This is a genomic window from Verruconatronum alginivorum, from assembly GCF_056590205.1.
Map to the genome: position 1 here is coordinate 2,422,069 of NZ_JBWPVQ010000001.1, position 57,671 is coordinate 2,479,739.

Sequence of the window (57,671 nt, forward strand, 5' to 3'; positions counted from 1 at the left end):
GGATGAAACGGGCGCCAGTTACGAGGGGATCGCCTATACCGCCTATGGTTTGCAGCACTCGCTGCCGTTCGCAGTGGCGCTGGAGCGAGCCGGCGGACCGAACCTGATCGATGAATTCCGCTCCATCGCGCTCGTGCCGGACTACGTGCTTTGGCAAGTGCGCCCCTGGGGGGGCGGTGTCATACCGCTCAACCAAAGCAGTGATTCGTTGATGCCGGGTGGGACTGTTTTCCACCTGATCCAGCGCTACCGTGACCGGGTGGGCCTTTGGGGGTGGAACCTTATGCTCGGCCAGGAGGGGGATGGCAGCTACGGCAGCGGCGGGCGCCACAGCGGGATCGCTGTTCCGTATGTCTACCTTTGGATGGACCCACAACTCGAGCCGCAGCATCCGGGCGAGGCAGGCCTTCCTTTGAGCCGACGTTTTGCGCGGGGCCAGGTCACGATTCGCGACGGATGGGACGCCCTTGATTCAATGGTGACTTTCACCTCGGGGGAGGGGATCACGGGCGTATGGAACCATGGGGATGAAAACACCTTCACCTTCTATGCGCGTGGCGAAAGGCTCGCCATCGACCCCGGGGCTCATCGAGGAAAGACCTCCGACCACAATGCGATTCTTATCAACGGAGTCGGACAGGACACTGATGGCGGTGCCGCGGCGGTGCAAGGGCGGCTTCTGGCATTCGAGGACCTGGGGGATTTCGTGCATGTGACCGGTGACGCGGCCCACGCCTATCGCCGACGGGTCGGGCTACGGCAGGCGATCCGGCACATGGTTTTTGCGCGGGCGCCCCACCCGTATCTGCTCGTGGTCGACGAGATGAAGAAGGACGATTCCCGGCATGATTTTACCTGGCTCCTGCAAACCGCTCCGGAAAACACCTTTGAGGTGGATCAGACCAACGGACGAGCGGTGGTCACCGGGAGCAGACGGGGTGCGCAACTGCACGTTCATTTTCTTCGGCATCGCGGGGACTCTCTCTCGCTGGAGGCCGGCATCGCCGGTGAGCGGACCCAGAATCCGGTTTTAAAGGCGACGACGAACGCGGTGAACCCCGGCTTCGTCACCCTCCTCCTGGCGGCGGATCCGGAAGAGGAATTGCCGGAGATCTCAACACGAGGCGAGGGCGAAAAGTTTATCGTGGAACTCCGGTTCCCCGGCGGCGCGGTCGACATTCTGAGGGTCACGCCGGAGGGGATCGATGCAACTCGGCAACAATGATTTCTCTTCTCACGGTTCCGGATCCAGTTCGCCGTCAACGGCGAAAAGGCCGGTTGGATTCCTATGGACCAAGCCTTTTGGAAAGAATGGAACGATCCCTCGGCCGATTTGCGGGGGAAACCGTTCTGGAGCTGGAACGGCAAACTCGAACCGGACGAATTGATCCGCCAGGCCCGCATCTTCAAGGAGATGGGAATGGGCGGCTATTTCATGCATTCGCGAACCGGTTTGAAAACCGAATACCTCGGCGAGGAATGGTTCCGCTGCATCATTGCCTGCGCCGACGAGTCCGAAAAGATCGGGATGGAGGCATGGCTCTACGACGAGGACCGGTGGCCCAGCGGATCGGCGGGGGGATTGGCAACCCGCGAGAGGCGTCACCGAATGAAATACCTCCGCCTGACGATGGCCGCTCCCGGCGAGAAACCGAGCTGGCCTGACGAAGAACATTTCGCGGGAGCCTTTTCCGCCGAAGTCGAGGGACTGGCACTCGGAGAATACGAATCGGTCGGGTATCGCGGCGAGGCGGCGCCGGGCCGGTCGCTCCTCCTTTTCGCCTGGGAGGAGATGGAGCCGCACTCCTTTTACAACGGCCAAGCCTACCTCGACACGATGTGCGCCGAGGCGACCGAACATTTTCTCCAGGTTACCCACGACACTTACAAGAAACATTGCGGCGATCGGCTGGGACGCAGCATCAAAGGAATCTTTACCGATGAGCCGCATCGCGGCTTCGTGTTCTGCGATACTCACGGGCAACCGGGAGTGCAGAATCCGGCCTGGGTGATTCCATGGACGCCAAAGCTCTGGGAAGAATTCCTCGAAACTTTTGGATACGATCTGCGTGAGCGCCTGCCGGAGTTGTTCCTTTGTCGACGAGGTTTCAAATTGTCTCCGGTAAAATGGGCCTACATGGAGCTCTGCCAGCGGCTCTTTCTGGAGAATTGGGCGCGCCCGATGCAGCGGCGCTGCCAGGACCTCGGGTTGGTTCTCACCGGGCACGTCCTCCATGAGGATTCGTTGACCGCCCAAGCGGTGCCATGCGGTTCGATGATGCGGTATTACGAATTTCTCGATTATCCGGGGGTCGATATTTTGAATCTGCGGAACGAAAGCTATTGGGTGGTCAAACAGCTGGCCTCGGTCGCCCGGCAGATGGGTCGACCGTGGTTATTGTCCGAACTCTACGGTTGCTCCGGATGGCAGACCGATTTCCTGGACCACAAACGGATCGGAGATTGGCAGGCCCTTTTCGGAATCAACCTCCGTTGTCACCATTTGAGCTGGTATTCGATGGCCGGTGAGGCGAAGCGCGATTATCCGGCCAGCATCTCGTTCCAATCCGTCTGGCATCCGGAATACGCGGTGGTGGAAACTTATTTCAGCCGGATGCATTTGCTTCTGCAGACGGGACGTCCGCTCTGCGATGTGCTGGTGATCAGCCCGGTGGAAAGCCTCTGGGGGCAAATCCGCCCAGGCTGGGCGACCTGGCTCGGAGCGGTCGATCCGCATGTGCTGGAGTTGGAAGAAGTGTATCGGAAAGTCTTTACCTGGCTCTGCGGTTCCCAGGTAGATTTCGATTACGGGGACGAAGCCCATCTGGCGGAGCGCGGGTCGGTCGATGAGGAGGCCGGTTATCTGGCCCTCGGCAAGATGCGCTACCGTGCGGTGGTGGTGGCGGGTATGGAAACCATGCGGCGAACTACCCTGGAATTGCTGGCCCGGTTGCGGGGAGCCGGGGGGACGGTGATTTTCGCCGGTCCGGCGCCGGACCATCTCGACTGCTCGCCGTCGAGCGAGGCAATCCGTTTGCGGGATAAATCCGACGTGGTGCCGCTGGAAGGGGAGGCGCTTGCCGGAGCCGTTCGGTCGGCGAGCGTGGTGGCCGATGAATTGAAATTGAACGCCTTTGGGGAAGGGCTGTTTTGTCAGGTGAGGGTCGCAGAGAATCGCCGGATTGTCGCGCTACTCAACCCTTCGGATACCGAATCCCGGACGGACGTGCGCATTCGGGCCGTTGGATCCGGACCAGTGACTGAGCTGAACTGCCTGACCGGTGAGGCAATCGCGGTGGAGGCCGAGGAGGGGAGCGGCGAGGTGTCATGGACGACTGATTTCCATCCCTTGCAAGAACGGTTTTTCCTCTGCGGCGCCGAAGTTCCTGAGGCGAAAAGCCCGGCGGTGTCGGTCGAAGGAGAGGAGCGATCGCTCGAAGGGCCTTTCGAATGCCGGTTGGACGAACCGAATATCGCGGTCTTGGATTTGGCCGAGTTTTCGGTGGGCGATGGACCGTGGGAGGCAAAGGAGGAAGTCCTGAGGGTGGAACAAAAACTGTCCGAGCGCCTCGGGACGTCGGTCCGCGGGGGGCAGATGGTGCAACCGTGGGCGAGGGGGAAGGAGAAGGCATCGGCGAAGGGAACGCCGGTCCGGCTCCGGTTCGGTTTCGAAGTCAGGAGGATTCCGAATACCCCGGTCCGTCTTCTGATCGAGGAACCGGAGGCTCAGCGGATCTTTTGTAACGGGGTCGCTTTGGAGGTGCCCGCGGAAACCGATTGGTTCATCGATCCCTGTTTCCGGATCGTTCCCATTCCCGAAGGCCTTCTCCGGGAGGGAGCGAACGAATTGGTATTGTCGCGGGAATTCCGGAAGGGGACCGACATCGAAGCGATCTACCTTTTGGGCGATTTCGGGGTGGATGCTTCGGATGGGAAAGTCGCCCTTACGGAGTTGCCTTCCTGTTTGTCGGTCGGTGATTGGACCCGCTACGGACTTCCCTTTTACACGGGACGGATTGCGTTGCGAGTCGAGGTCGGGAAGGCGCGAAGGATCGAACTCAACCCGATGGGAGCGGCGACGCTTGTGGTCCGGCATCCCAATGACGGCACCTCGCGGATTCTCCCGTGGCGGCCGTTCGCGTGCGATCTCGATGGACTGGTGAACGACGAAGGGCAGGTGGTAGTGGAGTGGGTGCTCACCCGTCGAAACACGTTCGGCCCCCTCCATCTTGTTCCGCTTGAACAACCGAGTATCGGTCCGGAGCAGTTCCGTTCTGAAGGCGCTAATTGGTCGGACGATTTCCAATTGGTGCCAACCGGTCTGGCCACCCAGCCGCTGGTCATGGCATGATAATCGAGCCATCCGGAAGTTTGAAATCACGTACGATACATACCGATACCACCAGTCGCAAGACGGCCATAGGATGAACCGATATCCCAACATTTTGATCATCAACGTCGATCAACAACGCTACGATTCGCTCGGGTTTACCGGCAATCCGATCGTTCAGACGCCCCATCTCGACCGGTTGGCGGCGCAGGGAATGCGATTCGATTCGGCTTACACCCCTTTGCCGGTCTGTTGTCCGGCCCGGCAGACGTTTTTGTCCGGCGTCATGCCCGAAGTGCATGAAGGATTGTGGAATTTCGGTCCCGGCGGTTCGCTTCCGGTCGGCGTCCTTTCACCCGAACATCCAATCTGGGTGCGGCAGTTGCGCGCCGCCGGCTATCGGACCGCCTACCTTGGGAAGTGGCATGTCCATCCAGAACTCGATCCGACCGCGTTCGGATTCGAAAGCTTCGAGGATCCTCCGAATGACAATTTTACAACTCCCCACAAGGAGACGAAGTATCCCGTTCCGACCCATCCTTGGCCCGAGTTCCCGGTCGGCGCCTACGAAACCTTGCCGGTGGACGAATGTCACACCCATGTGTTGGCCGCCCTTTGTAGGAAAAAAATAGATACCTTAAACGGCGGAGACGAACCGTGGCATATCCGGCTCGATTTCTCCGAGCCGCATTTACCTTGCGTTCCAGCGGAGCCGTTTGCCTCCATGTATCCACCGGAGTCTATTCCCCCATGGCCAAACTTCGAGGACGATCTTGAAGGCAAGCCGTTCATTCAACGGCAGCAACTGCGCAATTGGGGGATCGAGCATTGGACCTGGAGGGAATGGTCGATCTATCTGTCCGGTTATTACGGCATCATCACGCAAGTCGACGATGCGATCGGGAGAGTCATCCGGCATCTCGAGGAAAAGGGCCTGACCGAAGACACCCTCATCATTTATACCACCGATCATGGCGATGCCGCCGGGAGCCACCGGATGATGGACAAGCATTACGTGATGTATGAAGAAGAAGTCCGCGTGCCGATGGTGATCCGCTGGGACGGCATGATCCGGTCCGGGGCGGCCTGCCAGGATTTCGTCAGCCATTACCTGGATCTCCCGGTAACGATCCTCGATCTGGTCGGGCTTCCCGCGCCGGATTGTTATCAAGGCCGCAGTTTTCTTCCGCAGTTGCGGAGTCAGTCGGCTCGCGACCCTTGGCAATACGCCTTCAGTACTTACAACGGCCAACAGTTCGGACTTTATTGCCAGCGGATGATCCGGGACCGAAAGTACAAATACGTCTGGAACGCCACCGATATCGACGAATGCTACGACCTGGAAACCGACCCGTTTGAAATGAGAAACCTGGCCGCCAACCCGGCCAACGAAGCACTCTGTCGCCGTTATCGGCAAAAAGTTTGGGAGATCTTTTCCGAACTGAAGGACCCACTGGTTTGCGGCCCTTGGATAAGCCGTTGGCTCCGCGGGCCATGAAGAATCCTCCTTTGCGGCTTCTCAGGGAAAGATGAATGTTCCAAGCGACACCAACTCTTTCCGGGCGAAATCATAGTCCGACAAAGCTGGCGTTGTCGGTCGGTTTCGGGGAGGCCTATCTGGTTGACCGGCGAACGGTGAGATGGTGGATCTGAACCGATGGCCCCGAGCCCGGAAGAAATCCCCCGGGAAAATGTCACTCACGGTGACAACCGCGGGCGTCGTTTCCGCCCAAAGAAAAGGCGGGTCGCCTACCCCTAAACGACCCGCCAGCTGCTTTCTTAGTTACCCCAAAACCCCGCTATGCGGGGAAAAGTTGATTATGGGACTCATAGTAGGAGAGTCTTCCGGAACTTGCAAGGATTTTCGGTCGCCGGGGAGGCGGTCTTCCGTCCGGTTCCCTTACGTCGCTTCGGCGAGGTCGAGGACGGTGGCGATCACTTCTCGAGCGTCTCCGCTCTTGCAGAGGAAAGCGGATGCCCCAGCGAGGCGCATCGCGTCGACCAAGGCGGCGTCGTTGTGGAAGGAGAGGGCGATTACGGTGGTCTCCGGCCAGCGGCTCTTGATCTGCCGGGTGGCTTCGAGGCCGTTCATCCGGGGCATGTTGATATCCATTAGGACGATCCGGGGGCGGTATTTCTCCACCGCCTGCAGCGCCTCGAGTCCGTCGGAGGCCTCCCCCACGATGCGAATCCGTTCCTCTCCTTCAAGGATTGAGGCGATTCCCTGCCGGACCAGATGGTGGTCGTCCACCAGGAGGACCGGCACCGAAGGATGCGACGGCGGACTTCCTGAGGAAATGCCCGGTCCGTTCTCCCTGGGAAGCGGCGTTTTCCCCGGAGCGGCTTCCGCCGGGACTTCGAGGCGGACCCGGGTGCCACGGCCTTTGCCGGATTCCACGGTCATCGCTCCCCCCAGGGCTCCCAATCGTTCCCGGATGCTGAAGAGTCCGAACCCCCGGGCCGCTCCGCCGGAAATCTCCTCTGGATCGAATCCGCCGCCCCGGTCCTCCACCTCCACCGCCAACGTTCCGTCGGATTCGGAAACCGAGACCGCCGCCCGGCCGATCCCGGCGTATTTCACCACGTTCAAAAGGAGTTCGCGGACGCAGTCGAACAGGAGCGCCTTCGTTTCGTCCGTCGCTTCGGATAGCTCTTCCCCGCCTTCGACGGCCACTTCGAGTCCGTGGCGTTCGCGCACCCGGTCGGCCAGCCAGCGCAGGCCGGGGACCAAACCCCCTTCGAAGAGGGCGGGGGGCTTCAAATCCTGGGTCAGGTTCCGGGTGGAAGCGATGGCTTCGTCGATCCAGGAGGTTGCCAGCCGGACCGCTTCGGCCCGTTCCTCCTCCGGTTGTTTGCCTGCCCGTTCGAGCTGCATCCGGATCGCGATCAGCAGTTGCTGGAGGTCGTCGTGCAAGAGGGTGGCCAGGCGTCTGCGTTCCCGCTGTTCGGCCGAAATGAGTTCCGCGGCGAGACCGCGCAGCCGGACGGTGTTCTCTTCCAGGGCGGCGGTCCGTTCGGTTACCCGTTTTTCCAAAGAACCACTTAATTCCCGGAGCCGGCGTTCGCTTTCGCGCAAGCTCTCCTCCGCCCGCCTGGCCTCGGTGATGTCCCGGAAGGTCCAGACCCAGCCGTAATGGACCCCGCCCTTGCAGATCCGGGCTCCGTAGCGGTCGAACACCCGGCCGTCGGCCATCGCCAACTCCCCGCGGACCGGCGGGTGGAAGGAGTCGCCGTAGATCCGGCCGACGCCGGCCAAAAAACCGGTCGGGTCGGCCGTTTGCCCGGCGGCCCGTTCCAAGGCGGCTTCGTCCAACCCGGTCCGGAGGACCTCCGGTGGGAGGTTCCACATTTCGGCGAAGCGTTCGTTGAAAAACAGCATCCTTCCTTCGCGGGAAACGATCAGGACGCCGTCGGGCACGCTCTCCACCAGGGCCTCCAGCAAGGCGTTCTGTCTGCGCAGGGTGTCGGCGGCGGGTCCCGCGGCGGACGGGGCGTCGTTGGCGGCCGAGTTCGAGCCGCCCGCCTTCTGCATCTCCCCGGAGGAAATCGGGGGCAAGGGAATCGCCTGGATCAGGATTCCCGGGGTCTCGTCCGCCCCCTCGGCGGGCGGGATCGGCCAAAAGTTCCAGATCAGGCCTCCTGCGTTTCCGTCGGCGGGAATCACGCACCGCTGCGGTTCCCCGGTCTGCGCCGTGCGCTCCAGGGGAGATTGACATTCGTCGATCTCGGGAAAACTTCCCGCGAAGCGCCGCCCGATCAATTTGCTCCTGGCGGTTCCCATCTGGCGGCAGAAGGCGGCGTTTGCTCGGGTCAAAACGAACCTTCTTCCTTGGACCAATGCCAAAGGCATCGGGGCCGCCTCCAAAAGCGGTTCCCAATCCGGGGCGACGGGTGGTGAAAGGCCGGGGTCGCTTGGAGGTTCGGGTTTCACGGCGGGCGGGTTTGAAAAATTATCTGGTCCGATCCATCGCGGCGCGGGACACAATCGTGCATCTGGAAAAAGGTTAGTCGGATTTTAAGATAAAACGATGAAGCGGAGGACGCAATCACCAGGGAAGCTTGCGCGGGCGAATTTGCGCGGCTACGGCGGGCCGGCTTTTCCGACCGCTTCGCGGAGGGCGGCGGAGAGGGTGGGCGCGGTGAACGGTTTCGGCAGGAAGACCTCGCAATCGGCCAGATGGTCTTCGCCCGCGAGAGCGTCGCCGCGGTATCCGCTCATCAGGATCACGGCCAGGCGGGGATCGGCTTTCCTGGCGCGTCTGGCCAGTTCCCGTCCGGAGAGGGGGCCGGGCATGATCAGATCGGTGATCAGGACGTCGAAGCGGCGGTCGGATTCCTCCCATATCCTCCAGCCTTGGGCGGCATTGGCGGCCCGGATCACCTCGTAACCGAAACGGGCGAGCATCAACGACATCATCGTCGCCACCGCCTCGTCGTCTTCGACCAGCAATATCGTTTCGAGGTTTTCCACTGCGAAGTCCGGGTCCCCCGAACCGGGAGGACGGGCGGCGGGACGCTTTTTAAAAAAAATGTCAAAACGGAGAATAGCGGATCCGCTTTCCGTTAGGCAATAGGGACTTCCCCCCACCTGGCGAAACTCCGCTAGGCGGAACACGCGGAGTCCGGGGCGGGCCGCTTTCCATCCTTTGTCCCGGGGGGAGGGCTTTCGGCCATGGCCTGATCGAGCGGAAGGACCAGTTCGACGCGGGTTCCCCGTCCCCGCCGGGAATCGATCCGGACCTCTCCGCCCAGGGGCAGAAGTTGTTCGCGAATGTGGCGGATTCCGGAGCCGTCGCCGACGGAGCCGCCATCGGGATCCTCGATCCCTTTACCTTGGTCTTCGACCGTCACCCGCAGCCGTCCGCCATGGGCGTCCAGACCGGCGACTCGGGAGGCTGGGCGCTCCAACCGGGTGCTCCGGACCAAGCCCGGCCTTCGTTTGCCCGGCGCTTCCGAACCCGCGGCCAATAACGGGACCACCGTCCATGTCGTCGCCGATGGATCCCGGGGGACCGGATTCCGCCGGTGTTTGATTTGGAAGGTATCCACCGATAGGAGAACTTCCGTGGGTCCGTTCCAGTTCCAGCGTTTCCACCCCCGTCCGGGAGGGGCCGGAATCATGCTTTGCGGCTTGTCAGGGTTCGTTAGCTGGAACATAGACTAAATGTTTGAAACGAAAGCAACTCCTCCCCGGTGCCCCGGATACGCCGGCATCTCCCCCCAAAGGAAAAAGGGCCGGGTTGCGTCAAATGGAAGCGATTGCGGAACTTTCCCGCCCGGTCTGTCGGATAGTGGGGTAACCGACGTTCATCCGAAGGCCATATGTTGCTATAACATGAAAACGGCGTTGTTGCCAGTTTCGATTACATTCTATGGTTTTGCTTATGGAGAATTTCAGTCGCCGGCAATTTGTTAAGAGAGGGATGGCCGCTGCTGCCGGATTGGCAGTCAGCATGGCAGGGGGCGGGGCCTCAGTTTTACGATCCCCTCGTGTCACCGTAGAAGGTGGTGTTCGCGGGCCGCGGGTTCAAGCCGGCGAAACACTACCGAACGGGATCCGTATTCCGGAGAGTTGGCCGCCGGTTGACATCGATCCCCGGTCCCGGGATCCGATGCCCGTTCCGTATCTGGGAAATCGACCCGAGGTGGTTCCTATCGATGTTGGCCGCCAACTGTTTGTTGACGATTTTCTCGTGGAGGAGACCAGCTTGCGGCGTGAATATCACCAGGCTCGTAAATTCGAAGGAAATCCGGTCTTGCATCCGGAGACCGACTTGGAAAAGCAGCGCGGGCTGGCGGTCGCTGCTCCCAAAGGAGGAGGCGTTTGGTGGGATCCTAAGGACCGTATCTTCAAAATGTGGTATGAAGCTGGATGGCTCGGCACCATGGCATATGCTACCAGTGGGGACGGGATTCACTGGGAGCGCCCTTCAATGCCGGTCCATCCTGAAACCAACGGCCTCTTGTTCAGTCTTCGACCTGATTCGACCACCGTTTTTCTCGATCACGACACGGATAATCCTGCGGAGCGGTTCAAAATGTTTCTGCGTGGTCCCGGGGGAGCGGTTTCTCCTGGATTTAGCATGGTTTCTCCCGACGGTATCGAGTGGAGCGCTCCAGTGGCAACGGGGGAATTAGGGGATCGCAGTACCATGTTTTATAATCCTTTCCGCCGAAAATGGGTTTATAGCGTCCGATCCAGCGGACGCTTGGGGGTCCCGGGGGGGCGGGCCCGTTTTTACCGCGAACATGATGACTTCCTGAAGGGAGCGAAGTGGACCGACGAGGATTTAGTATTTTGGACGAAGGCCGACCGGCTCGATCCCGTTGATCCGGAAATTGGAGATGGGGCGCAACTGTATAACCTGGACGCTGTGGCTTATGAGAGCTTGATGCTTGGCTTTTACCAGATTCATCGGGGGCCTCACAATCGAGTTTGCATGGCGGAGGGGGCTCCGAAGATCACTGAATTGAATCTCGCTTATAGCCGGGATGGATTTCATTGGGATCGTCCCGACCGAACCACCTTTATCGAAGCCACTCGTAAACCGGGCGACTGGGACCGTGGCTATGTGCAGTCCGTTGGTGGGGTCTGTCTTGTGATGGGGGATGAACTCTGGTTTTATTATTCGGGATTCAGTGGCGACTCTTCGAATACTCATCCCGATTGGATGCTAAACGGGATGTATTCCAACGGCGGCACTGGAATCGCCAAACTGCGTCGGGATGGATTCGCATCCATGAACGCCGGGCATGGAGGCGGAGTCCTGACAACCAGGCCGGTGGTGTTCGACGGAAGTCGTTTGTTTGTCAACGTCGCATGTTCCGACGGGAAACTCCAAGTCGAAGTCTTGGACGTTGAAGGAAATGTAATTTCTCCGTTTTACTTGGAGAATAGTGAACGGATTTCCGTCGATTCCACTCGGGTAATGGCAGGATGGCGCGGAGTCGCTGACTTGGCGGAGCTGCGGGGGCGTCCCGTCCGGTTCCGTTTTTCTCTGGAGAATGGGCGGCTTTATTCCTTTTGGGTTGCTCCTGATTCCGCCGGGGCAAGTCGTGGATACGTCGCGGCTGGAGGGCCGGGTTTCAATGGATCCCGCGATATGGAAGGAAGTCGAGCGGGTTAGGTGGAAAAAGAGGTGTCGAAACCTCCGGGGTTATATCTTGCGTTTTGAGTAGGGCTTTGGTGAAGTCGGTCCGGCATTAAGAAGGCCTCAAGGACCAACCTGACTCATTCCCCGTAAATGAAGCCTCAATTACCAGAGCGGTTAGCGAGAGCCTTGCTTGCTGAGATGGCGAGTGGGAATTACTTGCCAAGCGAGAAATTCATCTCGCATCGGGAGATTATGCGCAAATGGCAGGTTTCGACGCCGACGGCGGCGAAGGCGCTTCGGGCGCTCGTCCAGCGCCAAGTCGTTGAGGTGCGTGATCGGAGCGGGCATTATCTGACGGCCGATTTTCGAGAGCGCGCCCTCGTAAGTTTGAATCGATCGGGTAGGGAAGCATCCGGTTTTCTTCCCTCGCGGGCGGGCTGGCAGGCAAAGGTTTCGACTTCGATTCGGAATACTTCGGATATTCGTCGTATTGCGGTTGTTGTGGTCCTGTCCGAAGAGGAGCGTTCCGGGAAAGCCGAGGATCGGGTTGCCGGCGTCTCGGATTTTGCCACCTGCCATACGGCTCGGGGTATTTTTAATGCCGCGAAAAGGTTGGGAGTGGCCGTCGATTACTTCGTCGATCACGGCTCGGGCGAGGAGGAAGTTGAAGAGTCGATCGTTAAACAAATAATCCACTCCAACGCTCAAGGTGCGATCATCATTCGGCGAATCTTTTCGGCGAAAGTCGGCGACCTGGCCACGAGGTTGCTTTCAAAATGGATGCCGGTGGTCGCGGTGTATGATGATTGCGAATTCACCCGGATGGTCTCTGTCAACTTCAACAATGTTGGCATCGGACACACGGCCGCATCCGAGTTTATCGGCAAGGGGCATCGGCGGATCGGGGTGCTCCTTCGTCCCAGCCATCACGGATCCTATTTCTGGGACCGTCTACGGGGATGCGAGTTGGCCGCTGCAGAACACGGCGGTTGCGCAGTTGTCCCGGTTTATGTGGATGAAACCGCCGAGGCGTTGGAAAGAGGGCGTGAGGCGATTCGAGAGAGCGGCGTAACGGCCATGCTGGTGGTTGGCGAAGAGTTGCTCGCGGCGATCAAACCCTTCTTTGACCGAGCCGGGGTTTTGATTCCCCAGGATTTGTCGGTGATGATCTGTTCATCCACGCCGGTAGTCAGTGGATATTCGCAGCCGTTCGACTTGTTTCGGTTGGACTTCGAGGAAATGGGTGGTCGTTCGTTTGAAGCGTTGCTTGATTTCTATCGGGGCGAAACCCCGTTCAAAGCCATTCTGGTGGATCCCGCGGTGGAGGTCCATGGAAGTGTGATTCAAGCGAAGGGAAGTTCGGTGGTCGGAAAAGGAAAACGGCGGATTTCCTCCGCAAGGCAGTAAGCGACATGCCATCCTGGTTCTGCCGCTTGCGACGAAGCAACTGTGCGGCGGCTCCAGGCAAAAGCGTTACAGTTTTGTCCCGGTTGGCGGGTGGCGTCCTTGACTCGGGATGCCGGTTCAGGTCCGATTAGAGGCAAGCCGGAGCCAAAAGGGCGCGGCCTTTTTAGCGCCATTTATTTCCGGAAATGAAGTTTTCAGTCGTCATATTTGTTGTATTGGCCGCGGTGATATCCTGCCGGGGAAATTCTTTCAGGCAGCCGGAATTAGTCGCGTATTTCCCGTTCGCGGAAGGAGAGGGATTTCTAATGGACCGATCGGGACAAGGATTTGACCTTGAGGTTGCGTCGGGAGATTCGCCACCTCTCAGCGTTTTGGGCGGAGTTTCGGAGGGGGCGATTTATTTCGACGGAAATCAGGGAGTGGTCGGAGGAGAGGTCCTTTTCCCCGAAGGTTCGTTCACCGTTTCGATCTGGCTGAAGCCGGACGCACCCGTCGGAAGACAGAGCCTGATCCGGTCACAAAGCGGGCGGGGCTACAGCATGGAAATCGACGCCGACGGGGAATGCAGTTTTTACATCATGCACGAAGGCGGGCATCGCCGGATCCGGCCCTTTGCGAAACTTCCGGGCGATGAATGGACCCACCTGGCATTGACGTTCGAGGCCGTCGGCCTGCCGGATGAGATTGGGAATGTGAAGGGCACCGCCACCTTATTCACGAATGGGTGCCTTCCGAGGATCGTTGAAAACGTGAATTACAATCCCGTCGGAGCGGGCCAGTTGCATCTCGGAAACCGCGGGAGCGGAACCTATCGGGGGAAGGTCGCGGAGTTGGCGGTTTTCAGCGGGGCACTCAATCAATATGAGATCGGGGCATTGGTTACGGGGATGCGAACGCCGTTGAACGTTTCCGGATATGTTCCCGAGGTGATCCGGACCCCGCCGGACCCTTGCCAATTGGAACGCCCTCGGATCATCACGGTGCCCGGGGCCGCGTATGCCGCGGATACTCGGATGTTCCAAGGCGCTCCGAGCATCGAGGTGGCTCCGAATGGTCGGCTTTGGGCGGCGTGGTATGGAGGTGGTTTCGGAGAAGGAGAGGAAAACTATGTCCTCTTGAAGACTTCTTCCGATGGAGGAGGGATCTGGTCGGAATTGAAGGTCGTCGTCGATCCACCCCACCGGGCCTCCGACCCCGGGCTTTGGCATGACCCCGATGGTGTTCTGTGGTTCTTCTGGAATGAGTATCCGAATGGGCTGCGGGGAACTGACAGCCGGATGTGGGCCATCACCACCGATGAATCGCACCGGGAAGACCCGGCTTGGAGTGAACCCCGCCTGGTCTGGCGGGAACTGAATAATTTCAACAAGCCGACTGTCCTGTCGAATGGCGCGTGGCTTTGGCCGACGGGATCCTGGAACTCGGCTTTCCCTTCCCGGCCCCTTTTGTCATTCGATGATGGTGACACGTTTCATCACGGTGGATCGATTGAAGTTCCGGGCCGTGACGTCAACGAATATAACGTCGTCGAACTTCGGGATGGGAGACTGTGGCTGTTGCATCGGACCCGGGACGGAATGGTCGAGGCGTTTTCCAGCGACGGCGGCATGAGCTGGAGCGAGTTCCGCGAATCTGCCATCCAGCATACCCGCTCCCGTCATTTTCTTTCGCGGTTGAGCTCCGGGAATCTATTGCTGGTCAAGCATGGGGCGCTCGGGGGGGATGCCGGAAGGTCCCGGTTGATGGCCTTCGTTTCAACCGACGATGGCGGCAGTTGGTCGGAGGGGCTGATTTTGGATGAGCGTGATGGAGTTTCGTATCCGGACGCGGTGGAAGCCGTCGACGGCACCATCCTCATCATTTACGATCGGGGTCGGCAAAAAGAGAAGGAAATCTTGCTGAGTCGTATCAACGAGGCGGATCTGTTGGCGGGCGAACTGGTTTCGAGCGGTTCGGAGTTAAGAATCCTCGTCGATAAAGCGACCGGCGTGAATACGGCGATCTTCGAAGAATTGTATAATGGAATTGTTCTGGAGCGGAACCCCCGAAGTCGAACGAACATGATGGCCTATGGTTTTGATCCGCTGCCGGTGCCGTATTTGGAGGAGAAACCGCCGGTCATTCCGATCGACATCGGCCGGCAATTGTTTGTGGACGACTTTTTGATCGAAGAGACGAATCTGGTCCGGACCTTTCACAAACCCGAAAAATATGTCGGCAATCCGGTGCTTTATCCGGAAACGGAACTCGAGCGGACCAACTTCGATTCAGAAGATATTCCGGGAGCGGCGCCCAAAAGTGGCGGGGTTTGGTGGGATCCCCAGGACGGACTCTTCAAGATGTGGTATGAGGCCGGTTGGCTGGGGAATTTGGCGTATGCGACCAGCCTGGACGGCATTCAATGGGAGCGGCCCGTCCTGGATATTGTTCCGGGGACGAACGCGCTTTTGCCGGAGATCCGGCCCGATTCAAGTATTGTTTGGCTCGACCATGACGCCGCGAATCCCGACGAACGTTTCAAGTTATTCGTCCGGCCCTACAGCAGGGAAAAGAACGCATTCATTTCGACCTCCTCCGACGGAATCTATTGGAAGGAGCCGGTGAAGACCGGGGGGATGGGAGACCGGTCGACCATCTTTTTCAATCCCTTCCGGCAAAAATGGGTTTACAGCTTGCGGGCCGGCCGCGGGGAGATGGGGCGGGCGCGGAATTACAGCGAGCATTCGGACTTGTTCGAAGGAGCCTCGCTTCCCGAGCAAGTGCGTTGGCTTCGGGCGGATCGGCTCGATCTTCCCGATCCGGAAATTGGGGACACCCCTCAATTGTATAACTTCGACGCTGTGGCCTACGAAAGTTTGATGATCGGGTTTCACCAGATCCATCTCGGACCCCACAACCGCGAGGCGGAGAAAACCGGCGTGCCGAAGATCACGGAGTTGATGCTCTCCTTTAGCCGCGATGGATTTCATTGGGACCGTCCGAACCGCGAGGCGTTTATCCCGGCCTCCCGGAGGCCGGGGGATTGGGAGCGGGCTTATATTCAATCGGTCGGCGGGATTTGCACAGTCGTCGGCGACGAACTCTGGTTTTACTATATTGGATACAGTGGAAACCAGGACCCCGATTTGAGGAGCCGGAACCGGTTTTATTACAATGGGGCCACTGGAGTCGCGAAGTTGCGGCGCGACGGTTTTGCGTCCATGGGTGCGGGTGGGGAGGTTGGAGAACTGACGACCCGATTGGTTAGATTTTCGGAGGGCCGGCATTTGTTTGTGAATGCCAAGATTCCGCAGGGGGCGCTAACCGTAGAAGTCCTCGACGAGCACGGCCGTCCGATCGAAGGGTTCACCCTGGAGGAGGCCGTGCCTGTGACCGGCGACGGAACGAAGATGAAGGTCGAGTGGAGGAGTGGCGAAGATTTGTCGGAGTTCCAAGGAAGGCCGGTGCGCTTCCGGTTTCGTTTGAATGATGGCGGATTTTACGCTTTTTGGGTTAGCCCCGATTCATCCGGGGCGAGTCATGGATACGTCGGTGCCGGTGGGCCCGGCTTCAAGTCCAACATCGATACCACCGGGGGAAGTTTTTGACCGCCATGGATGAGCCGAACAGGATAGTGGAAGCGGTGGTCATTGGAGTGTATCTCGTTTTTCTCCTCGGGATCGGCCTCGCATTCCGGCGTTTCAATTCCAACATCAGCGATTTCTTCCGGAACGGATGCCGGGGAACCTGGTGGCTCGTCGGATCAAGCGCTTTTATGGCCGGGATCAGCGCCTATACGTTTACCGGTGCCTCGGGTGTTGCCTACAATGCGGGCTGGAGCGTGGCGGTGATCTACATTGGCAATGCCCTTGGTTTTTTGGCGGCTTTCTTCGTGTTCGCCCCGTGGTTCAGGCAGCTTCGTGCGATAACCGGACCGGAGGTGATCCGGATGCGTTACGGTGTCTTTACCCAGCAATTTTACGCCGGATTCGGGGTGTTGACCTCCCTTCTCGGTGGAGGGCTTCAGCTATGGGCGATGGCGATCTTCACCTCCGCGATCTTCGGTTTCGAGGTTTGGCATGTCATCGTGGTGGTGGGAGCGGTCGTTATCCTTTATTCCACGGTCGGCGGCAGTTGGGCGGTGATGGCGACGGATTTCGTGCAGAGTTTGATCATGATGCCGTTGACCGTATTGATCACCGTCCTTTGCCTGGTGAAAGTCGGCGGGATTTCGGGCTTTTTGGGGGCGATCGAGGGAGCCGGGTTGCAGTCGGAATTCAGCATGATCAATTCCGCGGGGGATTTTCCGTTGGCGCAATTCACCTTCGCCTGGGCGGCGGCGATGATCATCAGTCAGGCCGGTTTGAGTAACACCATCGTTTCCGCGCAACGGTATTTTTCGGTCAAAGACGGGAAGGAAGCCCGAAAGGCAGCCTTCCTAGCTTTTGCTATGATGAGCATCGGGTCGATTTTTTGGTTTATCCCGCCGATGGTTTCGAGACTGATGTTTGAAGCCGAAGTGATGACGATGGGGGCGCAACTGAACGATCCGTCGGAAGCGGCCTTTGCCGTGGCGAGTCTCATGGTTTTGCCGGTGGGCCTTACGGGCCTGATCGTGGTGGCGATGTTTTCGGCGACAATGAGTTCGATCGACAGCGGGGTGAATCGAAACGCTGCTATCTTTGTGCGGGATGTCTATCCGGCGCTGTGCAGGGCTTTGGGAAGAACCCCGCGTGATGAGCGGGGGCAGCTCGTGCTCGGGCGCGTCTTCTCCCTGATCTTCGGATTTATCATCATACTCACCGCGGTTTATTTTTCGGCAATTGGAGGTCGGGGAATGTTTGAAGTGATGTTGAACGTCGTGGCGATGCTCGGCGTCCCTCTGGCGGTCCCGATGCTGGCGGGACTCTTTGTGAGGAGAGTGCCGGGTTGGGCGGCGATCTTCTCGGCGGTGTGCGGATTGTTGCCGTCGGTCCTCGCAGCGATCTTCGATCTCTCGTGGAACTTCCAGACGAAAGTTTTTGTCAACATCGGGGTCGGGGGCGCGGCGTTTCTCCTGTCGGGGTTGTTCTGGGCGGGCACCTCCGAGCGGTATCGGAGCCAAGTTGCAGGATTCTTCGAGAAAATGTATCACCCGGTAAATTTCGAAGAGGAAATCGGAGGAGCGAATGATCTGCGCCAGCTTCGGTTGATCGGGGCGTTCACATCGGCGATCGGCGGGTTTATATTCCTATTGTTGATTCTGCCAAACGGTTGGCAAGGGCGGTTTAGCATCATCTGCCTGGCCGGCATTCTTCTTCTAATCGGTGGGATCATGTGTTCCTTGGGCAGACACGCCTCAGGAGAAGACCGGGACAATAAGGTAGAAGAGGAATTGCTCCGGGCTAGCCCGGAGACTGGTCTCAAAAGAACGAATATACGGATCAGGACAAAGCAGGATAATTTATGAGCAGTTCATCTAACCAACCGCAGATCGATTTTCTTCAGGGCCGTCCGGGGAACGACGCTCCGACCGGTGAGGAGAGGCCCCGTCAGCGCACCGTGGCCTGGTGTCTTACGAAGAAAGAATATACGTTATTCTTTGGGCATATCGGCGGTCCGATTTCCCTGGGACACGATGAGGTGTCTTGGTTTATTCCTCCGGAATTGCCTTTCGATGAATGGAGGTCCCGGCTGATGGACTGCCAGCCGGAGGTTATTGTCGGGGCGTGGGGGATGCCCCAGATTAGCGATGAGATCGTGGCCGACTGTCCATCTCTGAAATATTTTTGCTATGTTTGTGGATCGGTGCGCAACAAGATTGGGCGCGGCTTTATCGAAGACGGAGGCCGGGTGACGAACTGGGGGGAGGTGGCCGCCGTCTCGGTGGCCGAATGTGCATTGATGCTTGTTTTGTCCTCGTTGCGCGGAATGACCCGCCACACATTGGAGATGCATGTAGAGAGAAAGTGGGAGGGTGCCCAGAAATGGTCGAGCAAGAGTTTGTCGGGGCGTTCGGTCGGTATCCATGGATTCGGGGCGGTGGCACGTCAGCTGCAGCGCATTCTCGCTCCCTTCGATTGCAAGTTGGAGTTTTATTCGACCGGTGTGCCGAAGGCGGTTTTCGAGGAACGGAACGCCGTTCGGGCCGACGATTTGGAATCGCTCTTTGCCCGCAACGACGTTGTGATCGAAGCCGAAGCATGGACGCCGGTGACCGAGCATTCTGTCACCCGGGGAATCCTCCTCGGTTTGCAGCCGGGCGCAACCTTCATCAACGTCGGAAGGGGGGCGGTCGTCGCTCCCGGAGCGATTGAGGAACTCGCCTGCCGCGGGGACGTCGCGATCGGCTTGGATGTGTTTGAGCCGGAGCCATTATGCTCGAACAGCATCCTTCGGGGGCTCCGTCACGTCACCCTCCTTCCGCATACCGCCGGGCCCACCACCGATAGGTATCCGAATTGTGGGGATTTCGCTTTGGCGAATTTGGATAATTATTTCCAGGGCCGAAGACTGGAAGCCGGAATCACGCCGGAAATCTATGACCGGATCTCATGAACGGCGAAGGTATGAAAGGAATTGGGATCGGCGGGATTCTGTTACTGATGACGATGAACTGCGGATCCGGTTTCGGTGCGACGGCCTCCCGCGATGTCGTGCCGGTTCGTAATCTGTTATACACGCCGGAAGAGATCGTTCAAGTTCGGGAAACGGCGAGGACAGATCCGGCGGCTGGAGAGTTGGCCGGCCAGTTCATCCGGGAAGCGGATAAATGGGTCGGGCGGAGTTGGGATGAAGTGGTCGCTCTCTTTCCGGCTCCGGATGCGGTCTTTGCGTATGGATTCGCTGGGGATCCCAAGGTCGACAAGCCGTGGTCTTGGTGGGGGCGGGATGGGGAGACGTCGATCGATCGCCCGTTTGTGGTCGAGTCGCCCCATACCGGAGACATCTACGGCGACCAGGGGCCGGGGGAGAGATATTACGACGATGGCCGCGGATGGATTCGGCCCGAGGATGGCAAAGTTTTCTACTTCAAGGGCGTCTGGAACGCTCATGTCATCCGGGTGCTGCACGAGGCGGTCGATAATCTGGCGATCGCCTACATGTTGACGGGCCGGGACGCCTACGCGGAGCGGGCATTGCTGATTCTCGATCGAATGGCGACGATGCGATCGGTGCGGCCGGAGCAGGACGGGCCGATCGATTGGCCGCATCCGGTGCCTCCCGGATATGGGTTCTTTTTATACGCCGGGAATGTGGCGAACAGCCGGATGATGGCGTCCGCGATGGCGTTTGATTTGGTAGGCAGGCACGAGACCGCGGCGGGTCGATCGGCTGGAAACCGGGAATTGACGGTCTTTGAGAATATCGAACAACACTATTTTTCCGTATTTGAAAAATGGTATGTCGATCGCCGGAACAGCTTCCAGAATCATGCTATTTCGGCGTTTGCCAGTCTGTTGACGCAAGCCGTTCTTTTCGGATACCCCGAGGAGATCGAGTGCGGCATCGAAGCTGCGTTCGGCCTCATCGACAACACGATCGACCGCGATGGCGAGTATTACGAGCTGAGCTCCACCTACGCGTATTTGGGCCGGATTTACGGGAGCCGTCTCCTGACCCCGCTCAAGAACTATCGTCCGGAGAATTATGGGGCTCCGGAGAAGTTTCCCGATCCTGAGAAGTATTCCAATCGATTGAAGTTCGGGGATGACCGGGCCTGGTTCAATACGGTGGTCGCCTCCCTTTACCGGCTAACAACACTCTACCGACAATCTCAGTATGGGGACGCGCCCGCCGACCGGTTTACGCCGGAAGTGACGGAGACCACCCGGCCGGAGGATCCCACTCGGTCCTTGTTGTGGCGGCAGAGGGTGATCTATTTGAAAGAGTTTTACCATTCCACTGGGAATCCCGAGTGGCGAAGACTGTGTCGACGGCTTTATTGGGACATACCGGAATCTGTCCGGAACAGTCCCCGGTATCTGCGCGAGGGGATTCTCGAATTCGGTCCGAGCCAATGGGGGAGCCTTCCCGCGCCCGACATGAGTCGGGAGGAAATCCCGGCGGACCTTCGTGAGAATGAATCGATCGTGACGGGGCAGAAGCGTCTGGCTATTCTCCGGAGCGGAGACGGGTTGGACCAGAGGGCCCTCTTTATTCGTGGCGGGGCGGCGGCGTCGCACACCCACAACGATCAGATGGCGCTCTCCTTGTACTCCCACGGGATGTCGTTGACAGGTGAATACGGATATAAATTAGCCGGCACGCCGGATCATCGTGGCTGGGGTGTTCAGTCGGTGGCCCACAAGATGGTTGTGGTCGATGAAAACTTGCCGGAACCGATTCCCGGGAACGCGGTTCCGCCCGCCCAACATACGCCGCCGGCACGGATCGATGGGTATGTCCCGTATGGACCGGCCCAGTTGATCGAGATGGCGAATCCGGAGCAATGGCCGGACGTTAAACTCGAGGATTATCGACGTCAGACCTGGATTGTGGATCTCTTGGCGGGGCAGGGATATTTTGTCGATCTCTTCTGGGTCGATGGCGGTCGTAGGCACGATTACGTTTGGAACGTTCCCTTCGTCGATAATCCGGACGTCGAAGCGCTTCGATTGGAAAACGTTTCGCCGGACCGGATCGAAGGTGTATGGACGCTGGCAGCACTTGGGAATCCCGATCAGGTCGAGGCGAGTTTCAATCAGCCGGGCAAGAGTTGGGGGGAGCGGCTCGAAGTCGGATCCGGGACGATCCGCAACGTCGGGATTCCGGGGGAGGAATTGGCGTCCCATAATTGGAACCCGGACCCGGGAAACGGATACGGTTTTATTTGGGATGTCCGGGCCGCCCGCAGCGGATCGGATTGGCATGCCGAGTGGCTGCTGCACGACCAGAAGCACCGCAAGAAAGTGACGATGTTGAATCCGGACGGTCATACGGTTATAACGGGCAAGACGCCGACCCAGACCGCCGGACGCTCCCAGGATGTGGTGATTGCCCGTCGGCAGGAGGCCGATCAAGCGGAAGATGAGCTTCTTCGGAGCCGCTTTGTCACGGTCAGTCAAGTCTCCACGGAAGATGTCTGGCCGATTTCGCAGGTCCGTTTGATGGATGGGCTGGATTCCGGTGACGTGGGTCTGGTGATCCGCCATGCGGGAGGCGGGCGGGATGCGATTTTCGCGGGACGATCGGAAGAATCCTCGCTGAGAACCCCGGAAGGCGAACTGCGCGGCAAGCGGGGTTTCATCCGATGGGATTCCGAGGGGACGGTAATCGGTTTGATGCTGAGCGAAGGAACCCGCCTGGAAACCGACGGGATCGTTTTGGAGTTATCCCGGCCGGCCTGGGAGGCGGAAGTGAAAGCCGTTTCTCCCCGGACTGTCCTGATCAACGCAGACCTGCCCCCGGCTGCGATGTTGCGCGGGCAAGGGGTGGTGTTCGAGTCGCCAGAAGACGCGGTGCTTCCATATTCCAGCAATGAATTTTTCACGATTGAGGCGACCGAGACGGTCGAGGGAGGAACCTTGTTGGAATTTGATCGGCAAACCGTATCCGCAGGGAGGTTACAAGTGGAAGAGGTGAGGCGGGGCAATACCTTGAAGGCCTTTTGGCCAAATGAAATTTCGGCGGTGCCGGCTCGGGCCGAAAACGGAAGTCGGGTGTTCGAAGGCCGATTGGTCATCGCTGAGGCGGATCAAACGCCGATTGGGTGGATCACGTCGTATGTGGCGAAGGACAGGTTGATTCTCGACCGGATCGAGGGAGTGAAGGCAAACGAGCACTACCTGATCCTGGCGACCCAACCGGGGGACCGGGCGCGGATTCCCGGATTGGGCCTCGTGCAGAAGGTCGGGGCAGGAGAATGGACGGTGCGGGCCAACGTGGACACGCGGGTTAAGATCGCCGCTGCGCCGCGGTTGGCAATAATCGGGGAGGATGGGAGCGAAGTCGAACTTCTAGTCGATCGCGAAGGGTTTGCGCGTCTGCCGATCGCGATGCTGTCCGGCGGTGAAGTTCGTCTGAGAAAACTGCCTTGAGGTTATTTTTTTTCAAACGTCTGCCGACTGGAGTCGGCCCCTCCAGTCGGCCGCGGTTCTTCCAGGCGTTGCCAGCAATACCATTGCATGCGCGGAAGGTGGAAACACCCTTTGAACATGGTGCCCTTCACGCGGGATGAGAGGCTCCCGTCGCGATGCAGATAGCCGAACCATTCTCCGTGGTCGGGGTCGGGAAAGTGGGCGTAACTCCAATCGTAAAGTTTGCTTAGCCAGTCGGCGAATCGCTCGCTTCCGGTCATCTTCCATGCGAGCAGGGCGGCGATAATCGCTTCCGTATGCGGCCACCAGAATTTCATGTCGTGCCAATACTCGGTGCAGGGGAGGCGACGGGCATCGCGGAAATAATAGATTCCTCCGTATTCGGAATCCCAACCCAATTGCAAGGACCAGTCAATGATACGGGTTCCGAGTGCCACCAGGTCGGGCGCACCGTCGCGGAGCCGTGCCTCTTCGAGGATGAACCAGCCCGCTTCCAGGGAGTGTCCCGGATTCACGCATCTTCCTTCGAGTGTGTCGTAGAATTCGCCCATTGGCCCGGTCGTCTCCAGCAGACATTCGAATTCCGGCTTGAGAAAATCCCTTTGGATTTCGCGGATGCAAGAATCAATCAATTCCTGGCAGAGCGGGTGGTTGCTGCATTTTCGAAGTTCCTGGGCGGTGACCAGCAGAATCATGGGAGTCGCGAGACCCTTCTGGGGGCGGGTTTCCGGGTTTACCTTGGGTTCGAGCACCCCTGGGGTGTCCTGGAATTTCAGGGTGTTCTCCAGCAGCGCTTCGGCCTGTCTGACATATCGTTCTTGCCCTGATGCCCTGCCGAATGAGGCAAAAGCGATTATCGCGAAGCATTCGGAGAAGACGTATCTGCGTTTCCTCAACGGTCGTCCGTCGCGGGTGACGGAAAAGAACATCCTGCCGTCGGTGTCAAAACAATACTGGTTAAGAAACTCGATGCCGGACCGGGCGGCTTCGAGCCATTCGGGTCGTCGTTCGACGGTTGAATACACGGTCGACAACATCCAGGCCATGCGTCCTTGGAACCAGACCGACTTGTCGTTTTGCAGGAGGGTTCCGTCCTGGTCGAAGCAGGTAAAATATCCACCGTGGTCCTTGTCGACCGAACGGGGAAACCAGAAGGGGAGCGTGTCGTGCAAGAGACCGTCGCGGAATCGGTCGCGGAGTTGACCACGGAAGGAAACAGGATCGGAGCCGCCGGACGTGGTTCCGGGTGAAAAACCGGCGTTGGGCATGGAGCTGTTATTGAAGGTGCGGATAATCGGCCGCGACTCCCGAAAGGATCCGGATCCGGTCGACCCAACTGGCCGCTTTGTTCATTTGTTCGAAGGTGTAGGTGCTCACGCTGCCGTTGAGATGGACGGCCGTGCACAATCGTCCGTTGAATCCGCTCCGGTCGACAAGGTTGGCGGTGGTCATGTCGGAGAAAATGACGGTCCCATGGTGGGCTTGGGCATTGTCGACGCGGTCGTTCCATAAACCGTTGCCCGCTCCGCCCCGTGGAGGATCGCCGCCATCCAGGGCGGGAAGGGAGTAGTAAATGTATCCCATGATCATGGTGTTGCTGTTGTGTCGTGCGAATTCGTTCGGGGCTCGCTCGTCGTCGAGGCGCGGAGTGAATGGGCCGTAAAAGGCATCGGGGCCGGGCAGATAGTCGGTATGACCCGTTCCCCCGTCCCATTGGGTGCTGATCAACCGACGGGGACCGGAATCGGCGTTCAACCACGGGCCGGTGGTGTGGAGGTCGCCACCCCCGGCATAAGTGGTCTCGGGAAGCTTCCCGCCGTTGTCGTTGGCATAGATCAAGCATGCCATTCCCAGTTCCCGGATGATCGCGATGTTCTGGGATTGGCGAGCGGATTGACGGACGGTGCCGACAACCGGAATCAGGATCGCGGCGAGAATACCGATGATTGCGATGACAGTTAGCAGTTCGATCAAGGTGAAGGCGGAGGTCCGGGAGAAGACCATCCGTCGCGGATGGCGAGGGTAAAGAAGGTCGTGGTTCATACGGAAAATTTGAACATCGGCAATCACGGCGTCAAGGCGCGTGACCGATCCTTAAACTCAAAACTGTAACGCTTTTGACCACAGGTCGGCAGGCGTGGGAGCCTTGGCGGTCACATTGGGGTCAGAATCGCTCCGGGAGGCGGGTTCACCGGACCGTCGAGAATCGGGTCTTCTGTTTCCTTCATCCAATTGGTCAGGGAATCCCTCAGCTCCCTGAGAATGTCACTGCATACGGGATCTTCGGCTCGGTTATTATTCTCAAAAGGATCGAAAAAAAGGTCGTAGAGTCCTTCCAGCGGAAGGTCTCGGTCGGCCAACCCGGAATCCAGGAAGAACTCCTTGCTGGGGCCGGCATCGATGTCGGACGGGACCGGCTTTTTTGACGCTTCAAAGCGGCGAACATATTTCCAGCGTTTCGTTCGAACGCAGCGCTGCGGATCGTAAAGAACGTGGAAATTGACCTCGGCGAAGATCCGGTCGCGGATTTCCCGAGCTTTTCCCTGGACGATTGGCGCGATGGATACGCCTTGGAGCCAATCCGGCCGATGAATGTCGGCGCATTCGCAAAGGGTCGGGAAAATGTCGATCTGCGATACCAGGGCATCGACGACTTTGCCCCCTCCGAAACCGTTGGGGCCACGGACGATTAAGGAGACGCCGAGGCCACCGTCGGTGACATTGCATTTCATCAGGGGGAACGCCATGCCATGATCGGTGGTGAAAATCACGATGGTTTCTCCGGCCAATCCGGTATTTTCGAGTGCGGCCAAAACGATTCCGATCGATCGATCGAGCAACTCGACGGATCCGTGAAAGTCCGCCATGTCCTGGCGAAGGGCCGGAGTGTCGGGATAACCCGGTAAAGGCTGGCAATAGCGCGGATCACATGAAGCGGGACGGAGGGGGAAGGGGCGATGGGTTTCAAAGAACCCCACGCTCAGAAAGAAAGGTTGATCGTGGGCCGGTCGTTGGAGGTAGCGGGCGGCGGCCTCCGCCACTCCTTCGGCCGGTCCGCGACGGCAGACGATTTCCTCGTAGCCGCCGGCCTCCATATCCGGCCGGGGGGCTTCGTGTTGCACGCCGGCCAGGGCGGTCCGGTAGCCATGGCGTCGAAGGTAGGGGGCCAGGTGTTGGTTGAGATCATTCAGTCGGAATCCGCGGTGGGTCAGGCCGATCAAACCATTGCAATGTGGATACATGCCGGTGAGCAACGCTCCGCGGCTCGGCGAGCAAGTTGGCGAGGCCGTGAAAGCCTGGCGGAAAAGCACGCCCTCTTCGGCCAGTTGCTGCAGACGTGGGGTCGCCACCGGAAAACCATACGGTTGGAGAAACCGGCCGGTGTCATGGGAATGAAGGTAGAGAATGTTTGGCTTTTCCATGTGTCCCATTCAATCGAGGCCGGGGGCGGAGTCACGCCATCCCCTCGAAAGCGTTACAGTTTTGGCGGTTGATCGTTGGCTTGGCGGTTGACCCGATTTCGGGGGACCGGATAAAAACAACGGATCATGACGCTTCTGAAGTCCCTTCTGTGTGCCACCCTATTTTCCGGAATTTCAACTTCCGGTCTTTTGGGAGACCGACTTATCGCGCATTATCCATTTGATTCGCCGGAGAATCTCGGCCGGGACATCTCGGGCAATGGATTGCACCTTCTTCCCTACGATATCGAACCGCAATTCGTCGCGGATGAAGCGGGCGGGGCTGCGAGTTTCGACGGTTCCACGCAAGGCTTTATCACTCCCCGCGGCTATTTCCCGGACGGATCCTTTACGATTGCGACTTGGATCAAGACCGAACGCCCTACGCCATCGATGATTTTCCGGCCGTTGCGTAATTCCAGCGGCTTCGGACTTTCGATGGCATGGGCGGCGCCGGAGTATTCGTTTGCCACATACAACCGGCGGTCCCAGAGCAATGCCCGCCCGAGGGCGAATGTCCGCGACGGGGAATGGCATCACCTGAGCGTGGTTTTTGAGAGCCGGGGGAGGGGCGAGGGAGACGGCGAGCACGTCGGGGACGTCCGATTTTACCTGAATGGAATTCTGATGGGAATCGAGAGCGGGGTTGTTTATCTCGCGGAACACGAAAACCAGCAGTGTATCGGGCGAAGGGCCAACGACGCCTTTCAAGGAAGGATTCGTGATTATCGATTGTATCGGGGAGTGATTGAAAAGATGGAAATAGAAAAACTAGCGGGTGTGGAAAGAACGTTGGGCGAAGAGGCGGAGAGAAATCCTCCCTTGGAATGGAAAACTGTCGACGGAGTCTCGATTCCGATTCCCCCGAAGGAGCGGCCGCGACTTTACCTGCGGAGTGCGCATATTGCGGATCTCGAGCGGCGTATGTCGGATCCGATTCTTAGCCAGGTTTGGCAGGAATTGATCCGTATGAGCGAGGACGTATTGCCGGAGGATGCGCCGCGTGATTGGCGGTATTATTTGGAACAGCGCGGAGATTCGGTTCAGGCGGAGATCGATGCCCTCCGTTATTTGATGAGCGGAGATCGGGAGGAGGGAAGGGCTGCGATCAAGACAGCGTTACAATTGATGCAAGACACGGTATATCCTCCCGAACTCGGCGATATCGCCCGCGCATCCGGACGTCTGATGGTGACCGGAGCGATAGTTTACGACTGGTGTTATGACTTGCTGACCGCCGGTGAAAAAGAGGCCTTCGTCGAGGAATTTGTTCGCTTGGCCAAGACATTGGAATGCGGGTATCCGCCGGTGAGGCAAAGCTCGGTGGTCGGTCACTCTTCGGAATGGATGATTCTGAGGGATCTGATCTCAGCGGCGATCGCGATTTACGACGAATTTCCCGAGATGTACGAACTGACCGCGGGCCGAATCTTCCGGGAACATGTGCCGGTGCGAAATTGGTTTTACCCCGGGCACACGTATCACCAGGGGCCGAATTACGATCGGGTTCGCATGGCGCCCGATCTTTATGCGACCTGGATCTTCGATCGGATGGGAGCCGGCAACATCTTCCATCCCGACCAGCGACACTTGGTTCATTCCTTTTTCTATCGACGTCGTCCTGATGGACAATTCCTGGCCAGTGGCGACCATAACCCCACCAGCGGCGCGCCCCAGGTCGTCGGCGCGGCGGCGATGTTGTCCGCAGGATATTATCAGGATGAATACAGTAATTATGAGTTCGTGAAACGTCCGAGGCTCGCCAGCCATGAACGGATCTTTGAGTTCCTTTGGCGGGACACGCTGCTGGATGCTCGCAATTACCGGGAACTTCCTTTGACTCGTTATTTCGGTTTTCCGTTTGGGTGGATGATCGCTCGAACCGATTGGGGGGACAGTGGTGTCATCGCAGAATTCAAGGTCAATGTTTACAACTTCCTCAATCATCAGCATCAGGATGCGGGAGCGTTCCAGATCTATCACAAGGGGCCGTTGGCGATTGACTCGGGCATCTACACCGGGACTTCCGGCAACGGCATGCAATACAACAGCCCGCATAACAAGAACTACTTTAAACGGACGATCGCCCATAACAGCCTTTTGATCTTCGATCCCGACGAAGTCTTCGAGTCGCACAACTACGGCGGGGCGCATCGCACGCCGTTTGCCGACAACGACGGAGGCCAGCGTTTGCCGGGCGATGGATGGAGGGGACCCCGGACGCTGGAGGAAATGCTGAACAAGGACTACAAGACCGGCGAGGTTCTCGGGCATGGGTTTGGTCCCGATGGGATGGCTCCGGATTACTCCTATTTGAAAGGCGATATCACCGAAGCCTACAGTGACAAAGTGGAGAAGGTCGTCCGCTCCTTTGTGTTCCTGAATTTGAAAAACGATGAAGTTCCGGCGGCCTTCGTTGTATTTGACCGGGTCGTTTCAAGGAATCCGGAGTTTCAGAAATATTGGCTCTTGCACAGCATCGAGGAGCCGGAAATCGAAGGACGGGTGACGACGATTACGCGGACCAAAAACGACGACCGGGGGAAATTAGTGAACCATACTCTTTTGCCGGAAGTCGAGAATGCCGTGCTGACTCCGATCGGGGGCCCGGGCAAGGAGTTTTGGGTTTTCGGGACCAACTACGAGAACGAGCCGACCCGGAGTCCCGATGTCGCGAACGAGCGGGGGGCGTGGCGGGTTGAACTAACTCCCCGGCATCCTGCCAAGGAAGATTATTTCCTGAACGTCATGCAAGTGATGGACCGGGATCAGACAGAACTCCTGGAAGTGGAGAAATTGACTGGAACCGGTGTCACGGCGGTCCGGGTTGCGGATCGAGTGGTGGTATTCGGGGCGACGGCGGAAGTGATCGACGAAAAGGCCGCCCTCATTTTGGAAGGGCGGGAGACGACCTATAAGGTCTTGTTTACCGATCTCAAGGAAGGCTATTGGCAAGTCCGAATCAATGGTGAGGTTCACCTCGACGATCTTCCTGTCGGTGAATCGGATCGGCTACTTTATTTCGAAGCACCCTCTGGCGAAATAACCCTGATTAGAAAGAAATAACATGCATACTTTTACCCGATGGTTCGTGGCGGCGCTGGTCGTTTTCCCAGCCCTGTACGTCGCGCCGGTAGCGATGGAGGGGCAGGAACTCACCCGGGAGGAACGGATTCGCCAGGCGGATGAATTTCTTGAGGGCAAGCCTTCGGAAGAAGCGGAATGGTACCGGTCGATCCGTTGGAATTTGCGGATGAACGAAGCCATGACTTACGTCCGGGACGATCCCGCTCTTCCGAGGATTCTTCTGATCGGGGATTCGATTTCGATCGGTTACACGCTTCCGGTCAGGGAAATGCTGGCGGGGGAAGCCAACGTTCACAGGATTCCGGCGAACGGAGGCGAATCGGCGCGGGGGATTCAGTTTCTTGACCAATGGCTCGGTGACGGCAATTGGGCGGTGATTCATTTCAATTTCGGTATCCATGATTTGAAACACATCAAGGACGGCAGATGGGACCTGGAGGGTGAACCGGTGAGCAACTCCGAGATTTATGCCGAGAATCTCACTGAATTGGTCCGTCGGCTTCGCGAGACCGGGGCGAAATTGATTTGGGCCAACACCACTCATATCCCTGAAGAGGCGCCCGGTGTTCCCGCCCACGGAGAGATTGAACTTAATCGGATCGCGCACGCTATCATGATCGAAAATGGAGTTGCGATCAACGATTTGCATGCCCATTTGGAGAAACGGTTGCGGGAGTTTCAGAAACGAGGAGACGTCCATTTTTCCGCGGCCGGGTCGCGCTATCTGGCGAAATCGGTGGTCGAGCATATACGGGCGGCACTGAAATCGCCCGAATGAGAAGCATTGGCCGCGAGGTCAATGCGGCTCCGAAATACAAAGGATCAGCCATGAAGAAATTATCTGGAGCCGCCCTCGCGGTTGTTCTGTTGTCGCTGGCATGGGGGACGCGCCTGGTTGCGGCCGAAGACCAGACCGTCGTCTTCCGTCAGGGGGCGGAGGATTTCACCGGGACGCCTTACGTCGGCACGAGTTCGCTCCTGATGCGACGAGCCAACCCCGAAACCAATTGGGGTAAGGCGAACACGTTGATCATCGGAAGGGATTATTTGTCCCTCTTGCGTTTCGATCTCTCCCATCTGGAGGGAATGGTCGGAACGGTGAAGTCGGCCTCTCTGAAACTTCATTTCGCCGCCAACACAGATGGCGCCCCGATCCCTTTCAGCCTTTATCGGGTGGCCGTCGCCAACGCGAATTGGATACCAGGGGAACGATCGGGATCGCTGGCGCACCCCGGCGAACCGGCGGCGGCGTTCAAGGCCAAGGGGGAGCCGGGCCAATCGGACACGCCCTGGGCCAGCGGTGGGATTTTCGGGGTGGACGCGGGCGACTATGGCGGATTGGTCGCGACTGGTGAGTGGGTGCCGTCGTCGGCGATTCAGCCGATCACTCTCGAACTGCCGCCGGAAGTGGTCTGGGAGTGGATCAACGGAGACGATCCGAACGCCGGCCTTTTTTTCCGGACGGTGGCCGACTGGGAGGGAAACCCGAGAACTTTTTATTCATCGAATTACGGATCGGCGGGGGCGAGTGTCCGGCCTGAGTTGACGATCGTGTATTCAGAAACCGTTCCGGAACCGGCGGAACCCGAACCGCCGATCACCGACTGGACGGAGGTGAATGGCGTCCCGATCCCGGTTCCACCACCGGGTCGTCCCAGATTGTTCCTGCGGGATGTCCACCTCCCGGAACTGGCCCAACGAATGAACGACCCGGAGCTCTCCCGGGTATGGGCGGAGCTCAACGAACGGAGTCAAAACGAGGATGGAGGATTCGATCCCGGAACCTGGCGCTATTACCTCGACCAACGCGGCACGGCGGTGCGGGTGGAATTAGATTCCTTGTTGTATCTCATCCACGGGGACCAGGCGGTCGGTCGCAGCGCGGTGGATGCGGCGTTGACTCTCTTGCAGGAAACCGAATACCCGACAGACGTCGGCGACATTGCGCGGGCCGCCGGTCGCCGGATGGTGACGGGGGCGATCGTGTATGATTGGTGTTACGATCTTTTGACGGAAAGCGAAAAGCAAGGCTTCATCGCCGAATTGGTGCGATTGGCCCAAAGCCTCGAATCCGGATATCCGCCGACCCGTGGAAGTTCGGTGGTCGGCCACGTTTCGGAATGGATGTTGATGAGGGATATGTTGTCCGCAGGCATTGCCATTTACGATGAATACCCCGACATGTACGAGCGGGTTTCCGTTCGCCTCCTGGGGGAACATGTGCCCGTGCGAAATTGGTTCTATCCCGGTCGGGCCTATCATCAAGGCCTGAACTACGATCGGGTGAGATTGGCGGCCGATCTTTACACGACATGGATTTACGACCGGATGGGGGCCGGCAACGTCTTCGACGAGAATCAACAACACATACCGTATACGTTCATCTACCGCAGGCGTCCAGACGGCCAAGTCCTGCCCTCCGGAGATTTTAGTCCCCGCCGCGACAGACGTTTTGGCATGGGGATGGCGGCGATGCTCGCCGCCAATTATTACCAGGATGAATACGTCAACTTCGAGTACCTGGCCCAACCGTCGATTGAAAGCCATGACAAACTGTTCGAGTTTCTCTGGAGGGATACAAGCCTGGGAGTCCGGGTGCCGACGGATCTTCCCTTGACTCAATACTCGGGATTCCCGTTTGGGTGGATGGTGGCGCGAACGGGATGGGGCGGGGATAGCGTCATCGCCGAAATGAAAGTGAACGCTTATAATTTCTTGAACCACCAGCACCTGGACGGCGGATCATTCCAGATTTTTCATCAAGGCCCGCTCGCGATTGATTCCGGGGTGTACAACGGATCCTCGGGGGATGGGGCGCAATACAACAGTCCGCACAACAAAAATTACGCCAAGCGGACCATCGCGCACAACAGTCTCCTTGTTTACGATCCCGACGAGTTGTTTCCCTCGCACAGCTATGGCGGGGCGCATCGGACCGATTACGTGGACAACGATGGAGGGCAACGCACGCCGGGGGATGGTTGGAGGGCTCCCATGAATCTGGATGATTTGTTGAATTTGGATTACAAGACCGGTGAAATCCTTGCCCATGGTTTCGGCCCGGATTTCCTGGAGCCGGAATATAGTTACCTGAAAGGGGACATTACCGACGCTTACAGTGACAAGGTGAGCGAAGTTCGACGCGCATTCGTCTTCCTGAATTTCAAAGACGCGGAAATTCCGGCGGCCTTGATCGTGCATGATAAAGTTGTATCAACAAATCCTGACTTCAAGAAATACTGGTTGTTGCACAGTATCGAGGAGCCGGAAATCGCCGGACCGGTGACGACCATTCGCCGGACGAAAGACGGAGATCGAGGGAAACTGGTGAATTTCACCTTGAAACCGGAGCCAGACAATTTGGAGATCGTGCCGGTCGGCGGTCCGGGAAAGGAGTTTTGGGTATTCGGGACGAACTACGAAAACGAACCGGGCATTCCGGACCCGGCCAACGAACGGGGAGAATGGCGAATCGAGGTCTCACCCGTGCTTCCAAAGGAGGAGAATTATTTCCTGAATGTATTGCAGGTCATGGACCGTGATCAGGAGAACCTCCTCGGGGTCGATCTGAACGATTTCGAACGGGTGACCCTGGTAGAGGTTGGTGAATGGAGCGTCGGATTCAGCCGGGATTCCCGTTGGATCGACGATCCGGTGGAGTTTCAGGTGACCGGCCCGGATGACCGGAAGATTTTGTTGACCGATTTGAGTCCTGGCCGATGGGAAGTGCGGAAGGACGGGGTTTCGCATGTAAGCTTGAGCGAAGTGAAGGAAGGGGAAGGGACGTTGTTCTTCAGCGGACCGGCTGGAAATTATCGCGTGCAAAAGGTGGTGCCGGTTACCCGCACCTTTGTCTTCCAGGACGGAACGGCCGACTTCAGAGGGGACACGTATTCGGGCACGGATTCCACTTTCCTCAGGAATGGAGCCCCCGAGATCAACTGGGGTGCCGCGGTGAATCTGATTTTTGGTCGCGATTACAAGACCCTTCTCCGGTTCGACCTGTCGTCGCTCGAAGGTTTGGAAGGGATTCAGGAAGCGACTTTGACGCTGACCCATCGGCCCAGGACCGGGAATTCGGAGATCGCAGCGACCGTCCATATCCTTGCCCGGGAAAATGCCGGATGGATTCCGGGCGGGGGAAATAACCACCCGGCGGCTCCGGGCGAACCCGCCCCGGACTTTTGGGCGCGGGGGATGCCGGGCGAAGCGGATTTCCCCTGGGGCAGTGGAGGCCGGTTTGGTCAGACTCCGGGCGACTATGATCCCGAGCCGGCGGGGGAGTTCACGTGGTATCCCGGCGATGCGATCCGGCATTCGGAGATCGCTCTTCCTCCGGAGATCGTTATGGAGTGGATTCAAAATCCGGGTACGAATGCGGGGTTGGTCTTGAGATCGCGGGAAAGCCTGCCGGATGGATGGACCGGCGACACCGGAGATTTTTATTCGGATAATCAAGGGGTGATTGAAGCGCGGCCGAAACTCACGATAGTCGGGTGGGGCTTGTCGGGAATTTCATTTTTGGAATGGGCGGTGGCTGAAGGCATTCCAGCGGAAAGGCGGGATCCCTTGGACTATCCGGCAGGGGATGGTATTTCGAATCTCATGAAGTTCGCACTTGGTCTTCCGGCGATGGAGGTATCCGTGGCCGGAATGCCGGTGGCGACGATGACCGAAACAGGGGGCGGGAAGGCTATCGCTCTCCAATTTCGACGACCCTTCGGGCGGGCAGGGGTGGAGTTCCGCTTGGAGCGATCACAGGATTTGGAGAACTGGCAGGAGGTCGATTCGGTCTTTGAGATTCTCGAAGAGTTGCCGGATGGCGTGCAACTCGTTCGGATGGTGGATCCGGAGGAAATAGCGTCTGCCGAGCGTCGGTTTCTCCGTTTGGTGGTCGAACTGAATCAACTTTGAAAGCATTCGTTCACTCATACCAAATCGGGCTGAACCAAGCGACCTGGCCATCCGATTGCCGTAAGCGAAGGTAGAGGAAGTCATGTGCATCAGAGCTTCGTTCAAAATCCATTTCGAGATGACAGGTGAACTCGTTTTCGGGAACGGCCCGATGCACCTTGATGACCGGGGAATCGAATCCGTCGACATATTCCGCAACCGAACCGGATAGCAGCTCCGCGAGACTCAGTTTCAATTGGTGAGTTCCGGTGTCGATTCGGAGAACCGTCTCCATGGTCCCGTCAATCTCCAAAACGACATTGTGAGGTCCCCCCGCATCAAAATGGATACCTCCCATCCCGCCAGCTGGATTCGGAATCGTCCGGCAAGTCCATTGTACGGCTCGATCATCAGCACCCATAATTCGGTTCGCAGGCTCATCGTCCCGGTTGGGTTGGCCAGCTGGACCGGAAAAGGGCGTGGCTTTGATCAGGCGACCGTGGAGAACCGCTGCCTCCACGTTCCAGGTTGACGGATTGATCCCCCGCCCCCATCCCATTTCGATCCTAATCTTACAGCGACCGAAAAGCGGGCGGAATCGACGATCGGAAACCGGCAATGGTGGCACCCGCCAGCTTCCCCCGGCTCCTTCAATGAGGTCAAGCTGATCGATCGTGTCCGTTCCTTCAAGTTCGATCCTAAGTGGGAGGATTGGACGGTGGCGGACGATCTGCCCAATGCCCGCGCCGTCCAAGGTCATGAGACCGATGATGTTCGCGCCCGTGGAGGCGATGGTGCGTGGAGCCCGGAGGGCGTCCCAAAGACTCCGACGGTCCAGCCGATCAGCGATGACGCCGACCCTGCCGTGGCCATAGTGGCCCGGAAAGCCGTCGTGACTGTCTGTGCTGGCATAGAATCCGAAACGGTGTCCTGCGGCCAAACCATATCTTGCCGTCGACAGCCCGACTCGTGGACCCATGCTGTGATGGTATTCGTAAGGCGAATCGTCGACCGCGCTGGATCCATGATTCGAATAGATCTCGATCAAGGGCGACCGGTGGAATCGAAGCAGTCCCAATTCGCGCCGCGAAATTCTTGTCGGTAGCCGATGTGGTGGGGCAACAGGATCGTTTCGCGGCCCGCATCTTTCAGTCGTCGGTGAATCGCGGCCGGGTCGGGACCGTCGAACAAGGGAAGTTGGCTGGTGCTCGAGTAGCAATTGTGATCTCCGAATTTCATGGAATGCCATTCGTAACTGGGGAAGGTGACGAATTTCCCCGGAGATCCATCGGCATGTCCGGCCAAAAGCGTGGCCGGTGACCGAGCAAAAGTCGAGATGCTGCCGGGCGTTGTCCACGGTTCGGAAAGCGGTTCCCGATCCGTAACTGACGGCGCAGTGATTGTGTAAATCTCCCCAGTAGACAGGCATGGCAAACAAGTAACTTAAGTGATGATGGCAAGGATGGGGACACGTGCGACTCCCTACGACGGCTGAGAGTGACGACCCGCGGTGCTTCGATCAAGAAGGCTGGAGGGGACGGTGCCTGAAAACTGTAACCGAACAGAGAGGCGACCCGAAACAAATCCGATGGATTTGAAAAATGGATACGATCACATCATGCGAACCGGGAGACGGTGAAAGCGTTACAGTTTTGTGTGCCGGGAAAGGTTGGGGTTCTTGACCCGCCTCCGCCAAGCTGGGTTAATGATCGTCACACCGGTCTTGTCCGTTTTCCCAATACAATGGAATCGAAGGCGGCGAGTATTCACATTAACCCGAGACAGAGTTGCACCCTATGATCACCAAGAACAGCAGATATCTTTTCTCGCTCTTTATCGCCGGGCTGGCCAGCCCTTTGATCGCGTTTTCCGAACTTCCGGAATCGTTGAGTTTCCAGCAAGGCTTGAATGATTACACCGGAACACCTTATACCGGGGCCACTTCCACAATGCTCCGAAACGGCGCGCCGGAAGCCAATTGGGGGATGGCGAACAATCTGGTCTTCGGGCGGGACTATAAATCGCTCCTCCGTTTTGACCTATCCGCGCTTGAAGGTGTTGTCGAAGGAATCGAGACCGTAACGTTGACGCTGAAACACCGTCCGATTTCCGGGGCTTTTCTGGAGATTCCGGTGACGGTTCATGTCGTCTCGGCGGCAAATGCCACGTGGATTCCGGGGACCGGTAACAACACGGCGGCCGCTCCCGGCGAGCCCGCTCCGGCATTCCTGGCCCGAGGTGAATCCGGCGATCCCGATATCCCGTGGGCTGGTGGGGTGAACTTTGGTTACTCCCCTGGCGAGGATTACGATCTGGACCCGGTCGCCAGCTTCACGTGGCAACGACTTAATGAACTCCGGGAGACGGAGATCACTCTTCCGGCCGATCTGGTCATGAGCTGGATCAGGAATCCCGAAGCGAATGCCGGCCTGGTGTTTAGGTCGCAAGTCGCCCAGCCGTCCGGATGGACCGGGGATACCGGCGACTTCTATTCGGTGGCCTATGGAGGAGGCGATTCGGAACTGTGGGAACTGCGGCCCAAGCTGACGATCGTCCCGGGAGATCCGACATTCTCATACAACGATTGGGTTGCCGCCGAAGGAATTGAGGCTGGGCAGCAGGGGCCTTTGGATGAGCCAGCTGGCGACGGTGTGGCCAACATCATCAAATTTGTTTTGGGCCTTTCGCCTTACGCTTCTGCGGCGGGAAGTCTCCCTGCGACCGAAATGGTGACGGAAGGGGGTGTGGACTTCCTGGCGTTGCGTTTTCCGCATCCGGTCGGTCGCGCCGGCGTGGAGTTGCGCCTAGAAGCTTCGGACGACTTGATTTCATGGGAGGAGGTCGCCTCGGAAGTCGCAGTTGCGGAAGATGTGAATGGCGAGAGAAACGTGCGCTTGGTGGACGCCGTCACTGTAACTGATCGGGAGCGGAGATTCCTCCGCTTGAGAATCGATTATGAGGAGCCGGTTCCGGAGAACCTGCAGACGGCGGTATTCCGGCAGGGAGCCGACGATTTCACCGGTTCCCCTTATACCGGTGCCGGTTCAGTTTTCATGCGGGACGCGCAACCGGAAACCAACTGGGGAGGCGGGCCGACCTTGGTCATCGGAAGAGACTATGGCTCGCTCTTGCGGTTTGACCTCGCTTCTTTGCAGAGTGAAGTCGAATCCGTTTATGCGGTCGAGTTGAGGTTGTTTGTGGCGGCGGCGACCAACCTGGACTTGGATCCCTTTGATTTTAGCATCTACAAGGTCGCGGCGGCCAATGCGGGATGGATCCCCGGGACGGGGATTAACGCTCCCGCCGCCACCGGGGAGCCGGCCGCGGCTTTTCTGGCCAGGGGAGAACCAGGAAACTCCGACACCTCGTGGGCCGGGGGCGGGCTGTTTGGCGACCCGGAAGTCGATTACGAAGACCTGATGGGAGGCGGAACATGGACCGCCCAACCCCAAGTCGAGGAAATCGTCATCACCCTATCGAGGGACGTAGTGCAGGACTGGATCGACAATCCGGGTGACAACGCAGGACTTTACATTCGGTCGACAGCGAGTTGGGTCGGTCACACCGGGGCGTTTTACTCGGTGAACTATAGTGCTGCATTCCGACCGGAATTGAGAATTCAATATATTCCAGTGGATTAACGAATTCAAATGGGCCAAGCTGCCCCCGCAGCTAAAAAAAGACCGCCCGGTGACAGGCGGCCTTTTGTGCCCGGAACCGGAAGGGCTCAATTCCTTCCGATCCCGACGGTGATCTTCCGTGGCTTGCGGCTATCGGCCTTCGGCCGGGCGGTGGCGAACTGGGCGCGGGTCTTGGCCCAACTCCGCAGGGCTTCGATCTGTTCGGCCATCGTCTTCGAGAGCGGGACGCTCCCCGAGACGACCTGTTCGATCAGCGGGAGGGTCGGCTCCTTCCCTTCGGCGAAGCCAGCGTACAACGCTTCCACGAAGGCCTGCTCGATCTCCGAACCGGTCATCCCGGCGGAGATTTCGGCGAGGCGCCCGAGATCGAACGCTGCCGGGTCGCGGCGGTAACGGCGGATCTGGATCGCCCAGATCGCCCGGCGCTCCGCTTCGTCGGGCAAGTCGACGAAGAATAGGTTGTCGAACCTGCCCTTGCGGAGCATTTCGGGCGGAAGCTGGGATACGTCGTTGGCGGTGGCCACCACGAAGACCGGTTTGGTCTTCTCCTGCATCCAGCTTAAAAACCCACCGAAGACCCGGGCGGAGGTTCCGCCGTCGGTCGAGCCGGAGGATTTGGAGCCGGAAAGGCCTTTCTCCAGTTCGTCAACCATCAGGACGCACGGGGCCATCGCCTCGGCCGTCTGGATGACCGAGCGCAGGTTGCCTTCGCTTTGTCCCACCAAGCCGCCGAAGATCTTGCCCACATCGAGGCGCAACAGCGGCAGCCCGAAGACCGAGGCGGTCGCCTTGGCGGTCATGCTCTTGCCGGTGCCGGGAATGCCGGTCACCAGCAGGCCCTTGGGGGCGGGGAGCCCGTATTCGCGGGCCGGGGCGCCGAAGGCTTCCCGGCGTTTGAGCAACCACTCTTTCAATACCTCCAGCCCTCCGATGTCGTCCAGGGTCTCCCGGACCGGGACGATCTCCAGCAGGCCGTTCTTCTTGAAAACGTTGGCTTTCTCCCGGGTAACGACCGCGGGAGAGACCCCGCCGGTTTCCACCACCGACAAGGCCATGGCGTTTTCCGCCTCCAGGGTGGTCAGTCCGCTGGCCGCGTCGAGGATCCGGTCGGTGTCATCCGCGGGTGACAAATTGGCCGAGGAGACGATCCCCTCCAGGACCCGGACCAACGCCTCCTTTCCCGGCAGGGCGAACTCCACCAGGGCGATCTCGCGTTCGAGTTCGGGCGGCAGCCGGCAGCGGCAACCGACCAGGGCGAGCGTCCGTCCCTCCCGCCGGCAACCCGCCAGCACTTCTTTTAATTTCCTCACCAAGACCGGGTTCGGATCGTCGAGGAACGGGTGGAAGTCGCGCAACAAGACGATGCTCCGTTCGGGCAGTTCCTCAATGCGCTCCAATACTTCCAAGGGATCTGGACAGTCGATCACGGTCCCGGCGGTGACGTCGGCCAGGCCGGAAGTCGCCGACCAGGCGTGGAGGCGGCCGTCGAGTTCGTCGGCCACCGCTTTGATTTCGGCCTCGACCCTGGCCTCCTCGTGGGAGAGGAGGAAAAGACCGGCGTATCCGGCCCGGACGTAGGCGGTTATTTTTTCTTTCATCAGGTTCGTTCGATTCGTTGTTTCTTCAACTCGCGCAGGTTCCGGGAGCGGCTGAAGGTCCGGCGCTCCCACTCCAAGCATTTTTCCCGGCTGGGGTGGCTGTAATAGATCGCGCCGCAATCGGGTTCCTTCACTTGCCACTCCTGGATCGCTTCGTTGAACTCCAAGGAGGTGGCCCGCCGCACCTCCATCTTCCCGAGGGAGGCGAGGGGGACCAGCTCGGTGTGGAGGCCGATCACTTCCCCGGTCGGTTCGACCAGCAGGGCCGCCTTCACGATCGATCTCCTCCCAGCCGCTGGCGGCGTTCGGTTTTCATCGTGTTGGTCCGGTAATACTCCGGCTTGCGCCGGCGGTTGGTCTGCCAGCCGAGGGCTTGCTCCAGGAAGCGGGTGGCCTTCTCGCAGTCGGCCCCGGCGAAACCGTTAGCCTCCATCTCCAGTTGGCCGTCGGGGCGGACGGTGATTTCGACGCTCTTGGTTCCGGTGTTCACGACCAGCCACCTCCCTGGACGACGAGCCGGATCGACCCGTCCTGTTCGCAGCGGCGGCTGACCCGGTGGCCTCGTTTGCGGGCTTCCCGCATCACCTTGTGAGTGGCGTAGAGCTGGACCAGTTTTCCGAAGTTCGCCCCGGCTTCCTTTTCGACGTGGCCGTTCCACCAATCGGCGGTCAGGCTGTAGCCGCGGCCGTGGCGGGTGACGGCGACGTCGTAGGGCCCTTTGAGCCGGATCACGTGGTCGGCCTTCATCCGGGCGTTGGCGTAGCCACGGGCTTCGGCGGCGTCCTCCAGCGGCAGGCGGAGTTCAGCGCAGGCGTCCCGGAGGGCTTCGATGTCCCGGATCTCGGTGTGGACGGTGGTGAAATGCGACATGGTTTTCCTTTCGTTTGTGGAGGCGGCGCCTCAGACCGCGATGGCCCGCCGCGCCTCCGTTTTGTATTTCAGTTGATCGACCGTGCATTCGTCCGGCGCGATGTCGTCGCGACTTCCCAAATACACCGGTTGGCAGACCGATCCGCTCTCCGGGAAGGCGTAGAGGTAACGGACCTCGACCACCGTCCCGGGCGGAGGCACCGGGGCGTTGGGCGGAATGGTCACGTTGCCCGCCGGGATCAGCGCGTCGCCCCGGTAGAGCTGGAGGCCGACACTCTGCTTCCCGCCATTGGGACCCGCCGCGATGAAGGAGGCGGTCTCGACGAACTTGTATTTGAACTGGTGGCGGTGGCCTTCCCGCCCCGGGGTGTAGGGGGCGTCGAGGTTTTTGAATACCACCCCTTCTGCCCCTTTCCGGCGGAGCGCTTCGACGAAGGTGTCCTTGGAAACCCGCTCGAAGACCGTTTCAACCCGTTGCAGCGGGCCTGTCGTTTTTTCCGCAACGAGCGCCTGCAACAAGGTCAGCCGGTAACTGTAGGGAAGTTTTCCCACCTCGGCTCCGTCGGAGCGAAGAAGGTCGAAGACCACCAGGGTCTCCCCCAGCGCTTCGCCGTCGAGCAGGCAGTCGCCCGGAAGGGCGCGGACCGCTTCGAAGAGCGGAACCGCCAGGGCGACGGTCAACCCCCGCCGGTTGATCCCCTCGATGGTGTTCCCTTCCTTGCGGACCAGCAGCCGCCGTCCGTCGTGTTTCTCCTGCAGGCAGTAGGTTGGGTCGGCCAGCAGCCGGTTCGCTTCCTCTTCGTCCTCCACCGGGTGCAGGAGCTGGCAGGCGATCCCGCTGGAGCGGTTCTCATTCCCGGTCTGGCGGTAGGGCGCGCCGTCCTCCCCGGGGGTGTAGCCTTTGGCCGTCTTCTGCCGGACCAGCGAGTCGAAGATTTTCTTCGCCTGGCCGTAATCGACCGAGGCCGGGGTTTTCGTGCCGGTTTTCAGGGCCGATCCCCGGCGCCCGTAGGCGAAGTCGACGACGAATCCGCCGTCCTTTTCCACCAGGCTCGCCTGGTAGACTTTGTCCGAGCCGCCGGCCCGGTAATACAGGGTGGTTTGTTCCATAATCTGGATTCCTTTCTGTTGGTTGGTTTATGGATGTTTGGTTGGGAAAATGAAGAAGGGGCAGCCTGCGTGGTCGCCCGGCTGCCCCTCCTGTTGGTTGGGTTGTTTTACGGGGCCGTATCCTTTCCTTCCGCTCAGGCGGCGAAGTGGAATTTGCGTTTGCCCATCTCCCCGAAGCGCTCCACCACCTCGCGGGCGTCGGCCCGAACCATTTCCCGGGCGCGGTCCTTCAGGGCGGTGAGCCCGGTCACCAGCTGGCGGCGGGCGTAGGCGCTGTCGCGGTATTGCTCGGCGGTGCGCGACAGCAGCTCGCGCCGGGCGTTCTCCAATTGCTCCTCCAGTTCGGTGTCCCCGGCGAAGTTGAGCCCCTTGAACTCGTCGATGAACTTGACCAGCCGGTTCAAGGTCCGTTGGTGGACCCCGTCGGTCTTGCCGGTGTTCATCGATTCCAGCATTTCGGCGCAGAGCTCGGCGGTCTGTTCGCGCAGGGTGGCGACGCATTCGCCGACGAAGCGCTCGGTGTCGCGGCGCAGGTCGCGGGCCGCCTCCCGGGCGACCTGTTCGCGGACCGCAACGATCGCCTCCTGTTCGGCGAAGCTGACCGCCTCCTCCCGCAGGCTTTCCGGCAGGGCGATCTGGAAGAGGCGGATTTCGAAGCCGAAGGATCCGGCCACCCGGTCCGGTGCGGGAAAGGCTGCCTGGATGGTCGGCAGCAGGCGCCGGGTGTCGACTCCGGTTTTTTCGGCGAAGTCGCTCCACTCGGCGACGGAGGTTTGCTGCCAGTGTTCGTATTCCCCGACAAAGCGGGCCTTTTCGGTCAGAAACTCCTGCTGCATCACTTCGAGTTTCTCCCGGGCCGCCGCCACCTGGGCGTTGGGGAGGAAGCGGGCGATCCCTCCCAGGAAGGGAAAGGTCGCCCCTTCCACCAGCGCGTGAGCCCGGCTCTCCAGCAGGGCGAACGGGGCGAAGGCTTCCTTCGGCAGGAGTTTCTTGTGTCCCAGGGAGATCAGCCGGTGGGAAATCCGGGTGTCCTCCAGTCCCAGGTCCTGCGGACGCAGTTTGATCTGCGCCCTCCAGTAACGGACCGAGACGTTGATCAGAACGCCCTCGCGGCGGAGGACGTCGAGCAGTTGCGGGTTGTCGGATGTATTCATGGCATGGAGGCGGCGACCGCTACGGAGAAGAGTACGCCGAGGATGACGCATCCGGAGACGCTCACTCCGATGACGTCCTGTTTGACCCACCGGCCGGTGCAGAATGCGGTGATGCCGGTCGCCAGGGAGGCGAGGACCAGCCCGAGCATGGCCAGCATGGCGAGGCTCATCGCCACATCGAGCGGGGAGCCCGGCGCGGGATGCGGCGCCACGCTGAAGAACAGGAACATGAGCCCGAAAAGCAGGCCGGCGATCAGGCCGCAGACGAGTGTGGCCTGGTTCAGCGGCCCGGCCTGCCGGGCGGCGGTTTCAGTGGTATTAGGATGTTGTTGCATGATTTTTGATGTCGATGGTTGTTGTGTTCGTTGTTCGCGGGCGGGATTCATTCGGGTTGGACCACCTTCGGGAATCCGCCGTCGTTGCCTTCCGGGTCGGACTGGATGACCACCTCGCGGCCGTCGTCGATCAGCAGGACCGAATACGGCATCAGGCAGTCGGTCGCTTCCAAGATTTCGATTCCGACGATCCGGTGGCCGACCAGCGGCGAGAGCTCCCGGTGAAGGGCGCGCCCGGCGTCGGTGTTCGGCAGACGGGGCCGTTGGACCGCCGCGCCGCAGGCTTCGCGGAAGTGGGCGATGGTCCGGAATCCGCCGAGGCTTTCCCCGGTGCGGGCGAAGACCTCGATCCAGTCGCGGTAATGGTCGGAGCGGCGGTAGTAGAAGACTTCCCCCTCGACCCGGATCGCCCGGACGAGGTTGTCGTAAAAAGTCTCCTCTCCCTCCTGCAGCGGCGCCCCGGTCGCTTGGGCCAGGGAAAGCCGGCTCATCGGGCGGTTCCTCCCGCCGGGACCGGCACGGGCAGACGGCGGGAACGCCGCCAGGCTTCCTCCCGGGAAAACCGGGCGGAGGCGCCCACCGCCCGGGTGAGGCGGTTGCGGAAACAAAGCAGCCGGGTCGTCCGGCGGCCGTTCTCGATCGCGCCGATGTAGAAAACGCCGTCCTCCTCGAAGCGGCGTTTCGGTTTTGATTTTTTCGGGTTGGTTGGTCTCATCTCGTGGTTCCTTTCCATTGGTGGTTCGTTGATGGTTCGTTGTTCGGTTGTTCGGTTGTTCGGTGGGTGTTCGATTGTTGAAAAGGGACGGCCCTCCGCCGGGATCTCATCCCGCCGAAGGACCGGTGTTTTGTGGTTCCTCTTTTAAGCGCTTCGCCGCTCCCGGGTTTCCGGAAACGGTTCGGGGACGCTCGTCTCGGTCTCCGCCGGCCTGGCGGTCGCTTCCCCGCCGGGGCGGGGGCTCCAGTCGAAGAGGTGGTATTCGCGGTCGATCCCGTGACGGATGATCCGGTCGATCACCTCCGTCACCGAAATCCGGTGACGTTCGGACATTCCGGCAAGGGCCGGCGCGTGGTGGCTGATGTTTATCGTCTGCATCGGTTTTTCTCCTTCGGTTCGCGTTGGGCCGGCCTCTCTTCGGAAAAACCCGGAGGAGGCGGCCCCTAAATCAATCCGGCCTCCCGGAACGAGTAATGTCCCGGGCCGCCCGGGTGGTGGCGCGGGTCGCCGACGATCACGTGGTCGAGCAGGTCGATCCCGACCGAGCGGCAGGCTTCCCGCAACTGGCGGGTGACCTGGATGTCGGCGCTGCTCGGGGCGGCGTCCCCGCTCGGGTGGTTGTGGGCGACGACGATGGCGGCGGCCGCGTGGGCGATCGCCGGACGCAACACTTCGCGGGGATGGACCAGAGAACTGGACAGGGTTCCGATCGAGACGATCTGGAAACTTTTCAGCCGGTTCTTCCGGTTCACGCAGAAGACGGCGAAGAACTCCTTCTCCGGGTCGTAGATCGGCTCGGCGGCGACGGTTGCGTGCCAGATGCGGGCGACCTCTTCGGAGGAGCCGCATCGCCGGTCGAAGACCTCCGCTTCGCCGACCGCCATCGCCTTGATGTGCGGGACCGAAAAAAGGCCCGGTTGGCGTTTGGACATGTTGTGTTCTTTCATGGGCGCGGGGACGCGAAAAGGGCCGCCTACCCGCAAAAGAGGGGAAGGCGGCCCGGTTCGGGTCATGGATTTCGGTTTCGTCTCAGACGTCGAGGGCCTGTAAGCCGCGCAGGTTTTTGCGCAGACCGCGGTGTTCCCGCTCCAGCGCCTTGTGGTCGCGCTCGGCCTCGCGCAGGGAGGCGTTGACCTCCTGCAGCACCGCGTTGAGTTCACGGAGCGTTTCGCGCAGGCGGCCGATTCCCTCCCGGGCCCGCGCCAGCGGATCGGCGGGCATCTCCTCCCGGTCGCCGTTGGTTCCGTTGCTTCCATTGGAACCATGGGCTCCGTTGGTTCCGTGGGCGTGGTGGCTTCCGTGGGCGCCGTTTCCGTTCGTTCCGTTTCGGTTCAGCCGGTTGGCCGGGATCGTCTCCCGTCCGTTTGGATCGTGGTCCGTTCTTTGCATGGTTGGTTGGTTCCTTTCGTTGCGGTAGGGAACCGGCGTATCCGCCGTTTCCGGACGGAGCCGGTTGGGGGGCGTCGGTTCGGGTTCGCTTTCCGGGGCGGGGGCGGCGGAGGCGGTTTCCGGCGTTCGAGCTGGAGCCGCCCGCGTCGCGGCCACCGAAGTCTCCCGCTCCGCCACGCTGGGCCGCAGCGGCATCCAGAGGAAAGTCCGGGACCGCTCCCGGTCCTCCATCACGACGCAGTTCAGTTCGTCCTTCACCGCCGCCGTCCGGAAACCCAACTGGAGGGATTCCCGGAAGAACCACCGGTTGAAGCGGACCGCCGTTTCCGGGGTCCCGGCCGGAGCCCGGGTCGCCTCCAAAACGATCCGGTTCGACGTTCCCTCCGCCTCGGCGACCACAGCCACTTCCCTCTCCCGAACCTCCAGGGTCACCGGGGCGTCGCTCTCCTTCGCTCCCGGCAGGTTGGGGAGGATTTCCACCAGCTTCAGCGCGTCCTCCTCGGCGAGGGCGATCCGGATGCGCGATTCATCCTCCCTCGGGAGGACCTGCCGGTAGTTGGGATATCTGCCGTTGACCAGGAAGGCGCTCCAGCTCCACGGACCGGCGGTCAGCCGGAAGCGCCGGTCGAGTCCCTCCTTCTCCGGCTTCGGGCCGAGGCGGAAGAGGGCGCTTCCTCCAGAAACGAACACCTTCAACGCCGGGTGTAGCGGGAGAATGACCCCGTCCTCCGGCAGGGGAAGGGCCGGCGTCTTGCGGAGGTAGAGCTTGCGCCCGTTGGTGGCGGCGATTTCTCCGGGGGCGAGGTAAACGCCGTTGAGGAGATAACGGCTCTCGTCGGTGGAAGCGCAGACGGTCGCCTCGGCCACCGTCGCCATCACTTCTTCCGAGAGCGGGACGTCGGTCCCTTCCTCGGGGCCGGTTTCCGGAACCGGTTCGTCGGCCGTCGCGTAGAACGCTCGTTCGATCTCCACTCCCTTGGTCAGGTAGAGGACGACCTTTCCCTCCGGGTCGATCCGGATCACGCTTTTCCGGTCGGCCGCCTTGACGGCTCCTTCCAGGTGGTCGGCGTTCAGGCCGAACGGTTTCACCGGTATCGACCGGCCGGATACCGGCAGGACGTAACTCATGGCGTGGTCGAGGCGGAGGGCGGAGAGGCGGATCCTCTCCTCGGTTCGCTCCACCTGGACGGCCAGGGGCGTCTTGCTCGCGCCCTTCTTTCGTTTGAGCAGGCGGAACCCTTTCAGGGCCTCCGTCAGTTCTTCCTTGGGCAAATCGATCATGATGTTTCTGTCTCTTTCGGTTGGGGCGTCCCCGCCGCCGGGGCGGAAGGAACGCCGCGGGTTTCGGTTTTCCGGGGGTTTCCCCGGACGGCCGGGCCGTCACTCCTTGCGGAAGATCAGCGGCAGGAGGATTTTTCCTCCGACGATGACTCCGGCGATGACGACCAGCGGCAGGACCAGCCCCGACATCCCGAGCAGAACCCCGAAGAGGATTCCGATGACCAGGATGGCCAGGGCCGCGTTCAGCATGGCTTGCGGATTCATAGGCGTATTTCGTTTGGTTGTGGCTGACACCCGGCCTATCGACGCCGGAACGTCGAAACCAGGTATCCGAGCGCGGCGGCGAGGATCGCCGCCGAAAGGAGGACGAACGGAACCAGGATCTCCCGGGCGGTAGCGAACAGTTCGGCGAAGCTCCACGCGAGGACCCCTCCCGCCAGACCGGCGACGGCCAGCAACAGGATAAGGCGGACAATCAATCCCATGGCGCCCCCTCTCTTACTTTCTCGACCGTCCGAATAGAACGATCCCGATCGCCCAGATCAGCGAACTGAGAACCAGGCAGACGCCCAGCCACTTGATCGCCTCGGCGAACGGCCCCAGGTCCGGCGGCTCCGGGGTGCATCCCGCCGACAGCAGGATCAATCCGAAGCCTCCAACGATGGCAGGGTCGATCGGGCGGCGACTCCAAAGGTTCATCGCCCACCTCCCGTCCATTCTCCGCATTCGGCCCGATAAGGGCACCATGCACAATGTTGTCCCGGCTGCGGGTGGAACCGGTCCGCTTCGATGCTTTCACAGACAATTTTCGCCAAGGAAACAAAACGGCGACGTTGCCCGTTGGATGGCGGCGGCATCACGTGCCGGATGATTTTCGGAGTCTTGGTTTTGATCAACCAGATCAGTTCCATCCCCGTGACGGGCGATCCCGTCGCCTCCTCCAGCATCAGAGTATAGGCCGTGGTCTGGATCTCATGCTGGAACGCCTCCAATTCCAAATCGGAAGGAGTCGACGCGGCGGTCTTGAAGTCGACCGGAATGTTGCCCGGCCGAACCAAATCAAGGATCCCATGGAGGGGCACCGGCAGATCCGGAATCGACTCCTCCAATCGCACTTCGACGCCCGCCGGCCTTTCCGTCAGAAATGAAACGGTTTCGTTGTCGAGGTAGGCGGTCACGACCCGCTCCCCGGTGGCCAGGCAGGCGGCCCTTTGGTCCTCGTCCTTGAACTTGACCGCCTCTTCCCGCTCCAACCGCTCGAAGGCGCGTTGGTAGCTTTCGATGATTTGGCCGGTGGTCAGTCCCTCCTCCCGCCAGAGCGACAGATGATGGCGCCGCAGAGCCTCATGCACCGCCTTTCCGAGATGCAGGCTGGGCGAGGTCGGCCGGGGCAGGCGCAACACCTTCTCGAAGTAGAACTTCAGCGGGCAGGCGAGATACGATTTGATCGACGACGGGGAGATGTAGGGAAGTTCCAGGCGCTCCTGTTCCGGCACCTCCGGGGACTTGCCCGGATGCGTATCGGAAAACCGGATCATCCCCGCCCCCTTCCCACGTAACCGGCTCGCTTCCGGGGAGCGGGCCGCCGTCCGTTGCCATGGCCGACGGCGTATTTCTCCAGCAGTTCGTCGATCAGCCCGCTGGCGGAGAGCTTGTTGAGTTCCTTCACGCCGGCTCCGAAACGTACCCGGGCCAGTTCGTCGACCTCCTTTTTATCCAGATCGTTTTCGTCGACGATCTTCAGGATCAGGTCGCGTTGTTTGTCGGAACAGTTCCAGTGATCGCCGGCACCGTTGCCATTTCCGTTGGCGTTGGTGGATCCGTTTCCGTTGCCGTTGGTCCCCGGCGGGACATACCCCGTGTTGACCATTTGGTCATCAACCGCCTTTTGCAACAGGGCGTAAATTCGCTCCGCTTCGGCGCCGATCCGGGAAAGATCGTTCACCTCCGTTTTGATCGAAAGCGTGAACTTGTGCGAGGAGTAGCCGGGCAAGCCGATCGTTTTGCCGTATGAACTTTCGATGATTACAGCCATTTTCCTGTGGCTCCTTTCGTTATGGGTTTGTGACCGTACGCAAGAAAGCCGCCGGCGGATGCGGTCGCGTATCCACCGGCGGCTTGAGAGATAACGATTATCTGCTCACCTTTTTATGACACGGATTTGGAAGTTGTTTCAGTTTTTGGAGCGGTGATAAGGCGGATGCGGACCGGACTGACTTTCTAACCGAAAGGTCAATTTGACCCGTCGGATGGGAGGCCTCGGGTCGGAGGGCGGACTTGCGTCGATCGCCCCGGAAAAGATGCCTGAAGTCAACGGCCAGGCCTTCAGCGGCAGGGATTTCTCCGACATTCCGCGCATGAGCGGATGGCGCCTCGTGGCCGCCGCCCGCTCCATAAAAAACGAAGCTGTGTTCGTTTTTCAGAGACGCAACGGCGACCCGCTCCCCGGTGGCCCTTCGGTTGTCTTTCCGCAGGCCCGGCCCGGCCGGGCACAGATGTTTCCCCTTGCCATTCCAGCTTGCGGCGTGACAGCTTTTGCTGGGGGATTCGCAATCACCGACTGTAGAAGACATGCCTGCCGCAAAACAGAGAAAAGCCGAATTCACTCGCTGGATGGGGCCGTTGCTCGACGCTCTTCGGGAGTTGGGAGACTCCGGCACACCCCAAGAGGTGTCTGAATTGATCGGGGAGAAACAGAAAATACCGGACGAAAAACGCGAAGAGACGACCGAATCCGGAGTGCCGCGCTTCCACAACCAAGTTTGCTGGGCCCGCCAATATTTGGTCTGGGAGGGACTGATCAGCGCAGAGAAGCGAGGCATCTGGAAACTTTCCGAGAAGGGTAAGCGAACTCATCTTACAGCCGAGCAGGGGCAGCGGATTTTCAAGAAATGGGTGGCGATCCACGCCGAAGCCCGAGCCGCGAAAGGTGATGCGGCAAGCGCCGCGTCGACCGAAGATCCACTACCTGCGGTGGTGCCGGATTCGGACGGGGCAAGTGAAGAAGAGGAATACCGGACCGAACTGCTGGGAGTCTTGCGAAATCTGACTCCCGGCGGTTTTGAGAACCTGAGCAAATACATCCTGCGGGTCTACGGCTTCGAAAAGCTGATCGTGACCGCGGCCGGGAAGGACGACGGAATCGACGGTTTTGGGGTGCTGCAGGTGAACCCCTTCGTCAGCTTCAAGGTCATTTTTCAGTGCAAACGCTACAAGGGGACGGTCTCCCGGGCGCAGGTGGGCGATCTGCGCAACGCCATGATCGGTCGGGCCGATAAGGGGATCATGATTACCACCGGGATATTCTCGGAGGATGCCAAACGAGAAGCCGTGCGGGACGGCGCTCCGCCGATCGAGTTGATCGATGGTCAGGCGTTGATTGAACTTTTGGTGAAGGAACGGATCGGGCTTCGGGAGAAGCTGACCTTCGAAATCGACTACGAGTTCTTTAAGCCATACATGCGAGAAGACGACGGCCAAACGTCTCCATGACAGTGAAACAAAGGACCTGCGGATTTTCCGACAGAGCTTCCAGTTCAGGCAACAGTTCACACGGACGAAGATCGATTGCCAGGATTACGTTTTCTCATTTCGTCCAGATAGAAGCGGGCCTTATCATCAGGTCCAAGGGCGACATCAATCATTACCTGCATCATCATCACAGTTCCGGGTAAAACGTCCTTCTCCTCAACTACTTTTCCGTGAAATTCCGGATTCATGCCGACGTCCTGGTTGATGACCCACCAAACTTCGATCTTCCGAAGTAGGCGGATCATTTCCCCGAAAATCTCCACAAAATTCTCCGGTAGTCCCTTATCAAACATTACCTCCGGTAATTTGTGAGCGAGGCGATTCTGCAGTCTTTCACGCGCTTGAACCCGTCAATGTCGTCTTCGGTGACAGCTTTCATTTCTTTCAACCACAGTAAACTTGCGTACAGTCGACTTTTGTTCAGCGCGACAACACGTCGTGTTCATATTCTGGGCTCAATCGGAAGGCCTCCGTGGGGTGGTCGGTGTAGAAGCTAACGATCCTGTCAATGATCGCGCCCTTGAGCACTTCAAATGCGGAAATGAAGACGGATGCCTGGAGTAGGCGCGGCCGCAAAATATCTGGATCGAGAAAGTTGTCCCAAGGATCGTTGCTCATATGACCTTCAGATCAAGAAAATGTAATCGCGGTGCCACTGGAGAAACTGTTTGTGCCCGGGGGCAAGCCAGCGAAGGCGTTGAGGACGAGCCATACCCAGTTCGGAGCGAATTGTGGCATCAACCCGTGTGGAGTATCTAACTCCCCCGTCGTCGTCGAACGTGATCAGACCACGGTCAAACAGGGCATCGAGGTGTGCTGATAGAAGAAACCCGTTATACACGTTCAGACGGTCTTCGTCGGTTTCGCAGGCCGCCCATGGTTTGAGATGACTGGCCCGGAGTAGATCTAAAAGGGCGATTCCCGTCACGGCACAAGCCCCGCCCCAATAGTCAATCAGACTCTCGCGGAAAACGTCCTGCCCGATCCTTTGCCGGACGATGCGCTCTACTTCGGTGGCGGCTGGACCGGTTGCTGCCAGTTCACGCTCCACAGCTGCGGCAAACCGAACCTCCGGCAAGTTGGGCAATGATCGGGCCAAGCGGGCGGCGTGCCGGAGGAGTCGCCCCAATTGAGCATCGTCGTCGGCACGAAACTGCTCTCCTTCCAATCGGTGGCTTGGTTCGGCCCGGGCGAGTTCATGCGTCAAGGCTCCGGCGGGGACGTTCAACAGCCATCTGCCGGCCTTATCACGAACGACGGTTGCGCGGGATCGGTGCAAAGCGGAACTGAGCACTACCTGCATTGGCGTGCTCTCGACCACAATCTCCCAGCCGTTGTCGTAACCGGCCTTCTCAATCAGAGTTCGTTCAAGGGCGTTCATTCGGAAATACGTCGTCAGATTTGGGAGCCAAGTGCTGCCTATCCCCGACTAATTCATCGGTGACCATCGTGACGCGTCTGCACTGATGTCAATCCTGGAAAGCAGGTTATCGATGCATGCCGGATGGCAACCTTCAGTTTCACGCAAAGCTGCGGAGATCGCGTTCATTTGTTCCCAGTCATCCTCATCAAAGGTCGTCGAAGAGATCACAAACGGGATGGCGTGATTCGACTGGCGCAGTTTCCACCGGGGTGCATCCAGCTCCAACTGGGTTCCGCGGAGCAGCATGAGGGGGAAGGCCTTGATCACGGGGACCCGGCGCTCCAGGCACCACGCCACCGTTTCTTTGAATGAAGCCAAAGTCTGATTCGGAAGTCCAAAAATTAGCGATACCTCGTGGTCTATCTTCAGACGTCGTACCTCACTCAGAGCCCGATCTACTGCGGCGATCTTGTTCCGACGGTTGGTCGCCATAGACTCCGCGTCATGGATTGTCTGGAGGCCGAATTCCAACGTCACGTTCAGCTGGCGCGCCGCCGCCAGGAATTCCGGAGTGATGATTTCGGCGCGGCATTGAAGCGAGATGCGGCCCTTGAAGTGGCGCTCAACAAAGGCGTTTAATACCCGCGTCGCCATCGGCGAGATATTGAAGATCGGGTCGAGCACGGCGATGGATTTGACCTGTTGGTCGCAAAACAGGGCAATTTCCTTCATGATACGCGATTCGGGAAGATGACTAAGCCGAGGCCCTTGTTTGGGAGCTCGGTGTTGGCAAAAGCTGCATGAGTAGGGACAGCCACGCATGGTCTCGAAACGCACAAATCGCAGGGGTTCCTTTTCCCAATCGTGTTGCAGCCATGGGGAGGGCAATGTTTCAAGCTCGGCGGCGGCACTGGTTACCTGAGTGATGTTTCCCGCGTAGAGCACACCGGGAAACGATGTCGGCTCGGCTGAGGAGGTGATCGCAAGCAGGGCTTTCTCGCCGCTCCCCCGGACGAAGATATCGGCGTCTGGATATTTTTCCTCAAACCCGCTTTCCATGAAGGAGATTTGCGGCCCGCCCAATATGATGCGGCCGGTGAAGCCCCTCCGCCGCAGCAGCGGCAGAAGCGCCTGGAGAGTCGGTTCTCCCCACACATAGGCCCCGATTCCGAGATCAACAGCTCTTCCCGGGCTTCGGTTTGTTATGGCAAGGATTTGATCAGTGATCGCCTCAATATCAACGGCGCCATTGACCGCGACGACGATGGATTCAGCATCTCGGCCTGCCTCTTCGAGAGCGGCCAAAATACTGGCGTGACCGAGAGGCAGGCGTGGGTCTTTGTCGCGGGTCCAGTTCAGCGATAGCAGGATAACCTGCGGACAATAAGAAACAGGGTCCGACATGGATGCCGGACGTGAAGAGAATATGTTTTTCGTGTTCATGGTTTTCCCGGTTGTTGAGAACCACACGGGTTCGCGGGGAAACCTGAACGCGATTAATCTCTACTTTTTAGCCAAGGGTGTCAATGCCATCTTCCGCCCCAGGACCTTGGCCCAGAAACGTGACTCTTCAATGCAGGCGATCAGTTCATCGACCGACGGAGCCTCGGAATCGTAGAGGCGATACCGCGCAATGTCCTCCTCGGTGAGGGTTTCCATGTAGGCCCCCAATTCAGCCGGATCTATCTGCTCGGGGGAAAATCGCAGCACATGGGATGCCCGCAAGGAACAAGCCGCTGGCCAGTTGTCGGCGAACGCCATTTCCAACTCAAAGGAACTGATTTTTAGCGATTCACCGAAATACAAGTGATCGAATTCAAGGCTATTCGAGACCAGCATTGGGATGATCCGAACGTCTCCAAGGTCCACGGGTGCCCCCAGCCTTTCATGAAGTCTGCTCCAGTGGTCGGGAAGGATGCCTACGATTCGTTCCAACTGATTGGCCCCCTTTAAAAAGCTTTCCCTCACGGGCCAGATTTCGCTGGAGGTTGCGCGAATGCGAGTGGCCTTCGTCTCAATTAGAAAAAGTGTGCTGTCGCGGTATGCCAATACGTCAATCTCACCATCTTTCCCGAGCTTTTCATTAAGCAGGGTTGTGAAGCCACGAGACTCAAATATCTCGTTTACCGAGCTTTCCAGCCGAGACGCGATCTTTTTTGGAAACCGTGTGAACAAGTGATTATAGAGAGCCGTCTTCACGTCGGCCGAAAAGATGCGCCGCAGGAACAAATCGCAATGCTGGTTCTGCAGGATCAATTTGTCTTTCAACTCAATCTTATCACCATGGATATTCTGGGCAAAACAGTCGTAAATTTCTCGAATCCGCCCAGCTGGAATGTCTGCGGTTGCGGGAAATTCCCGAGCTCGATCCACAATCACCTTAAAATTCCTCGGCTCAATTGGAAAACAACGCAACATCGTCTTCTCTCCTCGTCGCGTTGCTTCCAAATCGCGCCGACTCGCCCGGAGGCCGAACGAATCCAGATAGTCACCACCGTTTGCTTTCGCGGTCGTCCGAGGCTCCACGAACGTCAAATCGTAACAGGCTTTGTTCGCGAGCAGGACTCGGAGCGCCTCAGTCACACTGAAGCCCATCTGGTCCTCCGCCGCCTCCGTCACATTTCTTCCACAATGCCTGGCCAAAAACCTTTGAGAAGTGTAGATACACCAATCCGTGTTTCCTGATGCAGGGTTTGGGGCTTGGCTCAGGCACTTCTCCAAGTGATGAAACTCGCGTTCGCTAAGTGGAGCCCATGTTTCGAACGAATCCATTGCGTGGAACTTCTCCTTGTTGAGTTCCCACGCGTCGGCTTGGGCAGCGTTATTTGCGCGCACGTGAACTCTCGGCGATCGGTAAAGTGTCCAACCATGAGCGGAGAACATCTCGATAATGTGTTCAACCGAAAGCCAGTCCTCCACTGCTTCAAATAGTCGCTCGGAGTCGAGTGGCGTTTCAGGCTTCTTGCGAAGACGTGAAAGAACATCCGTTATGAGCTTTTCAATTTCGACGATCTCCTTGTCTCGTCCAGGGGCGCGCCCTTGGATGACGCTAATCCGCTTTAGGCATTCATGAAGCACTTCGATGTGCTCATTAAGTTTGAAGCTGAACCATCGCTCATCTGGCTCCTCAAAATACTTTTTTTCCAGCCACACCCCAAAATGCACCACGAGGGTTTCAGCGCTGATTTTTTTAAGCAGAGGATCAAAATTTTCCAGATGGTTCTCGCTATCTTGCTTCAGGGTGCGGATTGTCTCGCAGTCGTCCGCGAAGGACATAAGCCCGTTTTCTTTTAAAATCGAATACATGAGTGGCCAAGCGCCATCGAAGAAAACTCGATGCCGCCGCACTGCCTCCTCCAAGGCATCCGGGCAGGTCCGGGCGAATTCCTTTAACAACGGGGTCTCGTTTTCGGCCCGGCGGAACAGGCTGCCCCAAAACCGGCGGGCATATAGCGGATGGGAAGCGAAGCGTTCCCCGAACTTCGTTGGTAGCTCCGAAGTCCAAAAGGTTGATTCGTATCGCGACGAAAACACACCGTCTTTGAGGAAGGATTTTGCTCCTTCCATCGTGGATTTGATGGAGCGATCAAAGCCTGTCTCGAGGAGATCTCCAAGCAGCGACATCACTGTCGCTAAATCATTGCGAGTGTCCGCTTCTTTGATTTTATCGATAATAGTCATAACGGAGTCGTTTTTCTCATCGGCGATAGCCGTGCTGGAAAGCCAATCGGGAAAGGTTTGAAGAGGACGCTCGGCCCGGTCGGTGGGATTGCATGTGACTGAAATTGCCGGAGGGCTGGGTAGTTGATCTCACCGACGACGAAATAGTCGTTAAGGCCTCCCTTCACCCGGATAAGATCACGGCGGTAATGAACCTTCATCGGAGCACGCATCCGACTATCGCCGAAACGACCGTTGTTGGCCTGGACGATGTACGCATGGACATCGAGTGCGGCCGACTCGACAAGCGCGGCAAAAGATTCGACGTCCTGATTCCATTCGGGGATGAATAGGGCGTCCACTTGCCCTTGAAAACGCCTTCGGTTTTCGATGTCTGTGAGTTCACTGCAAATTAAGATGCCGAAGCAAAATCCCCGGTGATTGAATACCGGGTGGTTGAGGCTTTGAGCCGATGGGTCCGCCAAGGCTTTTCCGTGATTATCGCCCAGTAAGCGAGACTCCTGCCAAGCCGGTTGACGTTTGGGTTGATGAAAGAAAAGACCGGTCGTGTACCCGGGATAGGTGGTTTGTAGAGCGACGAGTACCTCATTGTGTAGCGCATCGGAGTCTGTGATATCCTCCCGATACTCCAAGCCCGCAATTAGTGAGACACCTCGCGATACGACTTTTCCCGCCATATTCATCGCCCAGCGCGTGGGAAGGCAGCACTCCGGGAGAATGAGGTGCGTGGGCCGTTCACGGCAATTCACGACTGCGTCCAAAATAGCATTCAGCTTTCGGTAACGATCCAGAGTTAAGCTCGGCCTTCCGTCGGCAGCGGCCGCCCATTCAGAATCGCTGACTTTGGTGCTGGTAATTGCGATACGAGGATTACCCGTGTTCCGCCCGGGAATGAAGAAATTATCCGTTCCGGCTTCTGTGTGGAATCTAATCAGCCCATGTCGCTCAGGCATCCAATTTCCACGGAGGCCCCGCACGACCGTGCTGAATGTAACGCTGTCGAACAGCAACGATGGCGCCCGGGCGGTTAGTTCCCGCAGGGGAATCGGTCGTGTCGGGAATGCCAATGCTGGCCAGTAAGGTCTTGGCAGATCTGCGGCATCACGAAAGATCTGGATCGCTTCGAACGGGAGAATCGCCCGCACGTCCGGTTGTTTTGGCCGGGCCGGCGACGTCTCGGCCTTGGTCGCTTCCAGCCAACGGCAGGCATAGGAGAAGCGGCTCCAATCGAGATTGACCAGCCGTTTACATGCCGTAGTGATTTCCTTGCTCGTCTTCGGCCCCTCGAATCTGGCCGAGAGCGTCGTGCGGATATTCCGTAACAACAGAAAGGCTGACCTCTCTTCCCGTGGAATGGACTGCAGGACGGCTTCACTCAGCCGCGCTGCTAAGGTCACACGTGCTGCTTTCAGGCACTTGCCAAGGCGCCGGTTATCGTGACGACAGGTTCTCAGCAGGGCATCGAGGAGAGACTTCAGTCCCGATACGAATCGCTCGGCAGCGTCCCAGTCGCCGCACGTCGCCATGATACCAACGATCCGGGGGAAATACCGCGAATAGTCGAAGAAGGCATTCGGGGTCAGAAGGTGACGTTCGGCCAAACCATAAAATTCGTGGCGTAAGTTCGTCCATGAGCCCGGATCGAGATCGCGGACATGGGCTTCGACATCCCCCAGCAGCATCGCAAAGCCGGAGCGGCGTAATGTTACCGCGTCGGCCTTTCGGAGTGCGTCGGCATCCAATGTCGCATCCGGCGTTACCAACAGAGCTCGATGCACCATGCCACCCTCCGTATCGGGTAACCAGGGCAGGTTGCGGTGCTCGCTGGTTTGCTTTTTGATCTGTTCTTCGATGTGGACGATCAGGTTGACCCCGTGGCGTCCTTCGAGTTGGAAAATCTTCTGTTTTTTTCCCACGAACAGAAGATCGGAGCCATCAGCGTACGGGAGGTTGACCTGAAGTGCCGGACCGTCGCCAGCAGGATCGCCGTCATCCGTGAGCCGGGCGGTGACCATTGGGGCGAGACGTTCGCCAAGCCAACTCAAGAAGGCGTTGCCGTCAGGGAACGGGTCCGAGTGGCGGAGGACCAGAAAAACGTCGTCCACGTAGCGGGCGTAGTAACTGGGGTCCAGCCGCGACACGACTGTCCGGTCAAATTCTCGTAGCAGCACATTCGCGATTAAGCTCGACGCCGTCAGTCCCACCGGGAGGCCGCGTGCCTCACATCGAAATTGCCCGTTCGCCTCCTCGTTCCAGGTGGCGAAGGAATCGATCATCTGCTGCGTGAAGGCGCGCTGGTCATCGGTGAGGACGATTCCTACTTCCTTCAGGTAATCCTCGTGAAGAAGGAAGGCGGCATCGACCTGATGATAAAAACGCTTCAGGTCCATCGTCACGGCGACGATCCGGTGCTCGCTGGCCAGCTCCCGGCGCATCGCTTGCAAGCCAGCGGTGCGCCACTTTCCGTAGGCTGTGAAATAGGGTTGGAAAAGGTCGGGAGAGATTTGGTTCAACTCCCCTGGAGTGCCGGCGGGAACGTGCGGCTTGGGGCGCCAGCGGCGAAGGCGGTTTCCGACCGCGTAGCGCGTATCGAGCTTCTCGTCGTAAAGATGGCCCACTTCAAGAATCCACAGCGCGGCAATCACCATGAAATCGACTGATGCGTCGATAACAGGACGAAAGTCAGCGGTTGCACGATTTGTTGAACTGCAAAGACGATTCCACTGCTCCAGT

45 protein-coding genes (2 of these 45 only partly in view) are annotated in these 57,671 nt (G+C 59.0%); 14 read left to right on the forward strand and 31 right to left on the reverse strand.

Going from position 1 to position 57,671, the window contains the following annotated elements:
• The 3 genes from ACWUI2_RS08540 to ACWUI2_RS08550 form a co-directional block, all read left to right on the forward strand.
• Positions 1 to 1,225, forward strand: the 3' portion of a protein-coding gene (locus ACWUI2_RS08540; protein WP_486982433.1) for a heparinase II/III domain-containing protein. 704 nt of this gene lie to the left of the window's left edge; 1,225 of the gene's 1,929 nt are visible here — the last part of the coding sequence; the start codon falls outside the window, past its left edge; it ends in the stop codon at positions 1,223 to 1,225.
• A 63-nt stretch (positions 1,226 to 1,288) separates the two neighbouring features.
• On the forward strand, positions 1,289 to 4,351 hold the full coding sequence (locus ACWUI2_RS08545) for a glycosyl hydrolase family 2 protein (RefSeq protein WP_486982434.1): 3,063 nt from the start codon (positions 1,289 to 1,291) through the stop codon (positions 4,349 to 4,351).
• A gap of 73 nt (positions 4,352 to 4,424) precedes the next feature.
• Positions 4,425 to 5,828 (forward strand): sulfatase family protein, encoded by a 1,404-nt coding sequence (locus ACWUI2_RS08550; protein WP_486982435.1) that lies wholly within the window; start codon positions 4,425 to 4,427, stop codon positions 5,826 to 5,828.
• Between the two features lie 402 nt (positions 5,829 to 6,230).
• Here ACWUI2_RS08550 and ACWUI2_RS08555 read toward each other — a convergent pair whose 3' ends face one another.
• The 3 genes from ACWUI2_RS08555 to ACWUI2_RS08565 form a co-directional block, all read right to left on the reverse strand.
• Positions 6,231 to 8,261: a response regulator gene (locus ACWUI2_RS08555; RefSeq protein ID WP_486982436.1), complete on the reverse strand. Its 2,031-nt coding sequence runs from the start codon at positions 8,259 to 8,261 to the stop codon at positions 6,231 to 6,233.
• Positions 8,262 to 8,411: 150 nt separating this feature from the next.
• Complete coding sequence (locus ACWUI2_RS08560; protein WP_486982437.1) at positions 8,412 to 8,801, reverse strand: response regulator; 390 nt, start codon at positions 8,799 to 8,801, stop codon at positions 8,412 to 8,414.
• A 131-nt stretch (positions 8,802 to 8,932) separates the two neighbouring features.
• The gene (locus ACWUI2_RS08565; RefSeq protein WP_486982438.1) at positions 8,933 to 9,451 is read right to left on the reverse strand and encodes an ATP-binding protein; all 519 of its coding nucleotides are present in this window, start codon (positions 9,449 to 9,451) and stop codon (positions 8,933 to 8,935) included.
• A 524-nt stretch (positions 9,452 to 9,975) separates the two neighbouring features.
• Between ACWUI2_RS08565 and ACWUI2_RS08570 the strand changes: the two genes are divergently transcribed.
• From ACWUI2_RS08570 to ACWUI2_RS08595, 6 genes are all read left to right on the forward strand, one after another.
• Positions 9,976 to 11,457 (forward strand): glycosyl hydrolase family 32, encoded by a 1,482-nt coding sequence (locus ACWUI2_RS08570; protein WP_486982439.1) that lies wholly within the window; start codon positions 9,976 to 9,978, stop codon positions 11,455 to 11,457.
• A 117-nt stretch (positions 11,458 to 11,574) separates the two neighbouring features.
• Positions 11,575 to 12,831 carry a substrate-binding domain-containing protein gene (locus tag ACWUI2_RS08575; RefSeq protein WP_486982440.1) on the forward strand — a complete coding sequence of 419 codons (1,257 nt, stop codon included), beginning with the start codon at positions 11,575 to 11,577 and terminating at the stop codon, positions 12,829 to 12,831.
• A 185-nt stretch (positions 12,832 to 13,016) separates the two neighbouring features.
• A complete protein-coding gene (locus ACWUI2_RS08580) occupies positions 13,017 to 16,418 on the forward strand; it encodes an exo-alpha-sialidase (RefSeq protein WP_486982441.1) in 3,402 nt (1,133 codons plus the stop codon).
• Positions 16,419 to 16,423: 5 nt separating this feature from the next.
• A complete protein-coding gene (locus tag ACWUI2_RS08585; RefSeq protein ID WP_486982442.1) occupies positions 16,424 to 18,259 on the forward strand; it encodes a sodium:solute symporter family transporter in 1,836 nt (611 codons plus the stop codon).
• Positions 18,256 to 19,347, forward strand: a complete 1,092-nt coding sequence (locus ACWUI2_RS08590; protein ID WP_486982443.1) for a hydroxyacid dehydrogenase — start codon at positions 18,256 to 18,258, stop codon at positions 19,345 to 19,347. The genes ACWUI2_RS08585 and ACWUI2_RS08590 overlap by 4 nt, the downstream gene beginning before the upstream one ends.
• A complete protein-coding gene (locus ACWUI2_RS08595; protein WP_486982444.1) occupies positions 19,344 to 22,829 on the forward strand; it encodes a heparinase in 3,486 nt (1,161 codons plus the stop codon). Before ACWUI2_RS08590 ends, ACWUI2_RS08595 begins: the two co-directional genes overlap by 4 nt.
• Positions 22,830 to 22,831: 2 nt before the next feature.
• Here the strand turns inward: ACWUI2_RS08595 and ACWUI2_RS08600 are convergent, their stop codons facing one another.
• The 3 genes from ACWUI2_RS08600 to ACWUI2_RS08610 all read right to left on the reverse strand — a co-directional run bounded on the left by ACWUI2_RS08600 (position 22,832) and on the right by ACWUI2_RS08610 (position 26,251).
• Positions 22,832 to 24,097, reverse strand: coding sequence for an AGE family epimerase/isomerase (locus ACWUI2_RS08600; RefSeq protein WP_486982445.1), 1,266 nt, complete (start codon positions 24,095 to 24,097; stop codon positions 22,832 to 22,834).
• A 7-nt stretch (positions 24,098 to 24,104) separates the two neighbouring features.
• Complete coding sequence (locus ACWUI2_RS08605; RefSeq protein WP_486982446.1) at positions 24,105 to 24,872, reverse strand: type II secretion system protein; 768 nt, start codon at positions 24,870 to 24,872, stop codon at positions 24,105 to 24,107.
• A 110-nt stretch (positions 24,873 to 24,982) separates the two neighbouring features.
• The gene (locus tag ACWUI2_RS08610; protein WP_486982447.1) at positions 24,983 to 26,251 is read right to left on the reverse strand and encodes a sulfatase family protein; all 1,269 of its coding nucleotides are present in this window, start codon (positions 26,249 to 26,251) and stop codon (positions 24,983 to 24,985) included.
• A gap of 126 nt (positions 26,252 to 26,377) precedes the next feature.
• Here ACWUI2_RS08610 and hepB (ACWUI2_RS08615) point away from each other — a divergent pair, with 126 nt between their 5' ends.
• From hepB (ACWUI2_RS08615) to hepB (ACWUI2_RS08625), 3 genes are read left to right on the forward strand one after another with little or no spacing between them, the layout of a single operon-like run.
• Complete coding sequence (gene hepB, locus ACWUI2_RS08615) at positions 26,378 to 29,356, forward strand: heparin/heparin-sulfate lyase HepB (protein WP_486982448.1); 2,979 nt, start codon at positions 26,378 to 26,380, stop codon at positions 29,354 to 29,356.
• A gap of 1 nt (position 29,357) precedes the next feature.
• Positions 29,358 to 30,155 (forward strand): SGNH/GDSL hydrolase family protein, encoded by a 798-nt coding sequence (locus tag ACWUI2_RS08620; protein ID WP_486982449.1) that lies wholly within the window; start codon positions 29,358 to 29,360, stop codon positions 30,153 to 30,155.
• A gap of 50 nt (positions 30,156 to 30,205) precedes the next feature.
• Entirely contained in the window at positions 30,206 to 34,291 is a 4,086-nt protein-coding gene (gene hepB / locus ACWUI2_RS08625) for a heparin/heparin-sulfate lyase HepB (RefSeq protein WP_486982450.1), read from the forward strand.
• Between the two features lie 10 nt (positions 34,292 to 34,301).
• Here the strand turns inward: hepB (ACWUI2_RS08625) and ACWUI2_RS08630 are convergent, their stop codons facing one another.
• Both ACWUI2_RS08630 and ACWUI2_RS08635 read right to left on the reverse strand, forming a co-directional pair.
• Positions 34,302 to 35,318 carry a hypothetical protein gene (locus tag ACWUI2_RS08630; RefSeq protein WP_486982451.1) on the reverse strand — a complete coding sequence of 339 codons (1,017 nt, stop codon included), beginning with the start codon at positions 35,316 to 35,318 and terminating at the stop codon, positions 34,302 to 34,304.
• Positions 35,315 to 35,509, reverse strand: a complete 195-nt coding sequence (locus ACWUI2_RS08635; RefSeq protein ID WP_486982452.1) for a hypothetical protein — start codon at positions 35,507 to 35,509, stop codon at positions 35,315 to 35,317. The genes ACWUI2_RS08630 and ACWUI2_RS08635 overlap by 4 nt, the downstream gene beginning before the upstream one ends.
• A 557-nt stretch (positions 35,510 to 36,066) precedes the next feature.
• On the opposite strand from ACWUI2_RS08635, the gene ACWUI2_RS08640 reads away from it, so the two are divergent.
• Positions 36,067 to 37,911, forward strand: a complete 1,845-nt coding sequence (locus ACWUI2_RS08640; protein ID WP_486982453.1) for a DNRLRE domain-containing protein — start codon at positions 36,067 to 36,069, stop codon at positions 37,909 to 37,911.
• Between the two features lie 86 nt (positions 37,912 to 37,997).
• Here ACWUI2_RS08640 and ACWUI2_RS08645 read toward each other — a convergent pair whose 3' ends face one another.
• The 17 genes from ACWUI2_RS08645 to ACWUI2_RS08725 form a co-directional block, all read right to left on the reverse strand.
• Positions 37,998 to 39,509, reverse strand: coding sequence for an AAA family ATPase (locus ACWUI2_RS08645; RefSeq protein WP_486982454.1), 1,512 nt, complete (start codon positions 39,507 to 39,509; stop codon positions 37,998 to 38,000).
• The gene (locus tag ACWUI2_RS08650; RefSeq protein WP_486982455.1) at positions 39,509 to 39,784 is read right to left on the reverse strand and encodes a hypothetical protein; all 276 of its coding nucleotides are present in this window, start codon (positions 39,782 to 39,784) and stop codon (positions 39,509 to 39,511) included. The genes ACWUI2_RS08645 and ACWUI2_RS08650 overlap by 1 nt, the downstream gene beginning before the upstream one ends.
• Positions 39,781 to 39,999 carry a DUF2997 domain-containing protein gene (locus ACWUI2_RS08655; protein ID WP_486982456.1) on the reverse strand — a complete coding sequence of 73 codons (219 nt, stop codon included), beginning with the start codon at positions 39,997 to 39,999 and terminating at the stop codon, positions 39,781 to 39,783. The genes ACWUI2_RS08650 and ACWUI2_RS08655 overlap by 4 nt, the downstream gene beginning before the upstream one ends.
• Positions 39,996 to 40,379 (reverse strand): DUF1257 domain-containing protein, encoded by a 384-nt coding sequence (locus tag ACWUI2_RS08660; RefSeq protein WP_486982457.1) that lies wholly within the window; start codon positions 40,377 to 40,379, stop codon positions 39,996 to 39,998. Before ACWUI2_RS08660 ends, ACWUI2_RS08655 begins: the two co-directional genes overlap by 4 nt.
• Before the next feature lie 30 nt (positions 40,380 to 40,409).
• The gene (locus ACWUI2_RS08665) at positions 40,410 to 41,489 is read right to left on the reverse strand and encodes an ATP-dependent DNA ligase (protein WP_486982458.1); all 1,080 of its coding nucleotides are present in this window, start codon (positions 41,487 to 41,489) and stop codon (positions 40,410 to 40,412) included.
• Positions 41,490 to 41,623: 134 nt separating this feature from the next.
• Entirely contained in the window at positions 41,624 to 42,643 is a 1,020-nt protein-coding gene (locus ACWUI2_RS08670; protein ID WP_486982459.1) for a DUF3150 domain-containing protein, read from the reverse strand.
• The gene (locus ACWUI2_RS08675; protein ID WP_486982460.1) at positions 42,640 to 43,029 is read right to left on the reverse strand and encodes a hypothetical protein; all 390 of its coding nucleotides are present in this window, start codon (positions 43,027 to 43,029) and stop codon (positions 42,640 to 42,642) included. Before ACWUI2_RS08675 ends, ACWUI2_RS08670 begins: the two co-directional genes overlap by 4 nt.
• Entirely contained in the window at positions 43,026 to 43,469 is a 444-nt protein-coding gene (locus ACWUI2_RS08680) for a hypothetical protein (RefSeq protein ID WP_486982461.1), read from the reverse strand. Before ACWUI2_RS08680 ends, ACWUI2_RS08675 begins: the two co-directional genes overlap by 4 nt.
• A complete protein-coding gene (locus ACWUI2_RS08685) occupies positions 43,466 to 43,693 on the reverse strand; it encodes a hypothetical protein (protein ID WP_486982462.1) in 228 nt (75 codons plus the stop codon). Before ACWUI2_RS08685 ends, ACWUI2_RS08680 begins: the two co-directional genes overlap by 4 nt.
• A 144-nt stretch (positions 43,694 to 43,837) precedes the next feature.
• Complete coding sequence (locus ACWUI2_RS08690; RefSeq protein WP_486982463.1) at positions 43,838 to 44,071, reverse strand: hypothetical protein; 234 nt, start codon at positions 44,069 to 44,071, stop codon at positions 43,838 to 43,840.
• Positions 44,072 to 44,136: 65 nt separating this feature from the next.
• On the reverse strand, positions 44,137 to 44,625 hold the full coding sequence (locus ACWUI2_RS08695) for a JAB domain-containing protein (protein ID WP_486982464.1): 489 nt from the start codon (positions 44,623 to 44,625) through the stop codon (positions 44,137 to 44,139).
• Between the two features lie 97 nt (positions 44,626 to 44,722).
• The gene (locus ACWUI2_RS08700; RefSeq protein ID WP_486982465.1) at positions 44,723 to 46,363 is read right to left on the reverse strand and encodes a hypothetical protein; all 1,641 of its coding nucleotides are present in this window, start codon (positions 46,361 to 46,363) and stop codon (positions 44,723 to 44,725) included.
• Between the two features lie 99 nt (positions 46,364 to 46,462).
• Complete coding sequence (locus tag ACWUI2_RS08705; protein WP_486982466.1) at positions 46,463 to 46,627, reverse strand: hypothetical protein; 165 nt, start codon at positions 46,625 to 46,627, stop codon at positions 46,463 to 46,465.
• Positions 46,628 to 46,662: 35 nt separating this feature from the next.
• Positions 46,663 to 46,848, reverse strand: coding sequence for a hypothetical protein (locus ACWUI2_RS08710; protein WP_486982467.1), 186 nt, complete (start codon positions 46,846 to 46,848; stop codon positions 46,663 to 46,665).
• 13 nt (positions 46,849 to 46,861) lie between these two features.
• On the reverse strand, positions 46,862 to 47,062 hold the full coding sequence (locus ACWUI2_RS08715) for a hypothetical protein (RefSeq protein ID WP_486982468.1): 201 nt from the start codon (positions 47,060 to 47,062) through the stop codon (positions 46,862 to 46,864).
• Positions 47,059 to 47,901 (reverse strand): RecB family exonuclease, encoded by an 843-nt coding sequence (locus tag ACWUI2_RS08720; RefSeq protein WP_486982469.1) that lies wholly within the window; start codon positions 47,899 to 47,901, stop codon positions 47,059 to 47,061. Before ACWUI2_RS08720 ends, ACWUI2_RS08715 begins: the two co-directional genes overlap by 4 nt.
• Entirely contained in the window at positions 47,898 to 48,398 is a 501-nt protein-coding gene (locus tag ACWUI2_RS08725) for a hypothetical protein (protein WP_486982470.1), read from the reverse strand. The genes ACWUI2_RS08720 and ACWUI2_RS08725 overlap by 4 nt, the downstream gene beginning before the upstream one ends.
• Positions 48,399 to 48,934: 536 nt before the next feature.
• On the opposite strand from ACWUI2_RS08725, the gene ACWUI2_RS08730 reads away from it, so the two are divergent.
• Positions 48,935 to 49,855: a restriction endonuclease gene (locus ACWUI2_RS08730; RefSeq protein ID WP_486982471.1), complete on the forward strand. Its 921-nt coding sequence runs from the start codon at positions 48,935 to 48,937 to the stop codon at positions 49,853 to 49,855.
• Between the two features lie 56 nt (positions 49,856 to 49,911).
• On the opposite strand, the gene ACWUI2_RS08735 is transcribed toward ACWUI2_RS08730, so the two are convergent.
• From ACWUI2_RS08735 to ACWUI2_RS08760, 6 genes are all read right to left on the reverse strand, one after another.
• A complete protein-coding gene (locus ACWUI2_RS08735; protein ID WP_486982472.1) occupies positions 49,912 to 50,187 on the reverse strand; it encodes a hypothetical protein in 276 nt (91 codons plus the stop codon).
• A 127-nt stretch (positions 50,188 to 50,314) separates the two neighbouring features.
• Positions 50,315 to 50,512 (reverse strand): hypothetical protein, encoded by a 198-nt coding sequence (locus ACWUI2_RS08740; RefSeq protein ID WP_486982473.1) that lies wholly within the window; start codon positions 50,510 to 50,512, stop codon positions 50,315 to 50,317.
• A 7-nt stretch (positions 50,513 to 50,519) separates the two neighbouring features.
• Positions 50,520 to 51,275 carry an HNH endonuclease gene (locus ACWUI2_RS08745; protein ID WP_486982474.1) on the reverse strand — a complete coding sequence of 252 codons (756 nt, stop codon included), beginning with the start codon at positions 51,273 to 51,275 and terminating at the stop codon, positions 50,520 to 50,522.
• 48 nt (positions 51,276 to 51,323) lie between these two features.
• The gene (locus ACWUI2_RS08750) at positions 51,324 to 52,700 is read right to left on the reverse strand and encodes a B12-binding domain-containing radical SAM protein (protein ID WP_486982475.1); all 1,377 of its coding nucleotides are present in this window, start codon (positions 52,698 to 52,700) and stop codon (positions 51,324 to 51,326) included.
• Positions 52,701 to 52,760: 60 nt separating this feature from the next.
• On the reverse strand, positions 52,761 to 54,938 hold the full coding sequence (locus ACWUI2_RS08755; protein WP_486982476.1) for a hypothetical protein: 2,178 nt from the start codon (positions 54,936 to 54,938) through the stop codon (positions 52,761 to 52,763).
• A protein-coding gene (locus ACWUI2_RS08760; protein ID WP_486982477.1) for an RNA-directed DNA polymerase crosses the window boundary here: on the reverse strand, positions 54,935 to 57,671 show its 3' portion. It continues 275 nt past the right edge of the window; only the last 2,737 of its 3,012 coding nucleotides appear in the window; its start codon lies beyond the right edge, outside the window; its stop codon occupies positions 54,935 to 54,937. Before ACWUI2_RS08760 ends, ACWUI2_RS08755 begins: the two co-directional genes overlap by 4 nt.

Bases quoted from the DNA above. Each gene is read 5' to 3' on its own strand.
- ACWUI2_RS08545 (WP_486982434.1), top strand. From the start codon at position 1,289: ATGGACCAAGCCTTTTGGAAAGAATGGAACGATCCCTCGGCCGATTTG.
- ACWUI2_RS08550 (WP_486982435.1), top strand. From the start codon at position 4,425: ATGAACCGATATCCCAACATTTTGATCATCAACGTCGATCAACAACGC.
- ACWUI2_RS08565 (WP_486982438.1), bottom strand. From the start codon at position 9,451: ATGATTCCGGCCCCTCCCGGACGGGGGTGGAAACGCTGGAACTGGAAC.
- ACWUI2_RS08575 (WP_486982440.1), top strand. From the start codon at position 11,575: ATGAAGCCTCAATTACCAGAGCGGTTAGCGAGAGCCTTGCTTGCTGAG.
- ACWUI2_RS08580 (WP_486982441.1), top strand. From the start codon at position 13,017: ATGAAGTTTTCAGTCGTCATATTTGTTGTATTGGCCGCGGTGATATCC.
- ACWUI2_RS08585 (WP_486982442.1), top strand. From the start codon at position 16,424: ATGGATGAGCCGAACAGGATAGTGGAAGCGGTGGTCATTGGAGTGTAT.
- ACWUI2_RS08590 (WP_486982443.1), top strand. From the start codon at position 18,256: ATGAGCAGTTCATCTAACCAACCGCAGATCGATTTTCTTCAGGGCCGT.
- ACWUI2_RS08595 (WP_486982444.1), top strand. From the start codon at position 19,344: ATGAACGGCGAAGGTATGAAAGGAATTGGGATCGGCGGGATTCTGTTA.
- ACWUI2_RS08600 (WP_486982445.1), bottom strand. From the start codon at position 24,097: ATGCCCAACGCCGGTTTTTCACCCGGAACCACGTCCGGCGGCTCCGAT.
- ACWUI2_RS08605 (WP_486982446.1), bottom strand. From the start codon at position 24,872: ATGAACCACGACCTTCTTTACCCTCGCCATCCGCGACGGATGGTCTTC.
- ACWUI2_RS08610 (WP_486982447.1), bottom strand. From the start codon at position 26,251: ATGGAAAAGCCAAACATTCTCTACCTTCATTCCCATGACACCGGCCGG.
- hepB (WP_486982448.1), top strand. From the start codon at position 26,378: ATGACGCTTCTGAAGTCCCTTCTGTGTGCCACCCTATTTTCCGGAATT.
- ACWUI2_RS08620 (WP_486982449.1), top strand. From the start codon at position 29,358: ATGCATACTTTTACCCGATGGTTCGTGGCGGCGCTGGTCGTTTTCCCA.
- hepB (WP_486982450.1), top strand. From the start codon at position 30,206: ATGAAGAAATTATCTGGAGCCGCCCTCGCGGTTGTTCTGTTGTCGCTG.
- ACWUI2_RS08635 (WP_486982452.1), bottom strand. From the start codon at position 35,509: ATGAAATTCGGAGATCACAATTGCTACTCGAGCACCAGCCAACTTCCC.
- ACWUI2_RS08640 (WP_486982453.1), top strand. From the start codon at position 36,067: ATGATCACCAAGAACAGCAGATATCTTTTCTCGCTCTTTATCGCCGGG.
- ACWUI2_RS08645 (WP_486982454.1), bottom strand. From the start codon at position 39,509: ATGAAAGAAAAAATAACCGCCTACGTCCGGGCCGGATACGCCGGTCTT.
- ACWUI2_RS08660 (WP_486982457.1), bottom strand. From the start codon at position 40,379: ATGTCGCATTTCACCACCGTCCACACCGAGATCCGGGACATCGAAGCC.
- ACWUI2_RS08665 (WP_486982458.1), bottom strand. From the start codon at position 41,489: ATGGAACAAACCACCCTGTATTACCGGGCCGGCGGCTCGGACAAAGTC.
- ACWUI2_RS08670 (WP_486982459.1), bottom strand. From the start codon at position 42,643: ATGAATACATCCGACAACCCGCAACTGCTCGACGTCCTCCGCCGCGAG.
- ACWUI2_RS08675 (WP_486982460.1), bottom strand. From the start codon at position 43,029: ATGAATCCCGCCCGCGAACAACGAACACAACAACCATCGACATCAAAA.
- ACWUI2_RS08680 (WP_486982461.1), bottom strand. From the start codon at position 43,469: ATGAGCCGGCTTTCCCTGGCCCAAGCGACCGGGGCGCCGCTGCAGGAG.
- ACWUI2_RS08685 (WP_486982462.1), bottom strand. From the start codon at position 43,693: ATGAGACCAACCAACCCGAAAAAATCAAAACCGAAACGCCGCTTCGAG.
- ACWUI2_RS08690 (WP_486982463.1), bottom strand. From the start codon at position 44,071: ATGCAGACGATAAACATCAGCCACCACGCGCCGGCCCTTGCCGGAATG.
- ACWUI2_RS08695 (WP_486982464.1), bottom strand. From the start codon at position 44,625: ATGTCCAAACGCCAACCGGGCCTTTTTTCGGTCCCGCACATCAAGGCG.
- ACWUI2_RS08700 (WP_486982465.1), bottom strand. From the start codon at position 46,363: ATGATCGATTTGCCCAAGGAAGAACTGACGGAGGCCCTGAAAGGGTTC.
- ACWUI2_RS08705 (WP_486982466.1), bottom strand. From the start codon at position 46,627: ATGAATCCGCAAGCCATGCTGAACGCGGCCCTGGCCATCCTGGTCATC.
- ACWUI2_RS08710 (WP_486982467.1), bottom strand. From the start codon at position 46,848: ATGGGATTGATTGTCCGCCTTATCCTGTTGCTGGCCGTCGCCGGTCTG.
- ACWUI2_RS08715 (WP_486982468.1), bottom strand. From the start codon at position 47,062: ATGAACCTTTGGAGTCGCCGCCCGATCGACCCTGCCATCGTTGGAGGC.
- ACWUI2_RS08720 (WP_486982469.1), bottom strand. From the start codon at position 47,901: ATGATCCGGTTTTCCGATACGCATCCGGGCAAGTCCCCGGAGGTGCCG.
- ACWUI2_RS08725 (WP_486982470.1), bottom strand. From the start codon at position 48,398: ATGGCTGTAATCATCGAAAGTTCATACGGCAAAACGATCGGCTTGCCC.
- ACWUI2_RS08730 (WP_486982471.1), top strand. From the start codon at position 48,935: ATGCCTGCCGCAAAACAGAGAAAAGCCGAATTCACTCGCTGGATGGGG.
- ACWUI2_RS08735 (WP_486982472.1), bottom strand. From the start codon at position 50,187: ATGTTTGATAAGGGACTACCGGAGAATTTTGTGGAGATTTTCGGGGAA.
- ACWUI2_RS08740 (WP_486982473.1), bottom strand. From the start codon at position 50,512: ATGAGCAACGATCCTTGGGACAACTTTCTCGATCCAGATATTTTGCGG.
- ACWUI2_RS08745 (WP_486982474.1), bottom strand. From the start codon at position 51,275: ATGAACGCCCTTGAACGAACTCTGATTGAGAAGGCCGGTTACGACAAC.
- ACWUI2_RS08750 (WP_486982475.1), bottom strand. From the start codon at position 52,700: ATGAACACGAAAAACATATTCTCTTCACGTCCGGCATCCATGTCGGAC.
- ACWUI2_RS08755 (WP_486982476.1), bottom strand. From the start codon at position 54,938: ATGACTATTATCGATAAAATCAAAGAAGCGGACACTCGCAATGATTTA.